Here is a 57,671-nt window from a genome sequence, read left to right as displayed (position 1 = left end):
AGAATGTGTTGCATCAAGTTCTTCATCACGACGAATCGCGTTCATGTTTGTATATAAACCTTCACCAGCTTCATATCCATATTCGTGTAATGCGAATCTTTTCCACTTCGCTAGTGAGTGAACAATTTCTAATTCTTCTCCTGAATGTAACATATCAAATTCAATTGGACGTTCTACACCGTTTAGGTGATCGTTTAATCCTGATTTTTTCGTTACGAATAATGGTGCAGATACGCGGAATAGTTCAAGGCGTTTTGCTAATTGATCCTCGAAAAATGTTTTAACTTCCTTAATTGCGATTTGAGTCTCTCTTACTGTCATTAATGATTGATACATGGTGGTTTCCTCCTAAAATGTTTGGATGTTGTGAAAAGAAGCCAACAAAAAAAGCCCTTCTTTCCCAAAAAACTGGGACGAAAGGCTTTGGTTCCGCGGTACCACCCAAATTAGCAACAGAGGTTGCTCACTTATACAATACGGAGATGAAATATCTCGATACTGTTCTTCTTGTAACGGCGAAGTTCCCGGCTAAGTCTACTTTCCTATAAAGGATTTCGGTTAGCAACTCCAGGAGGTTCTTCATAATAGGCTTCGTATCAGGCTCACACCACCCCTGACTCGCTTAGACTACTTCCTACTACTACTCGTCCTTTCATAGTCGTTTTGTTGTCACATCTCTGAAACATTTTATTAATGATTATTCTATACAAAAAATAAAGAAAGTCAACAAAAATTTAAAAATATTTTTTAATTCTTTATTTTACGGCTTTATTGATTGTTGCTAATTTAACATCTTTACTTTTTCTGTCTCGTCAATCCAAAAAACGTTTCACTAACCGAAACTAACGTATACACAACAAGTAATGTAAACGTTCGAAATATAGAATCCGCAGTATTTCGTATTATTTTCATTTTCTTTGTAATTCCTTTCAGTTTACGTGCAAATTCGTGTTATACTATAGCATTCAAGCAGTTTATTTTTACTTAAAGCAATCATAGTCATTTATAAAGAGTATGTTCTAAATCATTGACTATTATCAAATAAGATTTTTATATAACGGAGTGATCATATGAGTAAAACGAAAGCAAAACCGAAAAAAGGTGTAGGACAAGGTACAGGAAGTAAAGGATGGAATCGTTGGCAATCAAGTGCAAAGAAAAAGGCAGCTGCCAAGCCATATAAAAGTAAAGGGACTAAAAAGTAAATTCTGTATTATCTCTTTACTTTCTTCAAAACAAATTATAATTATTACACTAAAAAAGCTATGCTCTCATATATTTGAAAGCATAGCTTTTTATATTAAATCATTAAAATATCTCGAATTTCTTCCTCCGTGATTGATGATAATTTCTCTTCTCCTGGCTCAATCACTTCAGCGATTAAATTTTTCTTACTTTCTTGCAGTTCATGCATTTTTTCCTCAATTGTTCCGTGGGCCACTAACTTAATAACTTGTACCGTATTTTTTTGTCCCATTCGATATGCTCTATCTGCTGCTTGTTGTTCAACAGCTGGATTCCACCATAAATCGTACAATATCACCGTATCAGCACCCGTTAAGTTAAGACCTGTACCACCAGCTTTTAAAGAAATAAGAAACAGGTCCCCTTCTCCTTCATTAAATCGATTACATAGCTCTACACGTTCTTGCGAAGGTGTATTTCCGTCTAAATAAAAGTATGGAACCGCTTGACGATTTAACTCCCGACCAATAATGGACAGCATCTTCGTAAATTGAGAAAAAATTAAAATTCTCTTACCAGTACTCCTGCATTCCTCTAGTATCTCTAACAATTGTTCAAACTTAGCTGAGCTCCCTTTGTAATCATCAACGAATAAAGCGGGATGATTACAAATTTGTCGCAATCTCGTTAAGCCAGCTAAAATTCTAATTTTATTTTTACGTAACGTATCTTTGTCTAAATGCTTTAACGTTTCTTCCCTTAATTTCGCTAAATAAGCAGCATATAGTCTCTTTTGATCTGGTAATAATTCCGATGACTGTAAGTGCTCTATTTTATCTGGAAGCTCCTGTAATACGTCTTCTTTTAATCGTCTTAATACGAAAGGTTTTACGCGCTTCGCTATATCTTCTCGCCTTAAATCACCGAATTCTTTTCTTCCTGGTAATAATTCTGGAAATACGACGTGGAAAATAGACCATAGCTCTTCTAATGAATTTTCGACAGGCGTTCCCGTTAGTCCGAAACGATATTCAGCTTGAATTGTTTTCACTGCTCTTGCAGTTTGTGTTGTAGGATTTTTAAACGCCTGTGCTTCATCAAGAAATAGTGTATGAAATGGCCTCGCATACGATCTTATATCTCTTCTCAGTAATGGATATGACGTAATGACGACATCAAATTCTGCTACGTCTTGTAAGATTTTTCGTCGTTCTGTTTGATTTCCATCTGCAATGACCGCTCTAATATGCGGGGCAAATTTTTTCAATTCACTAAACCAATTGTAAACGAGAGAGGACGGTGAGACGACTAATATAGGTAACTTCTTCTCTCGAATTTCAGGTAAAACAGAATCTATAAAAGCGATGCTTTGCAGCGTTTTTCCAAGCCCCATATCATCTGCTAAAATACCGCCGAAACGGTAATAGGCAAGTGTTTTCATCCACTCGAATCCATATACTTGATATTCTCTCATTACAGCATGTAAAGTTTGCGGTACTGTAAACTTTAATTTTTTCGGGTTTTGAATACTTTCAACTAAATCTTGAACAGACTCATCTAAACTTAAAACATTACCTTCGTGAAGTCCGTTCATCCATTTTACACTCCGAATAAGCGGAACATTCACTTCTTCCCCGTGTAAAAACTCTTTCCGAATACCTGATTCTTTTACAAACTGATTAATTTCATTAAACTCTTTGCTCTCTAGTGATAATAAAGAACCATTCGCTAATCGGTAATATTTACGTTTCTCTTCAAGAGCCACTAATACACCTTTAATTTCCGCTTCTGGTATTCCTTTTATATCAAAACGAAATGACAACCAATCAATTCTTTCTTTTCTTCTCACTCTAATAAGAGGTGCTGTATCCCCTTTATGAATGCGTAATTTGATTGCTGTTGTCGCGTAAATATCAACTAAACCTTTTAACGTTGGAACGACATGATATAAAAAGTTATACTCAGCATCTTCATTATGCATAAAGTAACCACCTTCTGTTTTCGCGAAGGCACTTTCACTCATAATGTCTAAAATCTCTTTTTCCTTTTTCTCATCACGATTAAAAACAGAAGGCTGTCCATCTTCTTCTAGCGGATTGATCATGACGTTTCCATAATGAAATTCCAGGCCTGCTAACAAACGATTTTTCACACGATCTAAATACAGTTTTGCTTTTAGCGACGGCGTTTCAACACGATCCGATATTACTTCATCAATTCGTACCGTTCCAAGTTTCATTAATCCTGGCACAACTTTCGCTACGAAATGTTCCATCTTGCTTTCAGGAATATAAAACTGATTACTATTTGAGCGACTCATCATCTTTTGCAATTCAATAAGGCGCATACAATCTTCCATAGGTAAATGATATAATTTCCCATCGTAAAGAGCGTTATTATACATTTCCATAACTTGAACACGATTTAATCCATCTATATGAAGTGTAAACCCACCATTATTTCCTTTCGTAAACTCAAAATGTAATGGCAATAAACCGTTTGACATTTGTAAGCCATGAAACAGTTGCTCATTTTGTTTCAGATGTACATACTCAACTTTAGAAAGTGAAGAGAGCATATTTTTCCACGAAGCCGGCGGTATGAATATCATACTTTCATCTTGTTTCGCATGTACTTCTAACGCATCTTCATACATTTTTTCATTATGATACATTTTAATCAGCTGCTGAATAACCGCGTCCGTTTCTGGTCTGAAGCTATGTACATCTGGTGTATATGTAAATTCATTAGAACAATGAAAAGCCTCTCTTTTCTCCACTTTAGAAAGAAATTCTCTAATATGCTTTATAACATATGTTTTCGCAAGTTTTAACTGAATTCCAAGAAGGGCCCCACCGCTTTTCGTCGCTACTGGTGAACATATAAACGCAACATCTAATATTTCACGTGTATCAAAACGGTGTTGTTTACTTTTCGGCATCAGTGGTTTGTCTGCAAACAATTGAAACATCCCGTTTGTTAATTGATCATTTTTACTACTAACAGAGCCCATCCCGCCCGTTTGCTGGTTATAATTTATTTGTATCAATACGGCTGCAACATGTTGACAGTACGTTTGAAAAGATGCCAATGAAGGACAACTACATCTCGCAACAACATCACCTTTTTTAGCTTTTTCTACTGTAACATGAAAATCTTCGTTCCCTTTTACCGTCGCCTCACAAATTTCTTTCGTTTCATCATAATGATTCACGATTACTTTATTCGCTTTATAATACGCTTCGCCTCTTTTATATGAGGTCTCTCCGCATACTTCTTTAATAATCGATTTATTTAATGTAAAACTCATTGTTTTGACACTTCCTTAATGTAAAACCATTTTCTCTTACTTAACATTTTACATGCTCCACGAGAAAATATAAAATGTTGATTGAACAAAAAAAGATGCTTATTTATAAGCACCTTCTTCACTCTATCTCCATCAACCTTTTCGCCTCAAAATACAACACTTGAATAAATTTTTTCGTATTAATTCGTATATGGCCAGAAGTTGCTATTTCATCCTTCGTCATTTCTGTCATCCGTTTTCTCACTACAGTGAAATCAAAAAATTTTGGAGCATAGCTTTCAAATTTCGGATTCGAAAAGTCTGTTAGTCCGAGAGAAGCTAAATGATTCAAAGATTGATAAATCGCTCTTCTTACACGTTGTTCAGATGCTTTTCTCTCCTTATCTATATCTGCATCCGAAGCTATATGATCTAATTTTTTTAATGTTATTTGGTGAAAAATATCTTTTAATGCCGGAAATCCAAATTCAAATGTTTGCGCCTTTTCTTGTCCATATAAATATTCCAGCATACTAAGTAAATCTTTACTTCCGTTCTCTCCCGCAATACCGAGTTCTGCTAGTAAGAAGCGTCCTGAATCTGATATCTTTTTTCCTTCTTGCACTGTTTCACTACGCATTTGCGGTTTTTCCCACTGAAACACATTATTTAATGATTTTTGAATGTCATATATAGAACGTTCCAAACGAATACGCTCCATCACTTTTCGTACAACAGATACTACTTCTATTTTGTTTAGTGGTTTCGTAATATAATATTCCACACCAAGTGTATACGCCTCACCAATGAGCTGTTTCGATTCAACTTGGGAAATCATAATAATTTTCCCAGTAAATGAAGATGCTATATGACGAACTGTTTCAATGCCATCTCTCATCGGCATTAGTAAATCAATAAATAAAATATCCACTTTTTTATAATTTAGCTGTTCTGCTTCAACAAAAGCTCCATCTTCCGATTCTCCAATTACTTCCCCAAGATCGCCATCCTCAATAATTTGCGAAAGCATCGAACGGAAAACCTCATCATCATCTACGATATAATAAAACAAACCTATTCCCCTTCCCGCTTTAAACTGCACTCCGGTAAACAAACGATAAACTTACACCCTTTTTCAGTTTCATTGTCTTCTAACCTTACTTCTCCGCCAAGCTCTGTTACCATTTCGTCTATGTAAGAAAGTCCAATGCCTGTTGACGGTGTTCCGGTTTGATCATACTTAGAAGTAAACCCGGGCTTAAATACTAATTTCTTATACTTTTGTGCAATACCAGGACCATCGTCAATTACTTCAAAGATTACGTGTTGATCTCGTTTATATAACTTAATACGAATGAGACCTCTTTCTTCAATTGCTTCCACTGCATTGGCAACTAAGTTATTAAAGATTGATAGCACTGTATACACGTGATATGCAGCATGCTCACCTTCTATATGTTTAGAAAAACGTATATCTTTCCCTAGCATTTCAGCATATTTCTCATTTATTCTTACAATCATTTCTGTAAGCTCATGACCTTCTACATACTCAGCCACATTTTTATCTAATAACAGTTTAGATAATCCTGCAAAAATTCTTTGATTATCTTTTTTTATTTCATGCACCTCTCCTGCTATTTTCAATGCTGTTTTACTACTGGAATCATCGTTAGCTTGTAAATTTCGATATAGTTGATATGCTTCTTGTGTAATCAACTCTGCATTTTGTAACGTTTTTTTCAAATGAACTGATTCTACATATAAATTTGAAAGGTGCATGAACATTTTTTCATTTTCTTTTCGAACTTGTGATTCTTTTAATTTCGTTTCATATAAGTTCATCATATTTAAAAATCCAAGCGCAAAGAAACTACGGAAAATAGCAATAATAATAAGTTTATTCACTTCAGAAACTGTTATCGTTGTACCGAGCACGACCATATGATAAATCGCTAGTTCTGACATACTTGCGATAATTTCAATTGTAATTCCAAGGAAACCAATAACAATTGGTTTCTGATGAAACTTATTCACCCTACAAAGTGAAAAAAGACTTCCATAAATAAAATAATAAAAGAACACAGGATAACGCAAATAAAATGATTCTGTCATATGAAAGGAACCTTGCATAACCCAGTCAAGACATATACGGAATAAAACGACACATATACCGACAAGGATACCTGCAGCCGCTGCGGGTATTTTTCTTAAAAATAGTAATAAAAAGAAAAAAAGCGGCGTCCCAAAGCTAACGCGAAACATATCATTAAAAGGATGAAAATTAAGCTCTCCAGCAATCGGAACAACAACCATTAATATAATTAAAAGGGATATATCTTTCTTCCATAACTGATTCCAATTCAAAGGTGCCACTTCCTATACTTTTTTCAGCAGTAAAAGTGAAAGCCCGCTTATATAATAAACGGGCTTTATTTCTATATTCTAACCTTTTCTACCGCTTTTATTTGGCGATACTCTGGCTCCCAGATTGCTTCTTTCACTGCAATCTTAATATCGTTATCACTTAAATTCTCTCTAGCTACACCTTCTGCAACGGCAACTTTCGCTACTTCAATTGCAACCATTTCCGAGATATTACGTAACTCTTCAACTTCTGGCAAAATAGGTGCTCCTGGCTGACTTGTATCTACCATGCTTGCAACTGCTTCAGCGGCTGCTGCAAACATTCCATCTGTCATGACGCTTGCACGTACGACAATTGTTCCAAGACCAAGCCCTGGGAAAATAAGTGCATTATTTGATTGTCCAATCACATACGTTACACCGTTATATGTAACTGGTTCAAATGGACTTCCTGTTGCAACTAATGCTCTTCCTTCTGTCCACTCTATTAAGTCTACTGGTTTTGCTTCAGCAAGTGGCGTCGGATTCGACATTGGTAAAATAATTGGTCTTTCTACGTGAGAAGCCATTTCTTTAATAATCTCTTCTTTAAATGCGCCTGCAACAGTTGATGTACCGATTAAAATTGTCGGTTTTACATGTTTCACAACTTCAGCAAGTCCAATCGCATCATTTTGTTTCCACTCACTTACTTCCGCTTCTTTTCTTGCATACGGCATTTGGAAATCAAGAAGATCTTCCATATTATCTGTAACTAACCCGTTACGATCAATACACCAGAAACGCTTATACGATTCTTCTTCTGATACGCCTACGCGAACCATTGCATCTCTAACTTGATCTGCGATACCGATTCCAGCCGTACCAGCACCAAATACAACAACGCGGTGTTCACTTAGCGGTACACCCGAAGCTTTCACTGCTGATAATACAGCAGCAAGCGAAACTGCACCTGTACCTTGAATATCATCATTAAATGTACAAATATCATGACGATATTTATCTAAAATTTTTCGTGCATTTCGAGAACTGAAGTCTTCCCAATGTAAAAGTGCTTTCGGGAATTGTTTATTTACCGCTTGTACAAACGTATCAATAAATTCATCGTAAGCTTCACCAGTTATACGAGGATGACGATTTCCAATATAAAATGGATTGTTTAATAGTTCTTCACGGTTTGTACCTACATCTAAAATTATTGGTAATACACGACTAGGATCGATTCCAACTGCGGCCGTATAAACAGCTAATTTTCCGATGGCGATGTTAATACCACCAACGCCCCAGTCACCAATTCCAAGTATGCCTTCTCCATCTGTAACAACGACTAAATCAATATTTTCTGCTGTTGCACCGATATTGGCGAATGCTTCTTCAATACCTGACGGATCGTTAATTGATAAATACACACCACGTGGTTTACGATATTCATGACTATATCTTTGAATTGCTACACCAACAGTCGGTGTATATACGATTGGTAACATTTCACGTAAATGATTTGTTAATATACGATAAAATAACACTTCATTTCGATCATGTAACGCTGTTAAGTATACGTTCTTTAATAAATCATCCGGCTGAGAACAAAATTGCTCATATGCTCGGCGTGCTTGTTCTTCTAATGTTAAAACTGCTGGCGGTAATAACCCTTTTAAACCTAATTCTTCTCTCTCTTCTTGCGTGAAAGCGACCCCTTTATTTAAAAGTGGTGTTGATAATACTTCTACTCCTCTTAATGTCGTTTCTAATGAACCATTAGAACCTACTGTAAACTTACTCATAACATCCCTACCTCTATTCATATATAGCATTTCTATATTGTAAACAAAAAAGAGGGGATTGTCCCCCCCTCTTTTTTAATTTTTCTTTAAAAGAGTTGCTCCTGCAATCCCTGGGTGTGTCATTTCGAATGGATCTAGAATTAACTCTAAGTCTTCTTGTGACAATACACCATTTTTCACACAAAGTTCTCGAACGGATTGCCCAGTCGCGATTGCTTCTTTCGCAACGCGAGCTGCTGCTTCATAACCGATATGAGGGTTCACGGCTGTAATAATTCCTACACTCTTCTCAACATACTCTTTTAAGCGATCTTCATTCGCTTCAATTCCTTTTAAGCAATTATCTGTAAAGGCACGGAAACCGTTATTCATAATGCTAATTGATTGAAGTAAGTTGAAAACAAGTACTGGTTCCATCACGTTTAATTCTAATTGTCCTGCTTCTGAAGCAAGGCAAATTGTATGGTCGTTACCAATTACTTGGAACGCGATTTGATTAATTACTTCTGGCATAACAGGGTTTACTTTCCCTGGCATAATAGATGAACCTGGTTGACGAGCTGGTAGCATAATTTCCGCTAAACCAACGCGTGGACCTGATGCCATTAAGCGAAGGTCATTCGCGATTTTAGACATATTCATCATACATACTTTAAGTGCTGCTGATACTTCTGTATATGCATCCGTATTTTGCGTTGCATCTACTAAGTCTTCTGCGCCAACAAGTGGTAGTTCACTAATTGCAGCTAAATGTTTTACAACTGCTTCAATATACTCTGGATCTGCATTTAAGCCTGTACCAACTGCAGTTGCTCCCATATTTACTTCATATAGATGTTGACGTGATTGCTGAATTCGTTTCATATCACGTTCAAGTACGCGAGAGTACGCTTTAAATTCTTGTCCAAGACGAATTGGCACAGCGTCTTGTAAATGTGTACGACCCATTTTAATAACATGGTCAAACTGCTCTGCTTTTAATTCAAATACATCGTGCATATAACCCATCGTTTGTAATAAACCTTCTAATGCGTTTAATGTTGCGATATGAATCGCCGTTGGGAATGCATCGTTCGTTGATTGTGCCATGTTTACATGACTATTTGGACTAATATAATGATAGTCTCCCTTTTCCATTCCTAATAATTCAAGAGCACGATTGGCCATGACTTCATTTGCATTCATGTTCATTGAAGTACCTGCTCCGCCTTGAATTGGATCTACGATGAAATGATCATGCCATTTTCCATCAAGAATTTCTTGAGCGGCTTCTGCGATCGCGCCGCCCTTATTTAATTCCAATCTTCCTACATCTGTATTCGCAAGTGCTGCAGCTTTCTTTACAATTGCGAACGCTTTAATTAAGCCTTCATGAATTTTGTATCCTGTAATCGGGAAGTTTTCAACTGCACGCATTGTTTGTACGCCGTAGTATGCATAGTTTGGTACTTCTTTTTCACCTAAAAAATCTTTTTCAATTCGAACACCATTTTTAACTTCAGTTAATGTTGCCATGATTATTCACTCCTTAACGATTTCTTATGCTGCTTTTGTTTCTTTGACTGTTTCTACATATTGTTTTGCTTTCTCATTATCGAATTCGCCTTCCCACTTCGACATAACAATGGCCGCTAATGCATTTCCTAATACATTGACAGATGAGCGAATCATATCTAAAATGCGGTCAATTCCCGCAATTAACGCGATACCTTCTAGTGGTAACCCCATTGAACCTAACGTTGCTAATACAACAACGAACGATGCACCTGGAACTCCCGCCATACCTTTGGATGTTAACATGAGAACGAATAATAACGTTATTTGCTCTGTCAGTGACATGTGCACACCATACATTTGTGCAACAAACAATGCCGCTAACGCTTGATAAATAGCCGATCCAGTCAAGTTAAATGTATAACCTGTCGGAATAACGAAAGAGGCAACTGCCTTTGGACAACCGAACTCTTCCATTTTTCTCATTATATTAGGTAAAACAGCTTCTGAACTTGCTGTCGTAAATGAAAGAATAAGTTCTTCTTTTAATATTTTCATTAATGTAAAAATGTTTACGCCAACCATTCGAGCATTAATACCTAATACAATCACAACGAATAGTATAACAGTTACGTATACAGCTAGCACTAGTTTTCCTAAAGGAAGTAGTGTTGCTACACCAAATTTTGCAACCGTAACGGCAATTAATGCGAATACACCAAATGGCGCAAATTTCATAACTTGATTTGTAACCCAAAACATCGCTTCGAGTACACCTTCAAAGAAGTTAAAGACAGGCTTTCCTTTTTCTCCAATTGCCGCAACTCCTAAACCGAATAATACTGAGAAGAAAATAATCGGTAATAAGTCACCTTGTGCAATCGATTCAAATACGTTTTTCGGTACAATATGAACAATTGTCTCAGCAAAACCTTGCTTCTCTGTCGCATCTGCTGTTTGTTTATAAGAAGAAATATCACTTTGCTGCAAGTTGTTCATATCAACGCCAGTACCTGGTTGGAAGATATTAGCCGCAAGTAATCCCATTAAAATAGCGATTGTCGTAATAATTTCGAAATAAAGAATTGTCTTACCACCCAGTTTCCCAAGCTTCTTCATATCTCCTACACCAGCTACCGCAACAATTAATGCTGAAATAACAATCGGTACTACGATCATTTTAATTAAGTGAATAAATATATCCCCAACTGGTGTGATATAAGAAATAGCCGTTTTATTACCATAGAAGATTGCCCCTACTACAATCCCTAAAACAAGTGCAACAAAAATTTGTGTTGCCAATCCGAATTTTTTCATTTATGTTCATCCCCTTTATGCGAACGCTTTCATTTCGTATTTATAAAAGCTTACTCACACATCATATAGGCGAACCTACAAAATCATACAAAAACCTACAAGTTCGTCACAAAAAATTCGAAAATTTTTCTTTTCTTTTTCATTGACACCTTTTCATTAAAAAGAAATAAAATATACTTGATAAGTAATCAGATTGTTTCGTATAATCAAAAAGATATATACTTACAACAAATCGAAATGAAAAGGAGTGGATAGTATGAAAAATTATGTACAAAAATTCGTTCTATCTTCTTCTTTTCTTTTTCATTTTCTTAAAAAGGAACAAAGGCATTTGCCTTTGTTCCTTTTTTATTGCGATCTATATAGGGGGAATTGTTATGAAGCCATATAAACGTGTCTTAATTAAATTAAGCGGCGGTGCACTTGCCGATCAAACCGGGAATAGCTTTAACTCCAAACGATTAGAACATATCGCAAATGAGATTTTATCCATCGTTGATTTAGGTATTGAAGTATCTATCGTCATCGGAGGCGGTAACATTTTCAGAGGTCATTTAGCTGAAGAATGGGGCATTGATCGTGTAGAAGCTGATAATATCGGTACACTAGGTACAATTATTAATAGCTTAATGCTACGCGGCGTTTTAACGAGTAAAACAAATAAAGAAGTGCGCGTTATGACTTCCATCCCGTTTAATGCTGTAGCTGAACCGTACATTCGCCTCCGTGCAGTACACCATTTAGATAGCGGTTATATCGTTATTTTTGGAGGCGGAAACGGGCAACCGTTCGTTACGACAGATTATCCAAGTGTTCAAAGAGCCATTGAAATGAATAGTGACGCTATATTAGTCGCAAAACAAGGAGTAGATGGCGTCTTTACTAGTGATCCAAAGCATAATAAAGCAGCAAAAATGTACAAAAAACTAAACTATAACGATATTGTTAGGCAAAACATACAAGTAATGGATCAAGCCGCTTTACTACTTGCTCGTGATTATAATTTGCCAGCACACGTCTTTAACTTCGATGAGCCGGGGGTTATGAAAAGAATTTGTTTAGGTGAGCACGTAGGGACTTTGATTAATGATGATGCTTCATTGCTTGTACATGAGAAATAATTATTTCTCATAAAAAAGGGGTGTCTATAAAAGACTCCCTTTTCTTTAAACTTTATAAATAAAAATCAACCAATCCCGCTAACTTTTCCTTACAACGCTCCCAAAAAGATAACTTCTCAAAAAATTCTTTCGTCATCTCTTTTGAATCACGAAAATCCTCTGTTAACACCGTATTAACTTGCCGTACAATAGGACCACCATGAATATAAAAATTCATTTCATCATTTATATTGAAGCTACGCGAAGTAAAGTTTGTTGTGCCAATAACGGTTAATTCATTATCAATAAGCATTAATTTGCCATGGAACATTCCTTTTTTATACCCATATACAGTAATCCCATTATTAACAGCTTGACGTATGTATGGATACGCCGCTTCTTTTATAAGAGGTAGATCTGGTTTATATGACCAAAGTATTTTTACTGTAACACCACGCTTTTGTGCTGCGATTAAAGCATTCATTGATTCTTTATTTTTCGCTATAAAATACGGCGTTGCAATTACAATTGAATGCTGAGCTTGTTTTATTAGCTCTATATATTTTTTAGCAACGTAATGCCCATTGTAACTCACCATAGTATGCAATGTATTCCCTTTACTAGCCTTGTTCGTACTCCTCTTTATATCTTCTTTCGTATCTCGTTTCCAATCTAAAGCAAATTGTTCCTCTAAATCTTTTGCGCCTTCACCTTTTATCCGTACATGATAGTCTCTCCAGTACCCAAAGTGTTTATCTTTCCCTAAGTACTCATCCCCTATATTAAAACCACCCGTATAACCAATCTCTCCATCAATCGTTGTAATGCGACGATGATTACGATGATGAAGGGAATAAAACCCGAATGGTAATTCCTGTTTTCTACTATATGTAAAATGCACACCATTTTCCTGTAATTCTTTTTTCATCTTTCTTTCAAATGATAAATCGTTAAGTAAATCAACAGATAAATATACGTTTACTCCTTCTTTTGCCTTTTCTTTTAATAAATTTAAAAAAGTATGGCTGCTTTTATCATCCGACAAAATAAAAAAGTACGTGTAAATAGATTGCTTTGCCTCTCTTATATCAGTAAATAACTGTTTATAAAATGACTTCCCTTCTACATATAATTGAAAATCACTATGATGAGGTGCATACTCTGTAGGCATGTTTTTCCCAGCTTCTATTTTCCTTCCTAAAGTAACTTCAATATGCATACAAATTAAAATAAAAGCAAAAATAGCAATAATAATAGAAGTAACTCGCAATATTTTTTTAATCATTTTGATTTCCTTCCGCTCATTTTTCTTTCCACCTTTCTATTTTGTCATTCCAATATACATTTCATGCTTCATACAAAAAAGGATGCGACTTAACGTCACACCCTTTTCATATTAAACAAAGTTTCTCGCATCATTATTTCTTCCAAACTTATAAATAGCAATTAAGAAGAATGCTACCGCAAAGGCAATTAAGATTAAAATATTTAAATACAAATCTGAAATTGGAATTCCTTGTTGTAGTTTTGATACTGTGTCTAATAGCCATCTCTGCGGAAGAAAATCAGCTACTTTTTGCACTGCTTTTGGCATAATGTCGTACGGGAAATAACATCCAGCAAGTAAACATGTCGGTACAATAACCATATTTTGCATTGCGTTTGCTGATGCTGAGTTTTTCGAAAAAGCAACAAGAACTAGCGATATTCCAATCGCTATTAATGCAAATAGCATGAGTACACCAATCATCACTATGAAAGGCATATTGATATTCGTATGAAAAACATTCGTTAGGAATAAGGTTGTAATTAGAATTTGTACTGTTAATATCATCAGATTTACCCCGACATTAGATAATATGAACTTCTTCCCATCTATCGGCGTTGATAAGAGTCTGAAATATGTTCTATTTTCTTTTTCTTTTAAAATATAACCTGATAAGTTCGCTGCTGAAAACAGCATAAACATAATAAGGTAACCCATCGTTTGGTTTGTCATATCTTTATTTTTTGAAGTATCTTCTAGCGTCTCCGTTTTCATTTTAAATGCACTTTTTTGATACCCTGCGTACATAGTATCAAATGCACTTTGATTTGTTCCTGCTACTTTACTAATAGCTGCTACATTATCAATATAGTTATATAAATATGATTTTATAAATCCTGTTACTTGATCACCTTTAATCGATGCAACTTCTATATGATCTGGCTTTCCTTCTCGAACACTTTTTGAAAAACCAGAAGCTAATGTAATAACTCCATCAAGTTTTTTGGAAGTGAGTTTATCTTCTACTTCCGACTCTTTAATCTTACTCACTTTCACATGATTTAATCCTTCTAAAAACTTTATCGTATCATTTGCTATCGGCTCATTTTCTTTATTTACAATCCCGATATTTAACGTTCCTTGCCCCGCATTTCCGTATATCGAAAAAGAGATGAGCGTTCCGATTATCGGCAAACTAATAATAATGAATAAGCCTTTTTTATTTTTCAAAAGTACAGATAACGTTTTTTGTATGAGCCATAAAATATCTTTCATACTATAGCCCCTCCCGTCTACGTAATGCAATAATCGCAATTAATAAAAAGAGTGCTGAAATTCCGAGGTTTAAACATATTACCGGCAGCGCCGCTCCTATATCATTTGCATAAATAATTTTCATGACAGCCGTGTTTGCCCACATTAATGGCGATAAGTTCGTAATAAAATTTTCTTCTACTACGACATATGCCCCACCAAAAATAGAAGCTAACTGTATAACAACAAGAATAATTGCTCTCGATGATTCAGCCGTTTTCGTAATATACCCAATCCCTAAACCGAAGCTAATCGCTAGAAAAACTTGTGTTAATAAAATAATAAATATGATTCCAAGATGGTCGCCCCAATTCGCTTGAAAAACAAATTTGCTAAATAACATGACGAGTAATACACAAAGGGCATTTGCTACTAAGCTACCAAGTACTTTTCCAATGAATATTTCAGCCTTACTTATAGGCGCAGCAATGAGACGATCTCCTGTTTTACGTATGCGTTCTCCTCGAATTAAAGAACTCGCTCCCATTCCAGCATATAGTGCAATCATCGTCGTCATTACAACTGCATAGTAATCCATAGAACCCGGCTTTTTTGCAGCTTGTAAAGATGTTTCTTTTATATAATCATTATGATTTCCGTTTGAAATAACTGTGCTTACCTTACTAGGATCTACTTTTGCAACCTCGGTCACTACATTGTACTTATCAACAAACGTTGTAAGCATACCTTCCACAATGCTTCCCTCAATACTACTTTTGTCACTTCCGTATAATTTTGCACCATCTTTATTTAACTCTACATAAGCAGCATATTTATTTTGCTTCACTTCTTCTTTCCCATCTATACTGCCAGAAGCTTTTTTAAAATGAATACCAGATTTATCGACTTCTTTCATAAATGCTTCAAACGATTGAGAAAGTGTGCTACTCGCTTCATCTTTATATAGCACTTGTATATCCTTAATCGATTGACTATCACTATTAAATGCATTCGTTAACGCCGTTCCTAACACAAGCATAAGTACGATCGGAAATGCTAACATAAAAACTAAAGTTCTTACGTCCCTGAAATCTCTTTTAATATGCATAACTGCAATATTGAAGATGTTCAATTGATGAACCTCCCTTTACCTTTTCTTCATTTACCTTTTATTTATCTCGTAAGTTTCTTCCAGTCAACGTAAGGAATACTGTTTCTAAGTTTGGAGCCTGCTCCTCTAACGAGCGGATTTCAATGTCATGATTAATGAAGTGCTGAATAATTTTATTTAAATTGTTTACTCCTGCATCCGAGTTTACTTTAATTACGTTCTCTTCAATTTGAACAGCTTTCACACCGTTTATCTCTTTTAACTGTTCTACATCTAAATTTTCTACTGACTTCACTTCAACCCAAACGTCTTTCGTATCAGTAATAATCGCTTTCAACTGCTCTTTCGTACCTTCTGCAATTACCTTACCGTGATCTACAATTGCTATTTTCGTACAAATCTCTTCTACTTCTTCCATGTAGTGGCTCGTGTAAATAATGGTACTTCCCATTTCATTTAATTTTCGAACAGATTGGAGAATATAGTTTCTTGACTGTGGATCAATTCCAACTGTCGGCTCATCCATAATAATTAGCTTCGGTCTATGAGCGATTGCACAAGCGATATTCAGTCTTCGTTTCATCCCGCCTGAAAAGTTTTTCGGGTAACTTTTATGTTTATCGCTAAGCCCTACAAACTGAAGTGCTTCCTCTACTCTCGCTTTTAGCTCAGCTCCTCTTAACCCGTACAAGCCAGCAAAGAATTTCACATTTTCATAGGCAGTTAACTCTTCATAAATCGCGATATCTTGCGGAACGATACCGATATTCATCTTCGCAAATCGATTATGTTTCTTTATATTTTTTCCTAATATGCTAATTTCACCTTCATTACTTCTTAACAACCCAGCAATCATATTTATCGTTGTACTTTTACCAGCACCATTTGATCCTAAAAAGCCAAATATCTCTCCTTCTTTAATAGATAAAGACATATTATCTACCGCGATGAAATCACCAAATTTTTTCGTTAAATTTTTAATTTCTAATGTATTCATCATTTCACCCCTATTTCGGTTTCTCTGCTTTTAGTATAAACAAAAAAAATGAACCTGCTCAGTGCAGAAGTTCATTCTTTTCACATGAGATTATTCACTTTTTTCATATGAGATGATTCATCTTCGTCCGATTCTCTTATATCGGCAACAACATTGTTACTGAAAAACCACTTGTTCCATCTACAATAATTTTTCCGTTTACTGACGCTGTTCGCTCCTCCATCCCCATAATCCCGAGACCTTTCTTAACGAGAGCTACACCTTTTCCGTTATCCTTCACTTGCACTTTTACCATCTTGTTAAGTACATGAATATCGATTGAAATGACTGTCGCCTCAGCATATTTCATCGCGTTCGTTAGTGCCTCCGTAACATTTTCACCGATAATCTTCCACTGAATCGGTGAAATCATATCTAAATTTCCTTTATATACGAAAGGAATATTTATTTCATGCTTACCGGCAAATTCCTCTATGAATAATTTCATACGATGAATACCAATTTGCTCAGTTGGTGGCTTCATATTTTTTAATGTAACCCGAATACTTTCAATTCCATCTTTCGAAATATGAATTGCATTTTGTAATAACTCGGCAGACTTTTCTTTATCTATCCCCATTAATCTCTTTGCTGCCTCCATTTGAATTAGTGCTCCTGTCATCGAGTGGCCAATTTTATCATGAATTTCTTGAGAGAGCCGGTTTCTCTCTTCTAACTTAAATGTGTACTCCGATTGCTTTATATACTCTTTATTTTCATGTAAGCTTTTCGTCAGCCGCTGCATATCTTTTCGCATCTTATCATTTTGTGATTCAAGCTTTAATATACGCGATGTATACCGTTCTGCCATAGTTAATACAATGAAAGAAAATGCAACAATTAATCCATATGTCATTCGAATACTTTCATCTGTAAAAATAATAGGCATCATCATAATGATAAAGATCAGCCATTTCTTCTCTATATAACGAAATATAATTTCATATAAGTTCAATGGTAAAAACAAAATGAAAAACAGATGAATCTTCCATGTAAATAAAATAACTAGGCCAATTGACAGAGAAGTTAATATGCTTTTGGGCGCATCTTTTTTAAATATAGAAATGAGCACGTTTACAGAAAGATATAAAAGCAAAGTAAGTATAATCCATGGTAAGTTCGCGACATTTAAATAAATGTAACTAAACACAATATATATAAAGACAATTAATTTACTTACAATTAACCAAAATTCCATATCTTTAATCTACTTTCCCTGTTAAATAATAAATCGCAATTTGTGTACGATGTTCAAGTCCAGTTTTCCCTAAAACTGATGTAATATAATTTGCTATCGTTCCTTCAGATATGAAAAGTTGCTTTGAAATTTCTTTATTCGAGAAACCTTTCGCAATTAATGCAATAATACTAAGCTCTCTTTCTGTAAATAGACTTTTATCTATTTTACATTCGTCCTCTTTGCTTTCCATTAAATTACACTTAATTTTATCAAGCACTACATCTTGCATAACAGTTTGACCGTTATATACTCCTTTTATTGCATCACGAATACGCTCTGGATCATTATTTTTTAATAAATAACCTTTCGCCCCATTCTTCACGGCGTCCAAAATATATTCATCATCATCGAACGTCGTTAAAATTAGCGGTTTCGTTTTCGTCTCTTCACAAATAAATTTTGTCGCCTCTACCCCGTTCATATTTGGCATGCGAACATCTAAAAGAGCGATATCAACGTCGTTCTTTTTACAATAGTCCACTGCTTCTTTCCCATCATTTACTGTATCTACCACTTCGAATTCTTCATATGTATTTAAAATAATTTTCATGCCTTCTCTAATAAAAGAGTTATCGTCTGCTATTAATATTTTAATTTTCATGTTTGTTAGTATGGACCTTTCCCTACTAACATTCACATCCTTTCTTCCCGTAACATTTCCCACTTGCTCATTATATACTCCTTTTTACCATTTTTTCACACCTTTTTTCATATAGCCTCCTTTCTAAAAATATATTATTCTTTTTTTACAACATGTGTAGGGTGACCAGTCATTTCTTACGTCTATATAATAGAATGCGTCAAAAAGGAGGGAGAGACCCATTGAGGAAAAACAATTAATTGAAAAAGCAAAGCAAGGAAGCGAACATGCTTTTCGTATCCTTGTGCAAACATATCGTCACTATATTTTCCAAGTTATCTTTTCTATTTTAAGACACGAAGAAGATGCGAAAGATGTTACACAAGAAGTATTCGTAAAAATTCACGCCTCTCTCCCTAATTATCAATTTCGCGGATTAAAAACGTGGATGGCACGTATTGCCACCAATCACGCTATTGATTATAAGAGAAAAAAAGCTAGAGAAAACGAAGAACTCTCCTTATGTAAAGAAACTGAGGAAAATATAAAATCCTCTCATAATATTGAGGCTTTATTATTGACGAAAGAGCAAAAATTACTCATTGCTCAAAAACTGAGAGAACTTCCCGAAAATTACCGTGACGTCGTTCTCGCACATTACTTAGAAGAAAAAAGTTATCAAGAAATTGCTTTACAGGAAAACATCGAAGTGAAAACTGTCGAAATGAAACTGTATCGGGCAAGAAAATGGATTAAAAAACATTGGAAGGAGGAAGAGTTTCTATGATGCATTATTCAAAAGAAGATTGGCGCAATTATACATTAGATTTTATCGAAAACAATGAACGTGAATCTATGGAAGAACACCTTTATGAATGTGATCATTGTTTAGCACTTTATATGGAGAGTATTGATGAACACCATGAAAACCTTCCAATGATAAATGATGATTCATTTACGAACGAAGTTATGACGCAAATTGATTTTGAAACGCTACAACTTAATGAAAATATAAAAACAAACTCACTAAAGCGAACGATTATTCACTACATAATTGCGACCGCAGCTACAATTATTTTTATGGTAAGTGGTTTATTCCAATATATTTTCACAGCGACATCCAATTTCGAGAAATCTTCAAAACATAACGAGTCTTCTATCTCACAACAAATTGTAAACAAATCGGTAGACACATCAAAAAAGGACGGAGGTTCAAAGCATGAATAAAAATCCCTTTTTAGCACTTGTATTAGGGCTAATTCCTGGGCTTGGACATTTATATTTAAAAAAGATAGGACGGTTTATTTTATATAGCGGAGGGGCTGTATTTCTATTTATCTTTGCAGCATTTTGTACAATAGCATTAGGGGCGCGTGATATTGCTTTTCTTTCTCTATTTTTACTAGTCGTGTTATGGGCGATCAATTTATTAGATTTAGTTATCACTATTATTAATCAATCGAAAAAACAAGCAGCCGGTGAATTTACAGAGTCCTCTAAAGAGAGCGAACGATTTTATATCATTCTCCTATCCATCATCCCTGGACTTGGTCATTTTCAATTAGGACTTATGCAACGTGGACTTACATTTTTAGTAGCTTGCACAGGAATCGGAAGTATGATTATATTCGTTGCACTTTTAACATCGCAAGAAAGTTTCCTTATCTTCCTTATTACATTACCTGTTTTATGGATTTACAATTTCTTCGATGTTGTTCAGCAACTCCAGAAAAAAGAACGTGGCGAGCAACTAGATGATCGTACTATTTTCGAAGAGTTTGAAGAGCACCGTGAACAAGGAAAGAAAAATAAAACATTCGCTTCTATTTTAGCGATGTTCCCCGGAGCAGGACATATGTATTTAGGCTTACAACGCCGTGGCCTTCAGCTTATGGCAGCCTTTTTACTTTCAATATATTTACTCGACTTATTAAGACTTTCGGCGTTTTTATTTTTAGTACCAATCATTTGGTTCTATAGCTTCTTTGACGCTTTACAGCAAACTGCAAAGTATGGAAAAGAACGTGTAAATGACGAACCTATCATTGATTATTTTATCAATCATCAAAGATGGATCGGTATTGGGTTAATTACACTCGGTGGTTATTATTTATTAGATCAAACACTCCTTCCTATTTTGAATGATTACTTTACAACTATATTTAACATTCATCTTAGCGATCTCTATTATCGCTATTTCCAAACATCTATCGTTGCACTCCTCTTAATTGGTGGCGGCTTTAAATTGTTAGTTGGAAATAAAGAAAACAAAGGTGGTACACAAGAATGAGAACATGGCGCGTTGGAACATTTTCAATGGGGCTTTCTATTATTTCATTAGGTTGCTTCTTACTATTTTCAGTTATAAAAGGTACTGAGGTATTAGATTCCTTAACAGCATGGTGGCCTGTTTTACTTATTATACTTGGCGTGGAAATTTTACTATACCTTCTATTTTCTAAGAAGGAACAATCCTTTATTAAATATGATATTTTTAGTATTTTCTTTATCGGCGTTTTAGGAAGCGTCGGAATTGCTTTTTACTGTTTATTATCAACTGGATTACTAGATGAAGTTCGTCATTCTATTCATACCACTCGCCAAACGAGTAATATTCCAAGTGAACAACTTGATATACCTGAGTCTATCAAAAAAATTGTAGTGGATGCAGGGCAGCACCCTCTTACAATAGAGGGAAATAATACAAATGAAATTCACCTTCTTGGAACATATGAAATGACGACGAAAGCTAATGAAAAACTCAATTTGAAACAAGAAGATTTCCTTTCAGTTCAAACAGCTGGGGAAACGATGTATATCACTTTAAAATCATTACCAGTTCAACATACGTTATGGAATTCAACACCACAGGTCAAACCGACACTCGTTCTTCCGCAAAATAAAAATGTAGAAGTTCGTGCTTCAAATAACGAACTATCCCTTTATCCAGGTCAATTACAAAATAATTGGTTTGTACAAGAAAGTTCAAATGTATCTGTTCATTTAACGAAAGAAAGCGATGTATCTTTAATCGCCGTAACAAACAAAAAACAAGCACACGGAAACACACCTTGGGAACAAGTTGAAGATTTAACGAAAAAAGAAAATAATTCTTCAGAAGAAAATCCAGAATTCAACGAGCAAGAACATTGGTATAAAAATTCGATTAAAACAGGAAATGGGACGTACAAATTAAATATTGAGAAAGCCTATAATATAAATATGAGTGTTATTGAAAAATAAAAAACCTTCCACAATTGTGGAAGGTTTTTCTCATATAATCGCTTTAATTCCTTCTAACACTAATCCAATCATAAATCCGCAAACAGCCCCGTTTACCCGAATCCACTGCAAATCTTTACCGACGTTATTTTCAATCATTTCAATTAACGTTTTATCATCTAACTTATCAAGATTTTCTTGTACAAGTTTTCCGATTTTCGAATGATTCTTTTCCACAAGTGTGACAACTTGTTTTTGTAACCACTCTTCTATTTTTTGAACAGTCTGTTCATCTTCTTTTATTTTATTCATTTGCGTTTGTAAAAATGGAATAACATACTTATCCGCAAATTCTTCGTTTTTCACAAAAGTAATTGCCCTTTGTTGTACTTGCTCCAGCATCTCTTTAATTTTGTCAGTAGCATCCCAATTGGCAATCCATTTTTCTTTCCAATTTTCTAATTCTTGTAGTAACGCTTCATTTTCTTTTACATTTATAATTTCTTGGCGAATTTTCGATAATATAAGTTGTCTCGTGCTATTATCCGCATCTTGTAAGCTGTTAATATTGCTAATAATAAACTTCTGCAAAATGCCGCCAATTTTATCTTCATCTACAATATTCATAAACGATTTCAAAGTAAACTGTAAAAATCCATCTACTTTTATGTTTTCCATCGCCTTCATACCTAAGCTTCCGAGCTGGTATCGTGCTTCATCTTGCGCTGTCCAATCTTTCACTTTTACTAAAATGTAATCAAGTGTCTTTTCATCATATTCTTGCACAACTAATTGATCAACAAGCACTTGTAGTATGTTACTTGTATTAATTGTATGCAAATACGTTTTTAATTCTTTTTCAATAATAACAGCTAACTTTTCTATATCTATTGTTACAATCGCTTTCTCCGCAATCGTTACAATTCCCTTTTTCACAGCGTCAGACTGCATTTCTCTCTCAGCAATTTGCAGCACCATTTGTGCTAGCTGCATTTCTTTTACTTTATTCGTAATACTTTCTTTCGTCAGCCACTCATTTTCTAACGTGTTAATGAGCCCTTTCGTTACTCGTTTACGATTTTTAGGTAATAACGCTGTATGTGGAATTGGAATTCCCATCGGATGACGGAATAATGCTGTAACTGCGAACCAATCCGCAAGTCCACCAACTAATCCAGCTTCAAATCCCCCTTGAATAATCTCTCCAGCTACCGTTCCTTGAAACGGGATAGAAGCCGCAAAACCTACTCCCATAACCCCAAGCGAAATACCCGCTATATATTTAGTCTGTAATGACATCGTATACACATCCTCTTATTATGTAAAATAAAGCTTTTTTGTTATATGTATTTCATATTCGTTCTTTATATCTATACTATAATGAACTAATGCGAAAATAACAAAGAATTTATAATAATACATATGTTATATAAAGTGAAACTTTAATCAGTGGAGGCATCCCCCGCTGATTATTAGCCTTCACCAATCGGGCTTTTACGGACAGTTGATCCCCCACCTAACTTCTTTTGCTCTCGCTGAATTTTAAGGTAGAGGTCTTACTGCCCGCAAATAGCGGGATAAATAAAAAATGAGGCTACAACTAGCCTCATTTTTGTTTTAACATTAATGTCTCACCTGTTTTATAATACCCATTCATCACATCTTCCGGAACCATACTACCACCAGTTCCCCACACAATATGAGTACCTTTCTTCAGCTTCTCTGTTAACTGTTGCTCCTGTAAATACTCATCTTCTGTACATACTTTTACTGGCCCTATCATTCCCGCTAACGCAGAAGGTTCTAAATAAATATTTTCTGTATCTGCTAGTTCTTTTAATAATCTATATAACTCTTCATCACTTACTGTGTAATTCCCACTCAAAAATGGTTCCATCGTTTTACCAACAAATCCAGAAGGTCTTCCTACCGCTAGTCCGTCCGCATCTGTTACATTATCAATCCCGATATCTTGAACAGCAATTTTATCATGAAGTCCTGTCATTAAACCGAGTAACATACATGGAGAGTGCGTTGGCTCCGCAAAGAAACAGTGTACGTTGTCTTGATACAATAACTTTAAACCAAATGCGACTCCGCCAGGTCCGCCTCCTACTCCGCACGGAAGATAAACAAATAAAGGATGTTCTTCATCTACTACAATCTCTAACTCTTCTAATTGTTTTTGTAAACGTGACGCTGCTACTGCGTATCCTAAAAATAAATCATGTGAGTTCTCATCATCTACAAAATAACAGCTAGGATCTGCATCCGCTTGCTGACGCCCCTCTTCTACTGCTTTACTATAATCAGCTTCATATTCAATAACGTTTACACCTTTACTTCTTAATAAATCTTTTTTCCATTCTTTTGCGTCCGCTGACATATGAACAGTTACGTTAAAACCTAGTTTCGCACTCATAATCCCAATACTTAGCCCTAAATTACCTGTAGAACCTACCGCAATTGAGTATTTTGCAAAAAACTCTCTACATGTATCACTATCTAAAATAGAGTAATCATCATCCTTTTTTAACATTCCATGCTGCAAAGCAAGTTGTTCAGCATGTTTCAGCACTTCATAAATGCCTCCTCTAGCTTTAATTGACCCTGATATCGGAAGCCCGCTATCACATTTTAACAGTAATTCTCCTAATATAGGTTGCCCGTAATTTTTCTCTAAAGATTGTTTCATAGAAGCTATCTTTACTAAAGGTGATTCTATAATCCCCCCCGTTTCTTTCGTTTCAGGAAAAACTTTCGCAATGTATGGTGCAAAACGCTTTAACCTCTCTTCTGCATCTTTTACATTCTCTTCATTAAGTGGTGAATCTTTTATTGCCGTTTCATACTTTTCCATGTTCGGATTCACCCAAAATACTTCTTCTGTTACGATTAATTTATTTATTAGTGGATATTCCTCTTTTAAATTCTCTAATCCCATCATTTCTCTTCCTCCTCATAACCTTGTAGCTTACGATTCAATAAATTATAATTAAATTAAATTAATTTTAATATAGTTTAACACAAATCATTTACTTTAGTTAATTTTAATTTAATTTATTTAAATATAATTTAATAATTATTAAGGAGCTTTTCATTATGGAAAATATAGATATTGGTAAAAAGATTGAAAAACAAAGAAAAGAAAAAGGTTTAACGAGTAAAGACTTAGCAAAGATGGCCGATATTACACCGTCTATGTTAAGTCAAATTGAGCGCGGGTCTGCTAACCCTTCTATCCAAACATTAAAAGTACTCGCTAAAGCGTTAGAAGTTCCAACATTTAGCTTTTTACTTGAAGACACAAATACAGACGATTTAATTGTACGTTCTCATAAACGAAAAAAAATGATTATCGATAATTTATCATATGAAATGCTATCACCTGATTTCACAGGAAATTTAGCAACAGCGATTATGACTGTTCCGCCGAATACAGCTTCATCAGAAAATGTACTAGAACATAAAGGTGAAGAACTAGCATTTGTATTAGACGGGACAATCACATTACATTTAAACGAAGAAGAATACATATTAGAAACAGGTGATAGCGTAAAAATACCCGCTTATTTAAAACATAAATGGGTAAATCAATTCGAGAAAAATGCGATTGTTTTATTTTCAGTTACTCCGCCGATTTTTTAATATAAAGTAAAAAAGATAGCCACATACTCCATATGTGGCTATCTTTTTATTTTTTCGGTACCAACAAAATCCCTAAACAAATAACAAAGAAGCTCATTATTTGCTGTACTGATAGACCAAATAGAACCGAATTTTGTTCACTAACAAGTGAAATAATGATATGAGCAACCCCCTCAATAATTAGAAAAACACTTATATTCTTTCCATTTCCGAGCCTTTCATTTTTCACCCATAACAAGCCCATTATACAAAGGGCTAGAATAATCTCGTACACAAAAATGGGGTGATATAAAAATTTAGATTCATATATTTTCACACCCCAAGGCAATGTCGTTTGTACGCCTATTTTTTGGTGGAATAGAAAATAAAAAATAATACTCATACATAGTCCAATAGGCAAGACATCAAGTAAAATACGAAGCGAAAATTGCTCCTTTTTACTTTTCCAAACAATATATGCACTCGCAATTACACAGCCTACTATAATATGCTTCATACTTCCCACAGCTAATAGTGCTTGCAATGGCGATTTAAAAGCCCATACTGGATTTATAATTGCCGATGCAAATTTCCATGCAAATACCATGATAAGAAAAGCATTTGTTACTGCATCCATCATTTTTTCATATGGTACACTCTCGTTCTTCATCTTTCGTTTCATCAACATGAACCCAAATAGACTTCCAATTATAAGAGATACGGGTTGTAACCTCACGATCCACTCCATCAATACATAATCCCCTCTTTAACTCTCAATTAATTTCTTAAATTTCTCTTCTAATTGATCTGGAGGTAATACGCCTCGTACTTGCTCTACGATAATTCCATCTTTATTAACAAAAAATGTCGTTGGTAACGAGAATACTTTATAATCTAATCCAGCTACTCCGTCCATATCTAGTAAAACAGGAAACTTAAATCCGTGACGATCTGCAAATGCACTCGCTTCTTGTACTGGATCTCCGATTGTTGCATTTACCGCGAAAATTTCAACATCCTTTTTATATTTATCATACATATGAACTAAGTCAGGTGCCTCCATTTCACATGGGCCACACCATGATGCCCAAAAATTAATAAGATACGGTTTTCCCTTTGCATCATTTAACGAATACAACTTACCGTCTAATCCTTTTAATGTTATGTTTGGCGCTTTAAATCCTACTTGTGGTAATACTTCTGTTTTTTGTAGCTCCGCTTGTTTTGCTTTTCTTTCTTTTTCTTCTTTTTTTGTATTATAAAAGTTAACTCCGGCCCAAATTAGTGCCCCGGCCAGTATAATCGCAATTAGTTTCTTCACTTTTCTTCCTCCTCATTATTAAAAGCCTGTAAATCCACCGAATAGACGAATAAAGAATGCTGTAATTTTCGTCATTTGATTTGTATACAATAAGATACCTGTTACAATCATCATTCCGCCACCAATTTTCATCATGACATTGGCATATGTAACGATCCATTTTACCTTCCCAATAAAAAATGCCATCACGAAAAACGGAACCGCAAATCCAAGAGTATATGCGGTAATATAAAGAAGTGCTCCTTCAGGATTCGTCGCACCAAGCATGAGTACAGCTGAAAATATCGGTCCAACACATGGCGTCCACCCCGCTGCATATGTCATACCGACTATAATAGAGCGAATATACCCCGTCGATTTACTTCTATACTTCACTTTTTTCTCTGCCATAAGCCACTTAGGTTGAAACAAGCCTGTCATAAACAATCCCATAAAAACAATAAAAACCCCACCAATTTGTTGAATCAATTTTTGGTTAGATGAAAATGTTATTCCAATCCAGCTTACCGATAAACCTAACGCGTAAAAAATAACCGAAAATCCGATCATAAAAAATACGGTATGTATAATCGCTGATTTTTGCATCATCCCACGATTTTCTTTTAAATCTTGAATAGACACACCAGTAATATATGATAAATAAGATGGATATAACGGTAAAGAACATGGTGATATAAATGACAATACCCCCGCTCCAGCTACAAGCCAAATTGTTAAATCTGCCGCATTCATTTTATTCCCCCTAACACACTACAATAAGTAGTGTTAATTCTTAAAAAAAAGAGGCTATATGCACTCTCCGACAATAAGTACAACCGACATACAGAATAAACCTAATGTTACATATACCGAATTCGTGTGTAACGGAATAGTAAGCTTAACAACTTTTTCATTTAACACTTGCTCGATTCGTAAATTTATTGCTGTTTTTGCAAATGAAGCTGTCACACATCGATTTTCCATTGTCTTTATTTTAATTAATTTTAATAATGCGCTGCCTAACTCGAATTTAGATTTCATTTTTCGCATTGCATACTTATCTGCAGCTAACTCTTGATACACATGATATCGCTGCAATAACCCTTTTAATATCGGGATGTATATCATTCCTTCTGCTAATAACGTAAAACAAAATAATTTTAACGGATCTCGATTATTTTGATGATATTCTTCATGGAAAATAATTGCATCCATTTCTTCATCTGAAAATGTTTGAAGCATACCTTCTGACATAACAACTTTCGGACGAAATAACCCAATTGTAAATGCCGCAACTTCCTCGGTCGGCAATATATATATTTGTTTTCCTTTTCGAATGAAAGGGATAAGTACTTTTTGTAACTTTTTACTATAGAAAAATTGCCTCCAAATTCTTTTGCACACGATGAAAACAGTAAGTAGTAAAAATCCAGTAATTATAATACGAATGAGCGATAATTCCTTCATATGTTGTTCTAACTGGAACAAGCAAAAATTCGAAAGAAAGAACGCCTTATTTTGAAACAAGAATGGATATGTAACGTAATACACTAACATACTAAAAAAGAGGGTACTAACAATCACTGCTAACAATACGATTTTACGCATTTGCCATTTCATTTCATTAATCCTCTTTTTTTAACTGACTCAATTTGGTTTCTAATTTTTTTATTAAAGTCGGATCAGCCTGCTCTAACTCATCTAACATATGATTTACAACTAAATCTCCAAATTCCCCCATCAATTCCTGTGTCATTTTCTTCGTTTGATTGGATAAGAATTCTTCCTTTGTTTGTATAGCTCGGTATATGCCACTTCTTTTCACAGTCTGTTTTTCTAAGTGTAATTTCTCTACTAACCTGTTCATAACTGTCATAACAGTATTAAAATTCACAGGTGATTCTCCACTTAATTTCTGCTGCACTTCTTTAATCGTAATACCCTCAGTAGACCAAACGATCTCCATAATTTTCGCTTCAAGTGGTCCAAAAAAGTGATTTAACCCTTGCTCATTTAACTTATAGTTTTGAGTAAACATAGTACGGCTCCTTTCACACTACGAATTGTAGTATAAATTAAATGAAAGGTCAAACGCGAATGATATAAACTAAAATTCAATACCCCATTCCATTCATTGTAAACCTAACTTCTCTCCAAATGTCTCAAAGAGATACTGCTCTAATATTTGTACACTAAACGTTTCATTACGCCCAAGTGCAAATAATTCCCGATCTTTCGCTACGATAGTATCTAACGGAATAACGACATTATCCACTATTTTTGTAATTTCAATGATGTTACTTTTGACATTTACCTCTGTTTTAAATTCAATATTTTCCAATACGATATGTGAACGTCTTCCTGATGTAAAAAAAGTAAAGTTAGGATTTTTTACAACGCCAATTTCAGCCTCTAACGCATATAAATAGTGAAAAATTATATCTCTATGTCCATCTTTTATTATTTTTTCATCCTTCTCATCATCTAAGTATTCTTTCACTTTCGCTGCAAACTCAAATCGAAAATCCACTCTTTCACGCTCCCTCTATTCATTCTACAATAAATAAATATATTGAAATAATTTTACCATATTACGATACAAGTTCCTATTAAAAGTAAAAAGTACTTTTCAAATCTCTATTATTTCTAATTCTTTTTTAATTCAATATTAATTACTACGTCGTTATATTAATTTAAACATATTTTTCCTATTTTTTGAAACAATAGTATGAAATATTATATATCAATAAACTGTTTCTAATTCATTTTTCATTTAGCTATCATCACCTTTATTATTCCGATATACTGAAACTACATTTTCTACTTATTCATTACATGATAGAAGGAATGTAACTCTCTTCTATCGAATTTTTATATAACGAAAATGATTAGGTGGTGCTTTACTATGAAATTAGCTGTCATTGGTGGCGGTGATTTACAAGATTCAAATCACTCGCCTATTAATGAGCGACTTATAGAATTAACAAATAAACTGTATCCAAAAGTATTATTCATTCCTACAGCTAGTCATGATGATGAAAGCTATATAAAATTATTTTTAGACACGTTCGAAAAACAATTACACTGTGAAGTGCAAATTTTACGTACTATAGCCGATACACCTTCTACATATGAAATAGACGAAATGATTCAATCAGCTGATTTGATTTATCTTGGTGGCGGGAACTATATTCACATGCTTACACAATGGAAAGAACATAAACTTGACGAAAAATTATTACTCGCTTTGCAGCAAGGAACGCTCATTGCGGGATGGAGCGCCGGTGCTATGTGCTGGTTCACATCTAGTATCCGGTCAAATTATGAAGGCTCTGGTTATATAGAGAGCAACGGCTGGGGGATTGTGAACAAAAGATTTTGTCCACATTATAATCAATTAAATAGAATGAACGCCTTCCACTCCTTTTTACAAAATCATCAAGGTAATATAGAAGGAATTGCACTAGAGGATAATTGCGCTCTATATATTACAGAAGAATCTTTTGAAATTATCGGTGAACCTGAAAAAGCGTGGGAGTTTTATATGAGTGATAACAAACTCATTAGACAACATTTTGATATCACTTTAAAAAGCTATTTGTAAACCTACACTTACAAAAAATGTCCCTAAGTATAATAACTTAGGGACATTTGCATGAGTTAACTTACTAATCGTGTAATTCGTTTCTTCTGCCATGAAAGCTTATAGTATGCATATTGTAAAATTAAGCTGACAATAAATGCTGCTGGGTACCCAATCCATATCCCTTCTATGCCAAGACTTGTATGGTAAGAAAGGTAATACGCTACAGGTACTTCAACAAGCCAAATTGATACGACTCCAATAACAGTTGGCCATAATACTGTACCACTTGCTCGCATTGTCGCACTAATAATTTGTGCATGACCGAAAATTAAATAACTCCATAACGTAATCATAACGAGGCTATGAGCAATTTCAATTGTTGTTGGACTCGTTAAAAATAGTGATAGAATGTCTCTTGAGAATAAGTAAATAAGAGATATTAGCACACCACCGATGACGTAGTTCATAATAATTCCTGCCTTCACAACTTTCTGCAATCGATCAAATTGATTTGCACCAATTGATTGCGCTGCAAAAATAGAAACTGTAATACCAAGGCTAACGGCTGGCATTTGTACATAACTTGCAACCTGATTCACGACGCCATATGCTGCTGTTGCATCCGAACCGTAACGGTTTACAAACGCGATTACCGCAATTTCAGATAGTGAGACTAATATCATATTAATACTTGCTGGAATACCGAGTCGTAGCAATAGCTTTAATAACTCCCCATCCATGCGAAGATATTTCCTTACCGTACTATCTAATTGTAGTGGGTGATTTTTCTTCTTTAAATACACTAACATGACAATAAACGTAATCACTGTAGATATAACAGAAGCATAGGCTGCTCCATACACATCTAATTTCGGAGCTCCTAACCATCCAAAAATAAGAATCGGTAATAAAATCATATTTAGCGCTGTACTTACAATTAAAAAGTAAAATGGCGTTTTAGAATCTCCTGTACCTCTCATAAACGTTGTGTATGCAAAATATAAAAATAAGACTGGCATCGATATAAATAAAATACGCGCATAATGAACACTTATATCAATAATATTTTCTGGCGTTCCCATAAGGCGCATAATATCCATCGCAAAAATACTACCTATTATCGCCAACACAACTCCAATAATAAAAGTAAATGTCAGTGTCGTACCAACGATCGCTTTTAAACGATCTTCATTTTTAGCACCAAACGCCTGACCAATTAAAATCGAACTACCTGAACCAATACCAATTACAAATGAAACGAGTAAGAAAAATAGTGGGAAGAATGCTGAGATGGCCGCTAAATCATTCACTCCAAGCCATCTCCCTACTACTACCATACCAAATAATTGTCCAATTGATTGTAGTACATTACTTAATAGTAACGGTACTAAAAACATGGACATCGATTTCCAAATTGGTTTACTCTTACTCTCACTCTCTAGCTTATGTGACTCCGCACCTTCTTTATTATTATCTGTAGGTGGTTTCAAATTTCATTTCTCCTTTTATTAAAAATCTGTTTTCAACTTCTATCTCTTTGTATAGTTGTTATAATGATGTGCTTCTATTCATTTTCTTTTCGGTATAATTATAACTTCACCCAATATTGACTTCCATCTGCTGTTCTATCTAAAAATCCATATTCGATTAAATATCTTCTTAAAGTTACAAAATCCGGGTATACGCTTTCTATAACAGTATTTACTTCTTTTTCAGTGTACTTTTTATTACTATCAAACTTCGTCACTAAATGGCGTAATATAATTAATTTACGCTTTTGCTTTTTCGGAAATTTAGAAAGCGGTCCATCTAATCCTTCTGTAAAATGTGCTTTTAATACTTCATCATTTTCTTCTTCCGTAATATTGTAGCGATCGTCTACCATCGTTGCGGTTCTATGAATCGGTACAAATTTCGTTTGTACTTTTGATTTTTCTTCCGACAGTTCCATTAACGCTAAAAACACTTTCGCTTGCTTCATTTTCTCTCGAAGTGTAAATCGATGATTACGAATGGTTGATGTACTTCCGCCATCCATCTCTTTTACAATCTCTTTATCATTCAGCCCCATATGGAAAAACTGAACCATCTTCTTTTGCAAATCAGTTAAACCAGTGTACTTCTTATCAAGATTTAATAAATAATCAAACATAGACGTATGTTCATTTTGCACATGCAATTGTACAAACTTCTCTGCTTCATACAGAACTTGATTATCTTGATAAATTACGCCCTTAATAAACGCTTCTCCACAAGCTAAACAAATATACTCCTCTGCTTCCGCTTCAAACACATACCCTTTCTTCAATTCCTCAACCGACGCATCCCAAAACTTCTCTGAAATATCACTCATACTAAACACTCCTTTAATATGTCTGCTTAAAAATAAACAAATACCAATAACGTTTACTATCACTTTATCATCTTAACACAACACATATAAACATTTCAACGTTCCGTTTACCCATTCTAAAAACTTTTATAAAAACGTCTATTAAATGATTTATATAAGGAATTAAAGTAACAAAAAGTGAATGTATGTAATATATGAATGAAGATAGGATGTGAAACAAAACATGATTATTTTGCAAGATCCTTGGTTTACTGTTAAACAAATCGCTCAAAATACTTATGCGATTTGTGAATATCGACATTAGGAGAAAGTACATTCCTTTTTACTTGTAGGCGATACTACCGCACTCCTTATCGATATTGGACTAGGTACTGAAAGAAGTAAAATACGCTATTCAATATTTGAGTGATAACAACCTCGTTCAACACGGAAGTGGTACTCACTCATCCCAAAACTTCAGCATTCAATTTTAACTACAAAAAAGGTATTTCCGTATACGGAAATACCTTTTACCCATTATATATTCTATTTGCAATCTCGACTAAAGCTTTACTTACCTGTACGAATATATGCTTTCGGTTTCCATCCTCAACAAATTTATTAGCACAACTACCCATAATCATCATACAACCAATTATGACTAGCGCTAACTTTCTATTCTTCCAAGTCACTTCATACCTCTCCACTATTACAAAATCCCATTTAAATTTATCCCATTAAAAAATTTTACACGAATAATAAACCGAAAGAATATGCAATTCTGCATATTCTTTCGGTTTATTACGATATTGTGATTTAATTTAGTTAGAGTACACGTATACCGAGGTGACTAACTTGAAATTCAAAGCGAAAAAGAATCCATTTCACATCATTTTTATTACATTATTTATCATTATTTTTTTCGTTTCGCTATTCTTCCAAAATGAAAATTCTATTTTTTTCACTCTTATGATGCTATTAAACATCGTAAATCTTTCTTCATTCTATTTCTCTCACTACAACGTAACGGAATCATCTCTTGTCGTAAAACATGGTTTCATACTGCGTACTGAAATTCCATTTGAAGATATTCGCCACATCAAATACTCTGGTAAAACACATCGCTCTGGAAAGTGGACTAGGCAGCAATTAGAAATTCATTATAATTTATTTGACTCTGTGACAACTTTCGTACCTCAAGAAGAAAAAAAATTCCTTTCACTCTTAAAAGAAAACTGTCCACAAATGAAAGCATTGAATATGCCTGCTAAAAAATAATATATTTTGGCGCTTGTAGTGGTACGAATGGAGGGACTTAAAAATAAATATCAAAAAAGCCAAGATTCTATACTAAGAACCTTGGCTTTTTTTATTACTCTTTCGGAGCAATCATTTTTTTCGGATCTACAATTTCATCAAACTGTTCTTCTGTTAGTAGTCCAGATTGCAGTGCTGCTTCTTTTAACGTTAAGCCCTCTTTATGAGCATGCTTCGCAATTTTTGCTGCATTTTCATATCCAATATGCGGGTTTAATGCTGTAACAAGCATTAATGAACGATTCACATTCTCTTTAATTACTTCTTCATCTGCTTCAATACCAACTGCACAATTATCATTAAACGAAACAATTGCATCTGCTAATAAGTGAGCAGATTGTAGGAAGTTATATGCAATAACAGGTTTAAATACGTTTAACTCAAAATTACCTTGGCTCGCAGCAAACCCGATTGTTGCGTCATTTCCCATCACTTGCGCAACAACCATCGTTAACGCTTCACTTTGCGTTGGATTTACTTTACCTGGCATAATAGAGCTTCCTGGCTCATTTGCTGGAATAATAATTTCTCCTAGACCACTACGTGGCCCGCTTGCCAGCCAGCGCACATCGTTAGCGATCTTCATTAAATCAGCTGCTAATGCTTTTAATGCACCATGCGTATATACAGCTTCATCATGGCTCGTTAATGCGTGAAACTTATTTGGTGCAGAAATAAATTGCTTACCTGTAAATTGGCTAATTTCCTCTGACACCATCTCACCAAATTTAGGATGAGCATTAATACCTGTCCCAACTGCAGTACCACCAATTGCAAGTTCTTTCATATATGTATTGCTCTCTGCAATCATACGCTCTGTTTTTTCAAGCATACGGTGCCATCCGCTAATTTCTTGTCCTAATGTTAACGGTGTTGCATCTTGTAAGTGTGTACGACCAATTTTTATAATATGTTCAAATGCAGTTACTTTTTCTGCTAAAGTTTCTTTTAATTTCGTGATTGCTGGTAATACGTGATTTTCTACTGCGATTACACACGCTACATGAAGCGCCGTTGGAAATGTATCATTTGAACTTTGAGACATGTTCACATCATCGTTGGGATGAATATGTACGTCAGATCCTTTCTCTTTCAAAATTTGATTCCCTCGATTTGCAATTACTTCATTCACATTCATGTTTGACTGTGTACCACTACCCGTTTGCCATACGACAAGCGGAAAATGTTCATTCCATTTCCCTGCAATCACTTCGTCAGCTGCTGCCACAATTGCTTCTGCTTTTTCTTCTGATAGCTTCCCTAATTTTTGATTAGTAAGTGCTGCACTTTTCTTTAAAATGGCAAAAGCTTTTACAATTTCAAGTGGCATTTGCTCTGTTCCAATCGGGAAGTTTTCTTTACTACGTTGTGTTTGTGCTGCCCATAATTTATCAGCCGGAACTTTTATTTCTCCTATTGTATCTCTTTCAATTCTGTACTCCATTTTTTCATCCCCTTGAAAATAAAATACCTACATTTCTCATTTTAACAGACTTCCACTCAAATGATAAGAATTCTCACTCGTATATATAAAAAAAATACCTCCTGCCATCGCAGAAGGTACTTTTTTATGATGCTTGCTTTCCTTTTTCAACGTCATCTACATACCAAATGAATTTGCCAGTATATCCGTAAATAACTGCTAAAATTAACGATACGAAGCTTAACCACATAAATGGAACGTATGAGAAAGTTGCTACACCTAAAATACCAGCCATAAAAATACCATTATCAGACCATGGAACCATACCTGAAGTTAACGTTCCACCTACTTCTGAGTTACGTGCTAATACACGTCGGTCTATTTTTAATTTATCATAGCTATCTTCCATAATTTTCGGTGTTAAAATTAGTGATACGTACATCGCACAACCAAATATATTCGCTAAGAATGCCACGATTAATGTAGACAATGTTACATTACCTGCAGAATTTAATTTCTTCTCAAATTTTGATACGATTACTTTTAAAACACCTAATTTTTCAAGTAATCCACCAAATCCTAAACCGAAAATAATAACGGCTACCGATCCAAGCATACCGTTAATTCCGCCACGATTTAATAGCTTGTCAACAAATTCAACACCAGATTGAATTGAGAATCCGTTATATGCTGTTCCAATCGCCTCTCCAAAGTTCATTCCTTGGAAAAGAGTTGCCCAAATTGCACCAATTAAAGCTCCCATTGCAATTGTTGGCATAGAAGGTTTCTTCATCGCTAATAGAGCGATAACAATGACCGCTGGAACAAGCATCCATATTTTAATATCAAATTGCTTTAATAAAGCTTCTTTTAAAAACTCTACTCGATTCAAATCTACATTATCGCCGCCATACATCCAACCAGCTACAGTAAACATAATACTAGTAATAATGTAAGCCGGAACATCTAATACGAGCATAGCTCGAACGTGAGCAATAACATCTACTTTCGCCATAGAAGCTGCAAGAACTGTGCTATCAGAAAGTGGTGATAATTTGTCGCCAAAATAAGCTCCTGAAAGAACTGCACCAGCAACAAGTGGAAGTGGTAAGCCAAGTCCTTCACCAATTGCCATCATAGCAATACCTGCTGTTCCTACTGTTCCCCATGATGTTCCCGTCGCGATAGAAGTTATCGAACAAATAATTAATGTTGCCAGTAAGAATATGCTTGGGTGAATAAATTCTAATCCATAATAGATTAATGTTGGTACTACGCCACCAGCAATCCAAGTTCCAATTAAAGCACCTACTGCAACTAAAATCAGTATTGCTTCTAATCCGTTAGAAATCCCTTTCGTAATTGCATCTTGCAATTCTTGATAACGAAATCCTAATCTTAATCCAAGCGCAATTACTAAAAACCATGAAATAAATAGCGCTAATTGAATTGGGAGATCAAAAATCGTTTGGAAGGAAAAGACAACAGCAAGAAATAGTAATAAAAGAACTATGATTTCTAGCATCGATGGTAATCTTACACTTTTCATTTTTTTCTCTCCTTACAAGTCGATAACATGACGTGTGTCGTCTTACATGTATGTAATATACAATTAGCGAAGACAAAACAAAATTTTCATATTATTTCGATTTATTTTTTCAGTATAATATAACACCTTTTCTATTGTAAAAGTAGATGTTACTTTTCGCAATGGAAAATATAAAAAATGTTACATTTTTATATAAAACAATCCAAAAATAACTTTTTTAATATTTGTCACAACAAAACTTTTTACTATTATCCTCACCTTTTAAGGACTACCATTTTTCTCCATAAAAAAAGCACACATCATTAAAATGATGCATGCTCTACTTTTATTTATACATATTTTGTATTTCTTCTTTATTTTTAAGTATTTCCACAAACTTATCACTACAACCTTTCGGAAATAACACGCCGAGCCCATATGAATGCTCAAACTGAAAATGAGGGTACTTCGCCTTGACCTCATCCCAAAATTTATACACGCCGAAGTTTCGATTTTTCACCTCAATATCATGAAATAACACTATACCGTTATTCGCAAGTTTCGGTAACCATGTTTTATAATCATGAGAAACTGCTTCATACGTATGATAGCCATCAATATGCAACACATTTATCGTTCCATCTTGAAACTGATCCACGGCCTCGTCAAACGTAGACCGAATTAAATTCCCTATTTGAGGATAACTCGTGCTCACGAATTTACTCACTATTTGAAAAACACCTTCTCCATATGGACCTGTATGCTCATCTCCTGCCCAAGTATCTACAGCAAAGCACTTTGTAGATAATCCTCCATCTTTTACCCCTTGGCAAAAACTGAAAAAAGAAGCTCCTAGATGTGTCCCTAACTCAACTAATATTTCTGGCTTTTCAAATCTTACTAAATCATAAGCAAAGTTTAAATGTCCTACCCACGCAGAATTCATACGAATATATGGACTATATTGATCAAATTCAAATGTTGGTTTATGAGTAACCCAGCTCATCACATTTCTCCTTCTACACATATTTTTAATAAACCAAATTACTCTTATCTTTATTTTTTTATCATTGTAATTATGATTTTATTTCATAAAAATATGAATTATTATTCCTTTCTTATTGTGGTAATGCATCGTACACATACGGATCTGCAGGCGTATTGATTTTCTCTACTTTGCTTACTTTTACAAGTGGAAATAGTGTTCCTTTATATGTCGTTTCGTCCAACAAACCTGTTATTTTCACCCATGCTTCCGGTGGGAGCTTTTTTACGTTTTCCCCTGCAACAATCATCCCCCAGACTGATGCATCCGCAATACAACAAGTTATGCCGTATCGTGCCACTACCACTTTATCCCCCGTCACATCCTTATCTTTATATATGAACCCTGAGAATATAATTTCTTTCCCTTTAAACCCTTTTACATTTTGGCCAATTATACTCATTGTTTGAACGTAATCCTTATCCTCTACTTGTATTTTTCGTTGTCCTAACATACTTTTTTCTAATTGCTCTTCCACTTGATCTGTCACTTTTAAATTCGAGGTTTCATCTTGTTCTTGCCAATCAGGATTTACCAGTATTCCCTCTTTTTCATTCTTTTCTATACTTCTCGCCTGTACACTTTGATTCATACCCCTTTTTCCGGCTAAACTTCCGTCAATTGTTACACCTCCAAATAGAAAAGCACTAATAATTGGGACAAGAAATAAAACATATACAAAGAAACTTTTCATCCCTGATTTTAATGCTGTATGATGCTTACAACAATTACAATCATCCTGTTTTTCTCTCCCATCTCTCCAAACTTGTAACGAACCAAGAAGTAAAATTACTACAAAAGCGATATACGTAAATTTAATCATTTTTGGAGCGATAAAATTATAAATATTCCCTGTTACAAGTAGTTTAAATAAGAGCATTGCTAAACCAATTAAAATAATGCCACGAATATAGCGATGATAAGCTTTCTGTTCCTGTTCCTCCACTTTCTCCCACCTCCTATAACGTTGTAATTTGCAAGATTGTGTACACTGATAAAATAATAATTCCGATCAAAAAGAATACAAATTTCTTTTGAAAATACGCAAATAGCATTAACGTATTTTTCATATCAAGCATAGGTCCAAATACAAGAAATGCGAGAAGTGCTTTTACAGAGAAAACATGTCCAAAAGATGCCGCTATAAATGCATCGGCTGCTGAGCAAATTGATAAAACATAACCCAATCCCATCATAATAATTGGGGAAATCACTTCATTATGCACCACTGTATCAAGTACATTTCGATCAAAAAATGTTTGAAATACACTCGCAAAAAAAGCACCAATCAACAAATATTTACCCGTATCAAAAAACTCATCTACAGTGTGATTCACAACATTCCCCCAGCCCTTTTTTTCTTTTTTCTGAACCGGATTCTCTATATCTTTTAAAATATTTTCCCCACGATAGAAATAATACACAATTAGCCCTACTAATAGCGCCGCACAAATTGTTATCCCAAAGCGTGCATATACAACTACATCATTTTTTTGAAATGCATATACGGTAGATAAAAGAACAATCGGATTCATAATAGGTGCACTCAATAAAATTACAATTCCTACATGAAGAGGGAGTCCTTTTTGAATAAGTCTTCTTACGATTGGTATAATGACACATTCACACATTGGAAAAATGATTCCGACAAATACCGCTGGAATCATTGCAACAATCTGTGATTTCGGCATTACTTTTTGAATCATATCTTCCGTCACAAACACTTGAATGAGAGAAGAAATAATTACCCCTAATAAAATAAAAGGTATTGCTTCAAATATAATACTTAAAAACACCGTATTCACATTCAACCATTCTTTTGGCATACTTTTATGCAAATTTGCTAAACTTGTAAAATCTACGAAAAATAATAAAAAAAGAAAAATAGCAATAAGGACTATTCCTATTAATTCTTTTGAAGCTCTATTAAAAACCAATATGATCCCCCCCACTTTATTCATATTAGACCGTATACTTGTCCAAATCCCCTACACTACTACAGCACAAATTTGATAGTTTATTCCTATTCTTAAATCGTAATCATTATGATTTATTATTGATTTTTTCTTTTTTATCATTTAATATAAAACGTAATCATTACGATTTAAAGGAGAGATCATTTTATGAAAAAAGTACCTATCACTGTATTAAATGGTTTTCTAGGAGCTGGAAAAACCACTCTACTACATCATATTTTGGCTAATAAGAGCAACTTAAAAGTGGCTGTTATCGTTAATGATATGAGTGAACTAAACATTGATGCGTCGCTTATAAAAAAAGGTGGGTTTTCACGTACGGAAGAGAAATTAGTAGAAATTCAAAATGGTTGTATCTGCTGTACACTACGAGAAGATTTAATGATAGAAGTGAGTCGGCTTGTTGAAAACGATGATATTGACTATATAGTTATTGAATCTTCAGGTATAAGTGAGCCGATTCCAGTTGCCCAAACATTTACTTATACTGACGAAGTACTTCGTATCGATTTAACGAAAAATTGTCGCCTCGATACGATGGTTACAGTTGTAGATGCAAATAAATTTTGGGATGATTTTGCAGATGGTGAAAGTTTATTAGACCGTAAACAGGCTATCGATGAAAATGATACTCGAGAAGTTATAGATTTACTAATAGACCAAATTGAATTTGCGAATGTCATTATTCTTAATAAAATTGATTTAATAGAAAAAGAAGATAGGATAGAACTGCATCATTTATTACAAAAATTAAATCCCGGTGCAAAAATTATTGAAGCTTCATTTAGCAACGTACCATTGCAAGAAATTTTAAATACAAGTTTATTCAATTATGAGGAAGCGAGTCAATCGGCGGGCTGGATGCAAGAACTAAATAGTGAACATCATACACCCGAAACTGAAGAATATAGTATCAATTCCTTTGTGTACCGTCGTAAATCCCCTTTCCATCCTGAGCGCCTTATGAATTGGCTAAAAAAATGGCCTGTAGATGTTGTAAGAGCGAAAGGCTTTTTCTGGCTCGCATCTCGTAATAATATGATAGGGCTTCTATCTCAAGCAGGTTCCTCTATTACAATTCAAGGAGCCGGTGAATGGATAGCGGCATTACCTGAAACTGAAAGAAATCAAATTATTTCAGAAGAACCCGAAGTATTGAAAAACTGGGACGAGCGATATGGAGATCGAATAACTGAGCTCGTATTTATCGGTATTGATATGAATCGTTCTGTGATTGAACAATCATTAGATGATTGTCTACTAACAGAAAAGGAAATGGAAATGGAACAAAACTGGAATACATTTGTTGACCCTATTCCAGCTTATACTTACACTTCATAATCTAAAATAAAAAGGCTTCCGTCAACAGAAGCCTTTTTTATTTTATCGTTATCTTAATTAACAAATTTTCTTTAATTTAAATAACAACTTTACATTAAGAAAGAAATTTCAGTTTATTTTTTATACACTCCGTGATATATTGCATATTGTATCCAATATATATTTTGAAAGGAGGACTTTATACATTATGGATCCAAATCGTTTAAAAGGAATCATTATGGTTGTAATTGGTGCTTGTTTATGGGGCTTGTCCGGAACAGCTGCACAACAACTTTTTCAATATGAACATATTTCTACTGAATGGTTAGTTACAATTCGATTGCTTATATCTGGCGTTATCTTGCTCATTATTTCATCATTCGGAACGAGAAAAAAAGAAATATTCGGCATATGGAAACAAAAATCTGATGCTATTAAAATGATTTTGTTTGGCCTATTCGGTATGCTTGCTGTACAGTACACGTACTTCGCTTCTATAAAAGAAGGAAATGCTGCCGTCGCAACATTATTGCAATATTTAGCTCCTATATTTATTACTGTATACTTACTTTTCAAATGGAACGTTCGGCCATCAAAAATTGATTTCATTTCAATTGCCCTTTCATTAATAGGCACTTTTCTCTTACTAACAAACGGTTCCGTTCATAACTTAGCTGTTTCTACACCAGCTATTATTTGGGGTATTTTATCTGGATTATCTCTTGCTTTTTATAGTTTATATTCAAAGGAATTACTAGAAAGATGGTCTTCCTCTGTTATCGTTGGATGGGGCATGATTATTGGGGGTATTGGTGTAACAATTGTACAATTTATTTCTACGAAAGAATTCATTTTATTATCAACTATGAAGTATGTAAAACTAAGTACCCTACCGCTCATCACATTTGTCGTCATTTTCGGAACACTTATAGCATTTTATTTATACTTAGACAGCATACGATACCTTACTCCGAAAGAAACAACATTATTCGGTTGTACAGAACCACTCGCAGCTATTATTTCTTCTGTACTTATATTGCACGTACCGTTTCAATCTTTTCAGTTATTAGGCGCTTTTTGTGTCATTGTAATGGTGCTCATCTTAAGTCAAAAACCGGATGAAGGGAAACCAAAATTAAGTCTTGTTCATGAGAAGAAGGAAAATATACAATGAAAGGATTGAATTCACTATGCCTGTCCCTCAAAATTATAAAAAACAAGGAAGAGTTTCGGCAAAATCACTCGTTTTAAATCAACTACAAGATTGGATTATTGAAGGTATACTGCAACCTGATGAAAAAATTAATGATGGGGAATTGGCTGAAGCACTAGGAGTAAGCAGAACACCTGTAAGAGAAGCACTTCAAATATTAGAGCTTTCTGGATTAGTGGAAATGGTACCTGGGCAAAAAACGAAAATTTCTCCTATTAAGTTAGACGACATTCCTATCATTTATGAAACGATGGCTGGTCTTCACTCTATAATAGGAAAGCAAGCACTTCAAAAGATTACAGACGCTGATATTCAACTTCTTTCTGTAATTAATGATGATTTTCAGCGCTCTATAGAGAAAAAAAACTCAAAACAAGCTTTACAACTAGATATACAATTTCACAATACAATCGCTTCCATTGCTAAAAACCAATATATCGAACCTTTTTTAGAAAATATGCAACTCCACGTTTTACGCCTTGAATATTTGTTTTTCCAAAACTTTGTTCCAGCAAGTCAATCTATTGAAGAACATCAATCAATCATTCAAGCACTGCAAAAGCAGAACGAACAACAAATGGAACAAATGATGTCTCAAAACTGGCTCCGTCCAATGAAAGAAATACAGAAAATAATTTCTATGAAATAAGAATAGAGCTGGTTACACAAAATCGTAACCAGCTCACCTTTTACTAATCTATATAGTTATGCCTGAATATCTGCATATTCTTCCATATCTTCGTACTCTTTTTCCAATTCCTCTAAAGACAGCTCGTATAATTGTCGGTCGCGAATCTTAAACACACCTGCTCCAATTAACTCATCAATTAAATGCCTCTTACGATTTTCAACAGCAAAACGGAGTTGACTACTCATCTTTTAAAAAACTCCTTTCTACGATCATTGAAAATGATAATCTTTATCAATTACCACTTCTGATTATAAAAGATGACTCTTTATAAGTAAAGTAATTTCATGAAATATTTACCTTACAAAGTATTTGTGGCCACATTATATATATGTATGCCCCGCGAAAAATGTTATGACACTTTTTCTTATCCTTTTTCTTTCATACTTTGCAAGTTGTCTCACTATGATTAAATTCACCATCTATTTCTACTTGAATGGTGACATGTTCTACATGAAACTTCTCCTTTAATACATCCGTAGCCTCTTTTAATACACTTTGCGTTTCATTACCTTTAATAATCAGATGGCAAGTTAATACTTGAAAATCAGATGTGACAGACCATATGTGCAAATCATGAACTTCTTTTACAATCGTAATATTTAATAATGTATTTTTTACCTCTTCAACATTTATGTGCTGTGGTGCACCTTCCATTAATATATGGACTGTATCACGTGTTACACGCCATCCACTAATAATGACTAAAATAGACACAAGAATACTAGCAATCGCATCTGCAGCAGTCCATCCGAAAAATTTAATACATAGCGCTGCAATAATCGCTCCGACTGATCCTAATAGATCGCCTAATACGTGTAAGAAAGCACTTCTTAAATTCAAATTACCTTTCACATCTCCGCCTCTCATTAATATCCAAGCTGATAAAATATTAACAAGCAGACCAAGTACAGCAATAATGAGCATCCCATTACTAGCAATCTCAACTGGTTCTGTAAAACGGCGAATTGCTTCAATAAAAATGTACACTGAAATGACAATAAGAACGACACCGTTACATAATGCCGCTAACATTTCGACTCGCTTATACCCGTATGTTTTCGCAGCTGTTGCTGTCTTTTCTCCAAGCTTGAACGCAAGTAAACTTAAAGCTAAAGATACCGCATCACTTAACATATGCCCCGCATCAGATAGTAGTGCTAAACTATTTGTTACAAATCCTCCAATAACTTCAGCAATCATAAAACTTGTCGTTAGTACGAAAGCAATTAGTAACGCCTTTTTATTGTTAGAATTACCGTGATCATGTGAATGTCCCATACAAATGCTCCTTTAAGTGCAATATCTGTATGTTAGTATGAAACAAACTTCCCATCTTTATCCCGAATTAACGCCCATAAACGTCCGCTTCCTCTATCTATACACTTCGCTATTTTTCAAACAAGTCCTTTTTCTCAACAAAAAATAAGACTACTTCTTTTTCAACTTCATATTGTTTACTAATGAAAGAAATTTGAGGAGGTTACTAATATGAAACGTTTATTTCTCTGTATGGAGCGTGAACTTGTTGTTGTAAAAGAACGATATGGTAACTATGAAGCATCCTATCACTTACAAAATATGCAGCCTACTTGTATTGCAGTTGATCCATTCCAACAAAACCGTGTATATTGCGGAACATTTGGACGAGGTTTATGGTTAAGCGACGATGGTGGAGATTCGTGGAGACCGATTGGAGATTCCTATCGTTACTTTGATTTCCCTAAAGAAGATGGTATTCTGCACTCCTCTATCACTTCCATAACGATAAGCTCAAATGAACAAGTTAATGGCTATGGCGTCGTTTATGTCGGCACAGAACCGAGCGCTTTATTCCGTTCAGAAAATGGTGGTGAAACGTGGACTGAACTTAAAAATATGAAATCATTATTATCTTCTTATACGTGGGCTTTTCCGCCTAGACCTTTCACCCATCACGTTCGCTGGATTACAGTTGATCCAAACACTCCAAAGACAATCCATGTTTCAATTGAAGCAGGTGCTGTTATTCAAAGTAATGATAGAGGGCATACATGGATGGATAAAAAATTCGGTGCTCCTATCGATGCTCATCAATTGCTTATGCACCCTGACGCTCCAAATCGCCTTTATGCATCATGTGGTGACGGATTTATGGGCGGAGCTGATCGCGCATATCTTGAAAGTTATAACAGTGGAAACAGCTGGATTTCATGCAGCGAAGGACTTGAGCATCATTACTTATACAGCATGGCTATCGATCCAGCTGATTGCGATACGATTCTCGTTTCCGCTGCGCCAAGTGCCGATCTCGCTCATCACCGTATTCCTTATGAATCTTATATTTATCGAAAAACGAAAGATACTCCTTTCCAGCAAGTACAGCAAGGACTACCATCTGCAATCGGTACAGTCATTTCGATGTTTGCGACAAACGAAGCCGAACCACATACATTTTACACTTTAAATAACAATGGCGTGTTTCAATCCAATGATAGCGGCGAATCTTGGGAACAACTAAACATTCCGTGGAAAGATGAGTATAAAACGCAGCATCCGCATGCATTAATCGTTACTAGTTCTTAACGAAAAAAAGACTGCCTAACGGTTTTAGGCAGTCTCTCTTCTATTTCTTTAAATCAATTACGATATCATCTAGAACAATATCTTTGCTCTTCGCTTCTTTATTCGGCACTTCAATTTTCTTCTCTTTTCCATTCACATATTCCAATCCGCCATGATTTTCAGGTGTATGAACTCGTAAGTGTACGCGAGGTGTAACGATAAGCTTTGTTGCATCTTCGTTTAGTTTTTGGAATGTGGAACTCCATCGAATATTGTAAGGATCGTTGCCACTTCCTCCATTTCCTTCACCCGAATAATCATTCCCTAAATCATCCTTAACCGTCAATTCAACATCTACACTATCCCATTCTTTCCTCGCATCCTTAGAAACTTCTTGATTGTAATAAAGAATAAATGAAACCGGCGATATTGCAACCTTTTCCATATTTGCTTTTATACCTTCTTTTTCCGAACTCCCACCAATTGTTCTCTCTTTACTATCCACTGATTTTACAGTTAACGCGAAATTCCAATTACCTTGTATTGATTTTTTCCTATCTGGCATCTCTATTCCCTCTATATTCCATCTAAAGTTTACTTTGTCCTTTTTATTACTATCATGGTGCGTCGTTGTTACCATACCTACATACTTTTTTTCAGTAACTTTAGTCATTTTTCCACTTCCTGAACTACCATGAGCGTCCATTATATCCAATCCGCCTAATATGATAGGATCATCTCCTAAGTCTTGCTCACTTTCCAATGAATACGTTATAGATAATGTTCTGCCATCAGAAATTACATCATTAATTGTAACCTTAACCCCATTACTCTCTCTCGTCATATTCAATTCAGTCGAAAACTCTTTATAATTTTCATATAACCCTGTTCTACCATTATCTAAAAATCGGAATATATCACCTACAATTGGCAATCCCCCGGCATATGTAGGAAACCCGATACCAAGCGTTGCAACTGATAATCCTACTAAAATAGATGCAGCAGCGATACCTTTTTTCCAACTCTTCATCTTTTTCTTCGTTCGTATCGATTGTTTTAAGTTACGCTTCACTTTTTCTTTTTCAATTTCAGAAGCCTCAATTTCCTCAAGTTCTTTCTCATCTATATCAATATCATTTAATAGTTCATAAATGTCTTTCATATGGCACTACCTCCAAAACTAATATTCGTAGCATTTTGTTGTAGTTTCTTTTTCCCACGGTACACGCGATTATCGATCGCTGCCCGAGTTAACCCTAACTTGTCTCCTATTTCTTCTGTCTTCATACCGAGAAGATATTTCATAATGAACACCTTTTGATCTAACGGTTCTAATTGATTAATAAGCTTTAATAACTCTTCCCTATCTTCCATAACGATTAATTCGTCTTCCGCTGACTTTTCCGTACTAATATGAAACTCATCTGAAATAATTTCTACTTTTCTAGTCGCTTTCCGGTAATAATCAATCGCTTTAAATTTCGCAATCGCCGCAATCCATTTTTTAAAGTCACTTGGCTCTCCATGAAATTTATTTGCGTTATTCCAAATGGAAAGAAATATATCGTTTACACATTCCTCAATGAGTCCGTCATTTTGAACTGGAAGTAGAACTTTGTGCGTGATTCCTTTTATGAGTGGTAAGTATGTATCGACAACAAATTCTAGCGCATCTTCTTTTTGCCGTTGTAATCTTTTTATAAAATTTTTCTCATTTGATTTCATGTAGCGATTCCCCTTATTTTTTTGTAAAAGCTTTTACACCCTATATAACGTCTTACAAAAAAATTTCTCTCATCTTTTTTATTTTTTGTATGTTATGGAATACTTTCCCTTAGCCATTGTCTCACATACTATGTATTACAAAAAATTTTCTCAAGTCTGCCTTTTAATTCATGTAGTACACTATTTATATAGTCACTCTTTAACTTAGTGTACATTTTATTTCATTAATCTACTTTTCAACATTTTAAATTAGGAGATGAGATGTGTATGTGTGGAATTACAGGTTGGGTAGATTGGAAGGAAGATCTTTCAAATCAACATGTTATTTTAGAAAAGATGGCAAATAGTATTGGGCATCGTGGTCCTGATGCTGAAGGATTTTGGTTTTCACCTCGTGCGGCCTTTGCACACCGACGTTTAATTGTTATTGATCCAGAAGGCGGGACGCAGCCGAAGACATTTCGTGCTGGTGATTATACGTATGCTCTTACTTATAATGGAGAAATTTATAATTTCCGTGAACTGAGAGAGCAACTCGGGAAATGTGGTCATGCATTTGAAACGCATTCAGATACAGAAGTGTTACTACATGCTTATTTAGAGTGGAAAGAAGATTGCGTACAACATTTGAATGGAATTTTCGCTTTTGCCTTATGGGATGAGCAGAAACAACAATTATTTTTAGCGCGTGATCATTTAGGCGTAAAGCCACTTTTTTATACAGAAAGAAATGACAGCATTATTTTCGGATCTGAAATAAAAGCATTATTAGTGCATCCATCTGTCCCTGCTGAAATTGATGCGGATGGCATAAATGAAATATTTGGATTAGGCTTATTTCGAACTCCAGGGTGTGGCGTCTTTAAACATATTCAAGAAGTGCGTGCTGGACATTGTATAACGTTTACACGTGATAAAAAAGTAGTTACGAAGTATTGGAATTTAGAAAGTAAAGCTCATACAGACTCTACTGAAGATACAGCATCACATATTTTATCTATTTTACAAGATACAGTAAAAAGACAATTAATTGCCGATGTTCCTCTCGTCTGTATGTTATCAGGAGGATTAGATTCTAGCGGGATTACTGCACTAGCGGGGAAAGAATTTGCTGCTGAAAATAAAACACTTCATACGTATTCCGTTGATTTTGTAAATAGCGCAAAAGATTTCGAGCTAACATTTGCTCGCACTGGTTTAGACGCTCCTTGGGTAAAGCGCGTTTCTGAACATGTAGGGACATCTCATCATGATATTATTGTGAATGCTGAAGAATTAGCAAATCACTTATTCGTTCCCCTCCGTGCAAAAGATTTGCCGAGTGCTGGTGAAATGGAAACTTCACTATATTTACTATTTTGCGAAATGAAAAAAGATGCAACTGTAGCGTTATCTGGAGAATCTGCTGATGAAGTATTCGGTGGGTACCCTTGGTTTCACCAAGAAGAATTACTGTATGTAGATAAATTTCCGTGGCTAACAAATTGGAAAAATACATCTCCTCTTCTACTAAATGAAATAAATAACGAATGCAACTTAGAAAACTATATTGATACACGATTCCAAGAAGCGATACTTGAAGTACCTACTCTTGAAGGCGAAAGTAAAAAATCCGCGAAACAACGTCAAATGTTTTATTTATTTTTAACGAGATTTCTCCCGTTCTTACTCGACCGTAAAGACCGTATGAGTATGGCTGTAGGGTTTGAAGTTCGTGTACCGTTTTGCGATTATCGATTAGTTGAATATTTATGGAACGTTCCTTTCAACATAAAAAGCATTGATAATATTGAAAAAGGCATTTTACGTAGAGCACTGCAACCAGCTTTGCCTGACGATGTACGCAATAGAAGAAAAAGTGCTTATCCAACTTCACAAGACCCACATTATTTACAAACAATCCGTCATTTATCACTCGACATGTGCAGTAATAAAAACAATCCTATTTTCTCACTTATTAATCATTCCACATTACTTGCCATTGCCGATGGAAGCAATAAAGAAATTAACAATTTTGAAGCAAGAAGTGCTATGGAATATATGCTTCAAGTAAATGAATGGTTGAAAACATATCACATCCATATCGCTTAACAAAAAGGAGTTCAAGGGTAAAAACCTTGAACTCCTTTTATATTAATTAGCGCATCGTTTATTTTCAGTGTCAATGGACCATCCAATAATTGTGGCACAATCTCTACCTTTCCACTGTAGTACATTTGTTAATACTGGTTCAATCTGCAAGCTATTTCCGTCGTGCAATATTTCTACTAAAGATTGATCATCATCAAACCTTCGTTTATCACACTCTAAAATACCGTCCGTTGCCATTACAATGTGATTCATTCCTTTTTCTAATCCTCTTACACCTGACGTAAAGCAGGGTGTATTTGCTGCGAAAATATTTTTTCTACCAATATATTCGTAATTTTTCCGTTTATTTAATCGCCCTTTACCATTCTTCGTTTTCTCAGAATGGAATAAATATGCGAAGCAATCACCAACTGATAGCCAATATAAAAATTCGCCTTTTCGCAAACAAATTAAACATACAAGTTCCTCATCATCTTGATCACATTTTTCAATAAACAATTCATCTGTAAATAACGCTAATAAGTACATATGCGTATGATGAAAAGCTAAATGTATCGGGTAGGAAAATAACTCTTTTAATTTCTCTTTTCTTTCTGAAATTGCTTCTATTATATAATTTATATTTTTTGTTTTATGATGTGTATCAAAAATCATAACAAATTCAAATTGTAATTCAGGATCCCACCAAGCAAGTACCGCATCTCCTCGTTCATATGCGTCACTCTCTTGATTTCCCCCATATACGCCGACTGAAAGAGGACCACATTTTTCAACATGTATTTCATCTACATACATCTGTTCATGACTCATCCATTTGAATGTATTCACAGCTATCATCCTCTCTCTTGCTAAATGTATACCTTTACACATAGATTACCTTATATTTCAATAAAAATAAACTTTTTCAACATTTTTTATCCAAATAAAAGGATTTTATTTCTAATCTAACGAATATATCTTATTATACGATATAAAAATAGGAGGACTTATCATTATGAAAGACATCAATCAACATTGGGAGAGTATTTATTATCACTTACGATATGAGTATGAAGACAACCTTTCCCATCAAGCTATTCGTATTTTACAACTCGTCTCTCGTGAAAAAGATATAACAATTGGAAAAGTCGCTACTGAGCTTAATCTCTCTCATAACACAGCATCTGAACACGTAAAGCGCCTTATTCAAAAAGGATTTATCATGAAAGAAAGAAACAAACAAGATGAAAGAGTTGTGAACCTTACATTAACAATAGAAGGCATTGAAGTATTAGAAAAGCATACTTTACTAGATAAAGAAAAGATAAAAATATTAGAATCTCAGTTATCAAAAGAAGAACAACAATTAATAGAAAAAGCCTTTTCGTTATTAGCGAAGGAGGCAAAATATGCATTTCCTCGTTAAAGTAATCGTTTCTGCACTTATTATCGGCGTTATTACTGAAGTCGCTAAACATTACAGTGCGATAGGCGGCTTTATTGCTGCCCTTCCACTCGTTAGTTTACTAAGCCTATTTTGGATTTCTTTCGAAGGCGGGAATAAACAAGAATTAAGTCAATTTGTTATAGGCGTATTATATGGATTTCCTGCATCCGCACTACTATTATTTATCGTCTATATTGGGCTAAAAAACTCTTTTTCACTTAGTACATCTGTCCTGTTTGGTATAGGTGTTTGGTGCACTGTTTTTGCTTGTCAAAAATTATTTCAATCTTAGGTGGGGATTATTATTCATAAAATGGTAGAGGTATTCGGAAAAAATATAGAAGTATATATGAAAGGAAGTAGTAAACAAACGGTAGTTATTCAGACCGGAATGGGTTGTTCATTTTATGATTGGATTCCTATTATAGAAAGGCTTTCACAGCACTTTACAGTCATTTCATACCATCGCCCTGGTTACGGAAAAAGTGAACTAGGAAGTCATTCACGTACTACATTACAAGTAACAAAAGAATTTCATATGTTACTACAAAAACTAGATATTCACGACCCAATCATTCTAATCGGTCATTCCTATGGAGGCTTATGTGCACAACATTTTGCGATGTTATATGAAGATAAGCTGCGAGCACTTATTTTAGTTGATTCTACTTCTATGAACTTACACCGACTAGATGAACTTCATTTACCAATTTCTGATCAGACTGATTCGGATGATATATGGCTTGAAAAATATAATACATACTCCAAAATGGATGTAGACATGCTTTTTAATAAACTAAAACCTTTGCTCGCTAACCAATCAAGACAGTACATTGAATTTTCTACCTCTCCTCTATTATATAAAGCGACAGCTTCTGAACTATGTGAATGGAAAAATTGTGCTCACTCAATAAAAGAGCTATATAAAACATTAGAAATACCATTAATCGTTATCGGTAGAGATCCTCAATATTCTATTACTCAGTTGACTGAAGGCGGCATGCAAAAAGAGGAAGCGACACAACTTGAATCAATGTGGCAAGAACTAATTCATGAACAATTACATCTCTCAATACATAGCCAATATATACTTGCCGAACATGCTGGTCACGGAATCGAAATTGATCGACCAGATATCATTATTGAGGCTGTTCAATCTCTATAAATAAAAAAAGGAAGCAACTAACGCTGCTTCCTTACTTATCTATTCATAATCTTCTTCATCATCGATTTCTTCGTAATACGAATTCCCATTACTTACATAAATAGGGCCATTCGCAACATCAATACGTAATACCCATGCCCATGGCACAGCTAAACGCTTATGTATTGCTCGCCAAAAGCTCATTGATTTTCTTTCGTACTCCTGGAACTCCTGAAGTAACTCTTTGTAGGAGGAACCGTCTAACTGAATATTTGCTTCTAGCAAACGAGAATGGGCATAGTACTGCAGCTCTAGTTCAGCAGCAATTTCCATTTCTTCTTCCGTTGCCATACCAATAATTGTTCCATCTGCTGGTGCAATTTCATATACGTTGTGAACTTCAATAAGCCCTTCTTTCTCTTTCTCAAACATGTAAACAGCCTCCTTTAACACATAATTTTTATGTTACAAAGTCATACTTCTACAATAACTTCTCTCTTTCCTCTTTTTTTGATAAACTTTTACAAATTATTTATCTGATAATCTGTAAACGGTATTCTTTCCGCTAAACTGAAACAATTATTATCAAAAGTTAATTTATACACGTCAGGCATATGAAGGGTTTTCAAAAACTGAAAATCATATTTCGAGTCAAAATAATTCATTAGTAATACCATAATATTCCCATGAGTACCTATTACAATATTCTTGCCTTTATATTTTTTTAATATATTTTGTATACATATTACGGCGCGTCTTTGCGCTACATCATTTGATTCTCCGCCTTCGTATGCATAATTCCAATCTCCCCACACTTTCTGCATAGCATCATTAAAATCCTGTACCGGCTCTGTACTTAATAACCTTTCACGTAAATCTTCTTCTATTTGTATCGATACATGATATGTATTCGCAATTCCTTGTACAGTTTGAATTGCTCTTTTATACGGGCTAGAAATCACAACATCAATATGTTTATCTTTTAATACGTGTGTTACATTCTCTGCATCACAATGCACTTTTTCAGATAAAGACCGTTCCCGTTCTTCTTTTGTATATGTAGAGTGGGCATGGCGAACGAAATATATTGTGGTCATTTTTCAACTTCCTTTCTTATTTTCAATCTATATTCAATGAAGCAAATAAGAAATCCTGTATGATAAAGTGAAACTTTAATCAGTGGGGGTTTTGTTCATCCCCCACTGATTATCAGCCTTCACCAATCGGACGTTTACGGACAGCCCGACTCCCACCTAACTTCTTTGCTCCAACTGAATTTTGAGGTGGGAGTTTTACTGTCCGTTAACGCGGGATAAAAAGAAAAGGACACTTTCTAAAAGCGCCCTTGTTTACATAATAAAATTATCTCATTATAATTTTATTATGTACTCTTCATCTGTTATAGCCTCTTGAATAAAATAATCTATATTATTTCTCAGCTTTTGGTATGCAACTTGATCTTCTATACCGTTAAACATAATGACAGCTTCTACCTTATTACCTTTCTTATCTGTACTATACATACTTTTGGTCAATACGAATGCAGTAGAGCCACCTTTTTGACCAGCGTATTCTAACTTACTATTATTAACGGTTCCTTTGAAAACATTCTCGATTTCTTCTTGCATTGTTTTTGGAAAATAATTTCTACTATTTATCTTTTCCATTATACTCATATAATCTTTAGCGTTTGCACCTACTAATCGATCTGACCAAATTCGCTGAAATTCCATATCTACTTTTAAGGGGATATCCCGTTTTTTCCATTCTTCTTCATCTTTCATCCATTCATGAATTTGTAAAACATGTTTATTATACTCATCCTTTGACATGTTACGTATCATTTCTAACGATCGATTTTCTGGCTCATGAAGCTCTTTTTCTACATACCCTCTCATATATAGTGAAGCAGTATACGAAGAGAACTTGTCATGACTAGTAAGCTCTAATTCTTTTAAACTATCATTTACCCTTTCTATTCCAAGCTTATCTAACAAATATGTTGTATTTGCATTAGAGCTATAATGAATCATCCCTTTAGCGACTTCTTCTAAAGCGATTTGTCCATTTTTCACTAATTCTCTCGTTTTGACATCTTCTAACCAGTTAGGATGCGCTCCACCATCAGTGTTTTTAACGTAATATTTTTCTAACTCCTGCAATGAAATTTGTTCATCACGACTTATTTTCCCTTCTGACACTTGCTTAGCAAATTCAACTGCTATTACGATTTTTGCCGTACTCGCTAATGGTAATTTTACATTTTCATTTATAGATGTTAATACTTCCCCATTTTTTCTAATTAGTAATGAGCATTTTTTATCACCTTTATGTTCTTTTATGTACTGTAAAACGTAATCCGGATCTTCTTTTGACAAATAGTACTCCATAATAAAAAAGAAAGCTATAACAGCTACTATAATGACGACTGCAACAATTCCTATAATCTTTAATATGTTCACAATATGCCCCCTTTACTAAATTCCCTTCTATATAATAATTATAACGAATCGAATTATAAAATTATACAAAACAGAATAACCCTTCCTAAAAAAGAAAGAGTTACTCTATTTCACATGACGTTATTTGTCCATTTAACGTAACGATTATATTTGAATCGTCACTTTCTTTAACGCTATTTATTCGATTGGAGTTAGGAGGACCAATTACAACTGACTCCTTAATTGACGAAAGGTCCTTTCCTAATTTTTCTGCACTTACACCGTATGCAGCTTGAAATACTTCTGGCGGTGTTAATCTAAGTATGTCTGATCCTTCTGCTGTTTCAAACTGATCGTTATTGAAGAACAAATGTAATTGTACTTCTTCTGTTACCGCCGTGATCCAATGCCACCATCCCATTGGAATAAAGACAGTTTGCCCCGCCTTTACATGATAATTTTGCAATTGATTCGTTTCCGGATTTAAAATGGATGTAACTGCTTCTCCTGATACTACAACATCTAATTCCCATGCATTCGGATGCCAATGCGGTTCCCGCATATGCCCTTTTGTCATAAACAAATCAACAAACGCTCCTCCTATCATCGCTGGTAACTGCGTTGACGTAACTTCATATGCAACGTTTTTCTCATCCCTTTTAAAAAAGATGTTTTTTCTCGAATCAAAGAAAAGGTTTGGAGTTCCTGAACTTTTCTTTAAATTTTTATTATCTGGAACATAACCTGAACTACTCATTTTATCCCTCTTTTCCACTCCGAACATTTCTAGTTTCATACTGCATCTTATGGAAAAAATGTATGAATGTGCCTAATCATTCACACAACAAAAAAACATGCCTTCATGATGAGAGCATGTTTTGTGATATTCTTCACATTGTTTAGTTAAAAAATAATCTTTTATTTACCATGATGTAACATTAAATCACTAAGTTCTTCTTCAATGTGATTTAATTTCGCAACGCATTCTTTCCATTTATGAATATAACGTGAAACCCCGACAATAAATAAAACGATAATTGTAGAAAGAATAATACCATACACGATTGCTACAGTACTCATAGTTACACTTCCTTATAATTAGTAATGTTGTTATTAGTTATATTTTTATTATAAACCTTTTTCTTTTAAAATACTTCGATTTCAACTTTTTGTAACAAAATTGATTTTTCTAACATTTCGTTCATAAAAATGGCATATTTTTCACAAATTATACAAAACTTCACCTTATGTACTATTACCATATGAGTTATATTATTTAATAGGAAAAAGGGGATGATATACTATGACGACTTGGTTTATTGTTATGTTAGTTGTATTTGGGGCATTTAAAATTATCGTTTCTAGCCTTCCCAACTCTGTTATTGAATCCATTATTAGCAAGTACGAAACACATCCACAACTTGAAGAAGAGAATTCGACTGTTACAATCAATGGCAATAACTTAGAAGGCGAACAAAAATCTAAAATTATTCATGATTTTAACGAAGGCTTATTTTTGGATCGCTATTATGCACCACCACACAATGAGGGCACGCCTTTAATTATCAATGCAAAACGTGGTAAAAAAGATTTTACATTTTATATTTATAGTCACGAAGAGCATGTTGATGTTGTAAAGCAACATAAAAAGAAGGTAGTTGCTTATAGTTTACGCTCTAAAAACCTTCAAAATAATGATATGTTCGTGTCAGCTGATTTAGCTTAATACTCATATATTAGAAAAAGGAATCCATATGTTTACGGATTCCTTTTTACTATTCACTGAAAAATAAGCTCTGTCTTCAAACTATCTTTCGGTAACAACCATCCTTTTTGATCTAAACTCTGCATTAATAATTCTCTTTGTTCTTTGGCAATACTTTCCTCTTTTGTTTTAAACGACACTTCTATTACGAAATCATCTTCTATTCTCCCTGTATTACTTAGTGGCCAAACTTCAATATTCGTTTTAATATTTTCAAATCCAGCTGTATACCTTTTCATTAATACAGGGCCATAAATACGAGAATTTTTGAGCATTTCTTCTCCCCAATTCGTATACAACCATTTGTTCATTTTCCCTGGTAAATTTTCTATTAACATGTTTTGAGCAGCTCGTTCGTTTGGTAAATCAAGTACTCCATATCCTTTAGCACTGTAGCTTTTCTTATTTGAAATACTTAACGTTTTCTTTTCAAATCCCCAATCTATTTCCGCCTCATAGTTATCGGTTTTACTATCAAACCCATCATTTTTAGCCACTTCTAGTGCATCTTGAATTACACCATTTTGAATGGGATATCTTTTTTTATATGTTAGCTCAAAATCTTTACTAAATTCTTTCTTTCGAATTCTCGTAAACCAACCTTCATTACTTAAATTTTTATTTGCCGTATCTAAAAATTGCACTTGTATTCTTTCATAATTTGTACCAGCCTGGAAATATTCTAGTACCTCTTGATTTATCTCTTTATTATAACCTAATACTTGTTCTGGTTTTAATAATAACTTCACTTCAAAACTAGGTGTCATTGGATTGGCAGCAAACCCTTCCTTAACGTTATAAAGGAAACAACAAAAGAAAATACTCACGAATACAAATACTTTTTTCATATACCTATCCCCTTTACATTTTAAATGACTTCTATACGTTCCATAGTCAGTGAATACACATTTTCATACCCTGCCGTGCTAAGCTTTTT

The 57,671-nt window shown here is 34.5% G+C and carries 60 protein-coding genes, 1 pseudogene and 1 other annotated feature (2 of these 62 running past the window's edge); of the genes and pseudogenes, 19 read left to right on the top strand and 42 right to left on the bottom strand.

Annotation, left to right across the window (positions count from 1 at the left end; genetic code table 11):
• On the bottom strand, window positions 1-336 hold the 5' portion of the coding sequence (gene asnA, locus FS742_RS01510) for an aspartate--ammonia ligase (protein ID WP_061676615.1). The gene continues 648 nt to the left of window position 1, outside the view; the window shows 336 of its 984 coding nt (coding positions 1-336); its start codon is at window positions 334-336; the stop codon falls past the left edge of the window.
• A 70-nt stretch (window positions 337-406) separates the two neighbouring features.
• Window positions 407-665: a binding site (T-box leader), on the bottom strand.
• A gap of 405 nt (window positions 666-1,070) precedes the next feature.
• Here asnA and FS742_RS01500 point away from each other — a divergent pair.
• Window positions 1,071-1,205 (top strand): DUF3934 domain-containing protein, encoded by a 135-nt coding sequence (locus tag FS742_RS01500; RefSeq protein ID WP_000047588.1) that lies wholly within the window; start codon window positions 1,071-1,073, stop codon window positions 1,203-1,205.
• Window positions 1,206-1,300: 95 nt separating this feature from the next.
• Here the strand turns inward: FS742_RS01500 and FS742_RS01495 are convergent, their stop codons facing one another.
• The 6 genes from FS742_RS01495 to FS742_RS01470 form a co-directional block, all read right to left on the bottom strand.
• Window positions 1,301-4,495 (bottom strand): DEAD/DEAH box helicase, encoded by a 3,195-nt coding sequence (locus tag FS742_RS01495; protein ID WP_144610908.1) that lies wholly within the window; start codon window positions 4,493-4,495, stop codon window positions 1,301-1,303.
• Window positions 4,496-4,613: 118 nt separating this feature from the next.
• Window positions 4,614-5,546, bottom strand: coding sequence for a response regulator (locus tag FS742_RS01490; RefSeq protein ID WP_144610907.1), 933 nt, complete (start codon window positions 5,544-5,546; stop codon window positions 4,614-4,616).
• 2 nt (window positions 5,547-5,548) lie between these two features.
• Entirely contained in the window at window positions 5,549-6,847 is a 1,299-nt protein-coding gene (locus tag FS742_RS01485) for a sensor histidine kinase (RefSeq protein WP_186327131.1), read from the bottom strand.
• A 62-nt stretch (window positions 6,848-6,909) separates the two neighbouring features.
• A complete protein-coding gene (malS, locus tag FS742_RS01480; protein WP_144610905.1) occupies window positions 6,910-8,622 on the bottom strand; it encodes an oxaloacetate-decarboxylating malate dehydrogenase in 1,713 nt (570 codons plus the stop codon).
• A gap of 75 nt (window positions 8,623-8,697) precedes the next feature.
• Window positions 8,698-10,137, bottom strand: a complete 1,440-nt coding sequence (aspA, locus tag FS742_RS01475) for an aspartate ammonia-lyase (RefSeq protein ID WP_144610904.1) — start codon at window positions 10,135-10,137, stop codon at window positions 8,698-8,700.
• A gap of 24 nt (window positions 10,138-10,161) precedes the next feature.
• Window positions 10,162-11,433: a cation:dicarboxylate symporter family transporter gene (locus FS742_RS01470; RefSeq protein ID WP_000713283.1), complete on the bottom strand. Its 1,272-nt coding sequence runs from the start codon at window positions 11,431-11,433 to the stop codon at window positions 10,162-10,164.
• A gap of 377 nt (window positions 11,434-11,810) precedes the next feature.
• Here FS742_RS01470 and pyrH point away from each other — a divergent pair, with 377 nt between their 5' ends.
• The gene (gene pyrH / locus FS742_RS01465) at window positions 11,811-12,554 is read left to right on the top strand and encodes a UMP kinase (protein ID WP_144610902.1); all 744 of its coding nucleotides are present in this window, start codon (window positions 11,811-11,813) and stop codon (window positions 12,552-12,554) included.
• 52 nt (window positions 12,555-12,606) lie between these two features.
• On the opposite strand, the gene FS742_RS01460 is transcribed toward pyrH, so the two are convergent.
• The 6 genes from FS742_RS01460 to FS742_RS01435 form a co-directional block, all read right to left on the bottom strand.
• Entirely contained in the window at window positions 12,607-13,818 is a 1,212-nt protein-coding gene (locus FS742_RS01460; protein WP_144610900.1) for a phospholipase D-like domain-containing protein, read from the bottom strand.
• A 111-nt stretch (window positions 13,819-13,929) separates the two neighbouring features.
• The gene (locus tag FS742_RS01455) at window positions 13,930-15,075 is read right to left on the bottom strand and encodes an ABC transporter permease (protein WP_144610898.1); all 1,146 of its coding nucleotides are present in this window, start codon (window positions 15,073-15,075) and stop codon (window positions 13,930-13,932) included.
• Window position 15,076: 1 nt separating this feature from the next.
• Window positions 15,077-16,186: an ABC transporter permease gene (locus tag FS742_RS01450; RefSeq protein ID WP_144610896.1), complete on the bottom strand. Its 1,110-nt coding sequence runs from the start codon at window positions 16,184-16,186 to the stop codon at window positions 15,077-15,079.
• Between the two features lie 37 nt (window positions 16,187-16,223).
• Window positions 16,224-17,162, bottom strand: coding sequence for an ABC transporter ATP-binding protein (locus FS742_RS01445; protein WP_144610894.1), 939 nt, complete (start codon window positions 17,160-17,162; stop codon window positions 16,224-16,226).
• 136 nt (window positions 17,163-17,298) lie between these two features.
• Window positions 17,299-18,399: a sensor histidine kinase gene (locus FS742_RS01440; RefSeq protein ID WP_144610892.1), complete on the bottom strand. Its 1,101-nt coding sequence runs from the start codon at window positions 18,397-18,399 to the stop codon at window positions 17,299-17,301.
• Window positions 18,400-18,403: 4 nt separating this feature from the next.
• Window positions 18,404-19,042: a response regulator transcription factor gene (locus tag FS742_RS01435; protein ID WP_071721859.1), complete on the bottom strand. Its 639-nt coding sequence runs from the start codon at window positions 19,040-19,042 to the stop codon at window positions 18,404-18,406.
• Window positions 19,043-19,325: 283 nt separating this feature from the next.
• Between FS742_RS01435 and FS742_RS01425 the strand changes: the two genes are divergently transcribed.
• From FS742_RS01425 to exsE, 4 genes are read left to right on the top strand one after another with little or no spacing between them, the layout of a single operon-like run.
• Window positions 19,326-19,808 (top strand): RNA polymerase sigma factor, encoded by a 483-nt coding sequence (locus FS742_RS01425; protein WP_001195471.1) that lies wholly within the window; start codon window positions 19,326-19,328, stop codon window positions 19,806-19,808.
• Window positions 19,805-20,248, top strand: coding sequence for a hypothetical protein (locus FS742_RS01420; protein WP_144610890.1), 444 nt, complete (start codon window positions 19,805-19,807; stop codon window positions 20,246-20,248). Before FS742_RS01425 ends, FS742_RS01420 begins: the two co-directional genes overlap by 4 nt.
• Complete coding sequence (locus FS742_RS01415) at window positions 20,241-21,311, top strand: hypothetical protein (protein WP_144610888.1); 1,071 nt, start codon at window positions 20,241-20,243, stop codon at window positions 21,309-21,311. The genes FS742_RS01420 and FS742_RS01415 overlap by 8 nt, the downstream gene beginning before the upstream one ends.
• Window positions 21,308-22,264, top strand: a complete 957-nt coding sequence (gene exsE, locus FS742_RS27410) for an exosporium protein ExsE (protein ID WP_186327130.1) — start codon at window positions 21,308-21,310, stop codon at window positions 22,262-22,264. Before FS742_RS01415 ends, exsE begins: the two co-directional genes overlap by 4 nt.
• Window positions 22,265-22,294: 30 nt before the next feature.
• On the opposite strand, the gene FS742_RS01405 is transcribed toward exsE, so the two are convergent.
• Window positions 22,295-23,542: a DUF445 domain-containing protein gene (locus tag FS742_RS01405; RefSeq protein ID WP_144610886.1), complete on the bottom strand. Its 1,248-nt coding sequence runs from the start codon at window positions 23,540-23,542 to the stop codon at window positions 22,295-22,297.
• A 307-nt stretch (window positions 23,543-23,849) separates the two neighbouring features.
• Window positions 23,850-25,190, bottom strand: a complete 1,341-nt coding sequence (locus FS742_RS01400) for a D-serine ammonia-lyase (RefSeq protein WP_144610884.1) — start codon at window positions 25,188-25,190, stop codon at window positions 23,850-23,852.
• Window positions 25,191-25,345: 155 nt separating this feature from the next.
• Between FS742_RS01400 and FS742_RS01395 the strand changes: the two genes are divergently transcribed.
• Window positions 25,346-25,891 carry a helix-turn-helix domain-containing protein gene (locus FS742_RS01395; RefSeq protein ID WP_144610882.1) on the top strand — a complete coding sequence of 182 codons (546 nt, stop codon included), beginning with the start codon at window positions 25,346-25,348 and terminating at the stop codon, window positions 25,889-25,891.
• A gap of 46 nt (window positions 25,892-25,937) precedes the next feature.
• Here the strand turns inward: FS742_RS01395 and FS742_RS01390 are convergent, their stop codons facing one another.
• The 6 genes from FS742_RS01390 to FS742_RS01365 form a co-directional block, all read right to left on the bottom strand.
• On the bottom strand, window positions 25,938-26,618 hold the full coding sequence (locus FS742_RS01390) for a prolipoprotein diacylglyceryl transferase family protein (protein WP_144610881.1): 681 nt from the start codon (window positions 26,616-26,618) through the stop codon (window positions 25,938-25,940).
• Window positions 26,619-26,636: 18 nt separating this feature from the next.
• Window positions 26,637-27,191: a TlpA family protein disulfide reductase gene (locus tag FS742_RS01385; RefSeq protein ID WP_144524919.1), complete on the bottom strand. Its 555-nt coding sequence runs from the start codon at window positions 27,189-27,191 to the stop codon at window positions 26,637-26,639.
• Between the two features lie 18 nt (window positions 27,192-27,209).
• Window positions 27,210-27,923, bottom strand: coding sequence for a cytochrome c-type biogenesis protein CcdA (ccdA, locus tag FS742_RS01380; RefSeq protein ID WP_144610879.1), 714 nt, complete (start codon window positions 27,921-27,923; stop codon window positions 27,210-27,212).
• A gap of 54 nt (window positions 27,924-27,977) precedes the next feature.
• Window positions 27,978-28,790 carry a M56 family metallopeptidase gene (locus tag FS742_RS01375; protein ID WP_144610877.1) on the bottom strand — a complete coding sequence of 271 codons (813 nt, stop codon included), beginning with the start codon at window positions 28,788-28,790 and terminating at the stop codon, window positions 27,978-27,980.
• Window positions 28,791-28,794: 4 nt separating this feature from the next.
• Window positions 28,795-29,208: a BlaI/MecI/CopY family transcriptional regulator gene (locus FS742_RS01370; RefSeq protein ID WP_144610875.1), complete on the bottom strand. Its 414-nt coding sequence runs from the start codon at window positions 29,206-29,208 to the stop codon at window positions 28,795-28,797.
• Window positions 29,209-29,301: 93 nt separating this feature from the next.
• A complete protein-coding gene (locus FS742_RS01365) occupies window positions 29,302-29,700 on the bottom strand; it encodes a DUF3942 family protein (protein ID WP_144610873.1) in 399 nt (132 codons plus the stop codon).
• 375 nt (window positions 29,701-30,075) lie between these two features.
• Between FS742_RS01365 and FS742_RS01360 the strand changes: the two genes are divergently transcribed.
• Window positions 30,076-30,774 carry a peptidase E gene (locus FS742_RS01360; RefSeq protein WP_144610871.1) on the top strand — a complete coding sequence of 233 codons (699 nt, stop codon included), beginning with the start codon at window positions 30,076-30,078 and terminating at the stop codon, window positions 30,772-30,774.
• Between the two features lie 56 nt (window positions 30,775-30,830).
• On the opposite strand, the gene FS742_RS01355 is transcribed toward FS742_RS01360, so the two are convergent.
• Both FS742_RS01355 and FS742_RS01350 read right to left on the bottom strand, forming a co-directional pair.
• A complete protein-coding gene (locus tag FS742_RS01355; RefSeq protein ID WP_144610869.1) occupies window positions 30,831-32,246 on the bottom strand; it encodes an MATE family efflux transporter in 1,416 nt (471 codons plus the stop codon).
• Between the two features lie 98 nt (window positions 32,247-32,344).
• Window positions 32,345-33,109 (bottom strand): DUF2087 domain-containing protein, encoded by a 765-nt coding sequence (locus FS742_RS01350; RefSeq protein WP_098237510.1) that lies wholly within the window; start codon window positions 33,107-33,109, stop codon window positions 32,345-32,347.
• A 223-nt stretch (window positions 33,110-33,332) separates the two neighbouring features.
• Between FS742_RS01350 and FS742_RS28160 the strand changes: the two are divergent.
• A pseudogene (locus tag FS742_RS28160) lies at window positions 33,333-33,494 on the top strand (MBL fold metallo-hydrolase); the annotation flags it as partial.
• A gap of 124 nt (window positions 33,495-33,618) precedes the next feature.
• Here the strand turns inward: FS742_RS28160 and FS742_RS27405 are convergent.
• Complete coding sequence (locus FS742_RS27405) at window positions 33,619-33,780, bottom strand: hypothetical protein (RefSeq protein ID WP_186327129.1); 162 nt, start codon at window positions 33,778-33,780, stop codon at window positions 33,619-33,621.
• Between the two features lie 163 nt (window positions 33,781-33,943).
• Between FS742_RS27405 and FS742_RS01340 the strand changes: the two genes are divergently transcribed.
• Complete coding sequence (locus FS742_RS01340) at window positions 33,944-34,366, top strand: PH domain-containing protein (protein ID WP_144610867.1); 423 nt, start codon at window positions 33,944-33,946, stop codon at window positions 34,364-34,366.
• A 94-nt stretch (window positions 34,367-34,460) separates the two neighbouring features.
• Here the strand turns inward: FS742_RS01340 and fumC are convergent, their stop codons facing one another.
• From fumC to FS742_RS01315, 5 genes are all read right to left on the bottom strand, one after another.
• Window positions 34,461-35,849, bottom strand: a complete 1,389-nt coding sequence (gene fumC / locus FS742_RS01335; protein ID WP_144610865.1) for a class II fumarate hydratase — start codon at window positions 35,847-35,849, stop codon at window positions 34,461-34,463.
• A gap of 124 nt (window positions 35,850-35,973) precedes the next feature.
• Entirely contained in the window at window positions 35,974-37,377 is a 1,404-nt protein-coding gene (gene nhaC / locus FS742_RS01330; RefSeq protein WP_144610863.1) for a Na+/H+ antiporter NhaC, read from the bottom strand.
• Between the two features lie 325 nt (window positions 37,378-37,702).
• Window positions 37,703-38,362 (bottom strand): class I SAM-dependent methyltransferase, encoded by a 660-nt coding sequence (locus tag FS742_RS01325; RefSeq protein WP_144610861.1) that lies wholly within the window; start codon window positions 38,360-38,362, stop codon window positions 37,703-37,705.
• A 112-nt stretch (window positions 38,363-38,474) separates the two neighbouring features.
• Window positions 38,475-39,347 carry a TIGR03943 family putative permease subunit gene (locus FS742_RS01320; protein ID WP_144610859.1) on the bottom strand — a complete coding sequence of 291 codons (873 nt, stop codon included), beginning with the start codon at window positions 39,345-39,347 and terminating at the stop codon, window positions 38,475-38,477.
• 13 nt (window positions 39,348-39,360) lie between these two features.
• Window positions 39,361-40,338, bottom strand: a complete 978-nt coding sequence (locus FS742_RS01315; RefSeq protein WP_144610857.1) for a permease — start codon at window positions 40,336-40,338, stop codon at window positions 39,361-39,363.
• A gap of 186 nt (window positions 40,339-40,524) precedes the next feature.
• Between FS742_RS01315 and FS742_RS01305 the strand changes: the two genes are divergently transcribed.
• From FS742_RS01305 to FS742_RS01295, 3 genes are all read left to right on the top strand, one after another.
• Entirely contained in the window at window positions 40,525-41,718 is a 1,194-nt protein-coding gene (locus FS742_RS01305) for a GTP-binding protein (protein ID WP_144610855.1), read from the top strand.
• A gap of 187 nt (window positions 41,719-41,905) precedes the next feature.
• Window positions 41,906-42,871, top strand: coding sequence for a DMT family transporter (locus FS742_RS01300; RefSeq protein ID WP_144610853.1), 966 nt, complete (start codon window positions 41,906-41,908; stop codon window positions 42,869-42,871).
• A gap of 16 nt (window positions 42,872-42,887) precedes the next feature.
• Window positions 42,888-43,559 carry a GntR family transcriptional regulator gene (locus FS742_RS01295; protein WP_144610851.1) on the top strand — a complete coding sequence of 224 codons (672 nt, stop codon included), beginning with the start codon at window positions 42,888-42,890 and terminating at the stop codon, window positions 43,557-43,559.
• Between the two features lie 56 nt (window positions 43,560-43,615).
• Here FS742_RS01295 and fbpA read toward each other — a convergent pair whose 3' ends face one another.
• Both fbpA and FS742_RS01285 read right to left on the bottom strand, forming a co-directional pair.
• Window positions 43,616-43,786, bottom strand: a complete 171-nt coding sequence (fbpA, locus tag FS742_RS01290) for a Fur-regulated basic protein FbpA (RefSeq protein WP_000098304.1) — start codon at window positions 43,784-43,786, stop codon at window positions 43,616-43,618.
• Between the two features lie 193 nt (window positions 43,787-43,979).
• The gene (locus tag FS742_RS01285; RefSeq protein WP_144610849.1) at window positions 43,980-44,879 is read right to left on the bottom strand and encodes a cation diffusion facilitator family transporter; all 900 of its coding nucleotides are present in this window, start codon (window positions 44,877-44,879) and stop codon (window positions 43,980-43,982) included.
• 210 nt (window positions 44,880-45,089) lie between these two features.
• Here FS742_RS01285 and FS742_RS01280 point away from each other — a divergent pair, with 210 nt between their 5' ends.
• Window positions 45,090-46,163, top strand: coding sequence for a beta propeller repeat protein (locus tag FS742_RS01280; protein ID WP_144610847.1), 1,074 nt, complete (start codon window positions 45,090-45,092; stop codon window positions 46,161-46,163).
• Window positions 46,164-46,203: 40 nt separating this feature from the next.
• On the opposite strand, the gene FS742_RS01275 is transcribed toward FS742_RS01280, so the two are convergent.
• Window positions 46,204-47,304: a DUF4179 domain-containing protein gene (locus FS742_RS01275; RefSeq protein ID WP_144610845.1), complete on the bottom strand. Its 1,101-nt coding sequence runs from the start codon at window positions 47,302-47,304 to the stop codon at window positions 46,204-46,206.
• Window positions 47,301-47,867 carry a sigma-70 family RNA polymerase sigma factor gene (locus FS742_RS01270; protein ID WP_000840022.1) on the bottom strand — a complete coding sequence of 189 codons (567 nt, stop codon included), beginning with the start codon at window positions 47,865-47,867 and terminating at the stop codon, window positions 47,301-47,303. The genes FS742_RS01275 and FS742_RS01270 overlap by 4 nt, the downstream gene beginning before the upstream one ends.
• A 267-nt stretch (window positions 47,868-48,134) precedes the next feature.
• On the opposite strand from FS742_RS01270, the gene asnB reads away from it, so the two are divergent.
• Window positions 48,135-49,958 (top strand): asparagine synthase (glutamine-hydrolyzing), encoded by a 1,824-nt coding sequence (gene asnB, locus FS742_RS01265; RefSeq protein ID WP_144610843.1) that lies wholly within the window; start codon window positions 48,135-48,137, stop codon window positions 49,956-49,958.
• Window positions 49,959-50,000: 42 nt separating this feature from the next.
• On the opposite strand, the gene FS742_RS01260 is transcribed toward asnB, so the two are convergent.
• Window positions 50,001-50,828 carry a PP2C family serine/threonine-protein phosphatase gene (locus tag FS742_RS01260; protein ID WP_144610841.1) on the bottom strand — a complete coding sequence of 276 codons (828 nt, stop codon included), beginning with the start codon at window positions 50,826-50,828 and terminating at the stop codon, window positions 50,001-50,003.
• A 124-nt stretch (window positions 50,829-50,952) separates the two neighbouring features.
• Here FS742_RS01260 and FS742_RS01255 point away from each other — a divergent pair, with 124 nt between their 5' ends.
• Genes FS742_RS01255 through FS742_RS01245 form a run of 3 tightly spaced genes read left to right on the top strand, consistent with a single transcriptional unit; the run spans window position 50,953 to window position 52,549 of the window.
• Window positions 50,953-51,363, top strand: a complete 411-nt coding sequence (locus FS742_RS01255; RefSeq protein ID WP_144610839.1) for a MarR family winged helix-turn-helix transcriptional regulator — start codon at window positions 50,953-50,955, stop codon at window positions 51,361-51,363.
• Complete coding sequence (locus FS742_RS01250) at window positions 51,347-51,676, top strand: DUF3147 family protein (protein ID WP_144610837.1); 330 nt, start codon at window positions 51,347-51,349, stop codon at window positions 51,674-51,676. The genes FS742_RS01255 and FS742_RS01250 overlap by 17 nt, the downstream gene beginning before the upstream one ends.
• A 57-nt stretch (window positions 51,677-51,733) precedes the next feature.
• Window positions 51,734-52,549 (top strand): alpha/beta fold hydrolase, encoded by an 816-nt coding sequence (locus FS742_RS01245; RefSeq protein WP_260869642.1) that lies wholly within the window; start codon window positions 51,734-51,736, stop codon window positions 52,547-52,549.
• Window positions 52,550-52,588: 39 nt separating this feature from the next.
• Here FS742_RS01245 and FS742_RS01240 read toward each other — a convergent pair whose 3' ends face one another.
• From FS742_RS01240 to FS742_RS01215, 6 genes are all read right to left on the bottom strand, one after another.
• Window positions 52,589-52,960, bottom strand: coding sequence for a hypothetical protein (locus FS742_RS01240; RefSeq protein WP_000461767.1), 372 nt, complete (start codon window positions 52,958-52,960; stop codon window positions 52,589-52,591).
• A gap of 89 nt (window positions 52,961-53,049) precedes the next feature.
• A complete protein-coding gene (locus FS742_RS01235) occupies window positions 53,050-53,625 on the bottom strand; it encodes a histidine phosphatase family protein (RefSeq protein WP_144610833.1) in 576 nt (191 codons plus the stop codon).
• A 273-nt stretch (window positions 53,626-53,898) separates the two neighbouring features.
• A complete protein-coding gene (locus FS742_RS01230; RefSeq protein WP_144610831.1) occupies window positions 53,899-54,990 on the bottom strand; it encodes a serine hydrolase in 1,092 nt (363 codons plus the stop codon).
• Between the two features lie 100 nt (window positions 54,991-55,090).
• Entirely contained in the window at window positions 55,091-55,726 is a 636-nt protein-coding gene (locus FS742_RS01225; RefSeq protein ID WP_144610829.1) for a cupin domain-containing protein, read from the bottom strand.
• Window positions 55,727-55,887: 161 nt separating this feature from the next.
• Window positions 55,888-56,049, bottom strand: a complete 162-nt coding sequence (locus tag FS742_RS01220; RefSeq protein ID WP_087958243.1) for a peptidase — start codon at window positions 56,047-56,049, stop codon at window positions 55,888-55,890.
• Window positions 56,050-56,114: 65 nt separating this feature from the next.
• Window positions 56,115-56,231, bottom strand: a complete 117-nt coding sequence (locus FS742_RS01215) for a hypothetical protein (protein WP_001994830.1) — start codon at window positions 56,229-56,231, stop codon at window positions 56,115-56,117.
• A 41-nt stretch (window positions 56,232-56,272) separates the two neighbouring features.
• Here FS742_RS01215 and FS742_RS01210 point away from each other — a divergent pair, with 41 nt between their 5' ends.
• Window positions 56,273-56,695 (top strand): YfmQ family protein, encoded by a 423-nt coding sequence (locus FS742_RS01210; protein ID WP_075310251.1) that lies wholly within the window; start codon window positions 56,273-56,275, stop codon window positions 56,693-56,695.
• Window positions 56,696-56,748: 53 nt separating this feature from the next.
• Here FS742_RS01210 and FS742_RS01205 read toward each other — a convergent pair whose 3' ends face one another.
• Together FS742_RS01205 and FS742_RS01200 are read right to left on the bottom strand one after the other, a co-directional pair.
• Window positions 56,749-57,582 (bottom strand): hypothetical protein, encoded by an 834-nt coding sequence (locus FS742_RS01205; RefSeq protein WP_144610827.1) that lies wholly within the window; start codon window positions 57,580-57,582, stop codon window positions 56,749-56,751.
• Between the two features lie 20 nt (window positions 57,583-57,602).
• Window positions 57,603-57,671, bottom strand: partial view of an MBL fold metallo-hydrolase gene (locus tag FS742_RS01200; RefSeq protein WP_144610825.1) — the end only. The gene runs 1,194 nt beyond the window's last position; 69 of the gene's 1,263 nt are visible here — the last part of the coding sequence; its start codon lies beyond the right edge, outside the window; its stop codon occupies window positions 57,603-57,605.

Origin of the sequence: Bacillus cereus, assembly GCF_007678085.1 — a bacterium.
GTDB classification, from domain to species: Bacteria; Bacillota; Bacilli; order Bacillales; family Bacillaceae_G; genus Bacillus_A; species Bacillus_A cereus_BE.
Note: the sequence above shows the minus strand (reverse complement) of the source record. Positions and strands in the feature narration are given on the sequence as shown.

Bases quoted from the DNA above. Each gene is read 5' to 3' on its own strand.
- FS742_RS01210 (WP_075310251.1), top strand. From the start codon at position 56,273: ATGACGACTTGGTTTATTGTTATGTTAGTTGTATTTGGGGCATTTAAA.
- FS742_RS01390 (WP_144610881.1), bottom strand. From the start codon at position 26,618: ATGGAGTGGATCGTGAGGTTACAACCCGTATCTCTTATAATTGGAAGT.
- FS742_RS01285 (WP_144610849.1), bottom strand. From the start codon at position 44,879: ATGGGACATTCACATGATCACGGTAATTCTAACAATAAAAAGGCGTTA.
- FS742_RS01350 (WP_098237510.1), bottom strand. From the start codon at position 33,109: ATGAGTGATATTTCAGAGAAGTTTTGGGATGCGTCGGTTGAGGAATTG.
- FS742_RS01440 (WP_144610892.1), bottom strand. From the start codon at position 18,399: ATGGAATTTTGGTTAATTGTAAGTAAATTAATTGTCTTTATATATATT.
- malS (WP_144610905.1), bottom strand. From the start codon at position 8,622: ATGAGTAAGTTTACAGTAGGTTCTAATGGTTCATTAGAAACGACATTA.
- exsE (WP_186327130.1), top strand. From the start codon at position 21,308: ATGAGAACATGGCGCGTTGGAACATTTTCAATGGGGCTTTCTATTATT.
- FS742_RS01420 (WP_144610890.1), top strand. From the start codon at position 19,805: ATGATGCATTATTCAAAAGAAGATTGGCGCAATTATACATTAGATTTT.
- FS742_RS01375 (WP_144610877.1), bottom strand. From the start codon at position 28,790: ATGAAATGGCAAATGCGTAAAATCGTATTGTTAGCAGTGATTGTTAGT.
- FS742_RS01235 (WP_144610833.1), bottom strand. From the start codon at position 53,625: ATGACCACAATATATTTCGTTCGCCATGCCCACTCTACATATACAAAA.
- asnB (WP_144610843.1), top strand. From the start codon at position 48,135: ATGTGTGGAATTACAGGTTGGGTAGATTGGAAGGAAGATCTTTCAAAT.
- FS742_RS01445 (WP_144610894.1), bottom strand. From the start codon at position 17,162: ATGAATACATTAGAAATTAAAAATTTAACGAAAAAATTTGGTGATTTC.
- FS742_RS01405 (WP_144610886.1), bottom strand. From the start codon at position 23,542: ATGTCATTACAGACTAAATATATAGCGGGTATTTCGCTTGGGGTTATG.
- nhaC (WP_144610863.1), bottom strand. From the start codon at position 37,377: ATGAAAAGTGTAAGATTACCATCGATGCTAGAAATCATAGTTCTTTTA.
- FS742_RS01215 (WP_001994830.1), bottom strand. From the start codon at position 56,231: ATGGTAATAGTACATAAGGTGAAGTTTTGTATAATTTGTGAAAAATAT.
- FS742_RS01435 (WP_071721859.1), bottom strand. From the start codon at position 19,042: ATGAAAATTAAAATATTAATAGCAGACGATAACTCTTTTATTAGAGAA.
- FS742_RS01470 (WP_000713283.1), bottom strand. From the start codon at position 11,433: ATGAAAAAATTCGGATTGGCAACACAAATTTTTGTTGCACTTGTTTTA.
- FS742_RS01270 (WP_000840022.1), bottom strand. From the start codon at position 47,867: ATGAAATCAAATGAGAAAAATTTTATAAAAAGATTACAACGGCAAAAA.
- FS742_RS01495 (WP_144610908.1), bottom strand. From the start codon at position 4,495: ATGAGTTTTACATTAAATAAATCGATTATTAAAGAAGTATGCGGAGAG.
- FS742_RS01295 (WP_144610851.1), top strand. From the start codon at position 42,888: ATGCCTGTCCCTCAAAATTATAAAAAACAAGGAAGAGTTTCGGCAAAA.
- FS742_RS01455 (WP_144610898.1), bottom strand. From the start codon at position 15,075: ATGAAAGATATTTTATGGCTCATACAAAAAACGTTATCTGTACTTTTG.
- FS742_RS01300 (WP_144610853.1), top strand. From the start codon at position 41,906: ATGGATCCAAATCGTTTAAAAGGAATCATTATGGTTGTAATTGGTGCT.
- ccdA (WP_144610879.1), bottom strand. From the start codon at position 27,923: ATGAATGCGGCAGATTTAACAATTTGGCTTGTAGCTGGAGCGGGGGTA.
- fumC (WP_144610865.1), bottom strand. From the start codon at position 35,849: ATGGAGTACAGAATTGAAAGAGATACAATAGGAGAAATAAAAGTTCCG.
- aspA (WP_144610904.1), bottom strand. From the start codon at position 10,137: ATGGCAACATTAACTGAAGTTAAAAATGGTGTTCGAATTGAAAAAGAT.
- FS742_RS01275 (WP_144610845.1), bottom strand. From the start codon at position 47,304: ATGAAAGACATTTATGAACTATTAAATGATATTGATATAGATGAGAAA.
- FS742_RS01370 (WP_144610875.1), bottom strand. From the start codon at position 29,208: ATGTTTACTCAAAACTATAAGTTAAATGAGCAAGGGTTAAATCACTTT.
- FS742_RS01325 (WP_144610861.1), bottom strand. From the start codon at position 38,362: ATGAGCTGGGTTACTCATAAACCAACATTTGAATTTGATCAATATAGT.
- FS742_RS01255 (WP_144610839.1), top strand. From the start codon at position 50,953: ATGAAAGACATCAATCAACATTGGGAGAGTATTTATTATCACTTACGA.
- FS742_RS01250 (WP_144610837.1), top strand. From the start codon at position 51,347: ATGCATTTCCTCGTTAAAGTAATCGTTTCTGCACTTATTATCGGCGTT.
- FS742_RS01225 (WP_144610829.1), bottom strand. From the start codon at position 55,726: ATGAGTAGTTCAGGTTATGTTCCAGATAATAAAAATTTAAAGAAAAGT.
- pyrH (WP_144610902.1), top strand. From the start codon at position 11,811: ATGAAGCCATATAAACGTGTCTTAATTAAATTAAGCGGCGGTGCACTT.
- FS742_RS01360 (WP_144610871.1), top strand. From the start codon at position 30,076: ATGAAATTAGCTGTCATTGGTGGCGGTGATTTACAAGATTCAAATCAC.
- FS742_RS01305 (WP_144610855.1), top strand. From the start codon at position 40,525: ATGAAAAAAGTACCTATCACTGTATTAAATGGTTTTCTAGGAGCTGGA.
- FS742_RS01260 (WP_144610841.1), bottom strand. From the start codon at position 50,828: ATGTGTAAAGGTATACATTTAGCAAGAGAGAGGATGATAGCTGTGAAT.
- FS742_RS01400 (WP_144610884.1), bottom strand. From the start codon at position 25,190: ATGATGGGATTAGAGAATTTAAAAGAGGAATATCCACTAATAAATAAA.
- FS742_RS01245 (WP_260869642.1), top strand. From the start codon at position 51,734: ATGAAAGGAAGTAGTAAACAAACGGTAGTTATTCAGACCGGAATGGGT.
- FS742_RS01280 (WP_144610847.1), top strand. From the start codon at position 45,090: ATGAAACGTTTATTTCTCTGTATGGAGCGTGAACTTGTTGTTGTAAAA.
- FS742_RS01460 (WP_144610900.1), bottom strand. From the start codon at position 13,818: ATGATTAAAAAAATATTGCGAGTTACTTCTATTATTATTGCTATTTTT.
- FS742_RS01415 (WP_144610888.1), top strand. From the start codon at position 20,241: ATGAATAAAAATCCCTTTTTAGCACTTGTATTAGGGCTAATTCCTGGG.
- FS742_RS01205 (WP_144610827.1), bottom strand. From the start codon at position 57,582: ATGAAAAAAGTATTTGTATTCGTGAGTATTTTCTTTTGTTGTTTCCTT.
- FS742_RS01220 (WP_087958243.1), bottom strand. From the start codon at position 56,049: ATGAGTACTGTAGCAATCGTGTATGGTATTATTCTTTCTACAATTATC.
- FS742_RS01395 (WP_144610882.1), top strand. From the start codon at position 25,346: ATGGAAAATATAGATATTGGTAAAAAGATTGAAAAACAAAGAAAAGAA.
- FS742_RS01500 (WP_000047588.1), top strand. From the start codon at position 1,071: ATGAGTAAAACGAAAGCAAAACCGAAAAAAGGTGTAGGACAAGGTACA.
- FS742_RS01240 (WP_000461767.1), bottom strand. From the start codon at position 52,960: ATGTTTGAGAAAGAGAAAGAAGGGCTTATTGAAGTTCACAACGTATAT.
- fbpA (WP_000098304.1), bottom strand. From the start codon at position 43,786: ATGAGTAGTCAACTCCGTTTTGCTGTTGAAAATCGTAAGAGGCATTTA.